Raw genomic sequence first — 57,671 nt, 5'->3', positions numbered from 1 at the left:
TGCATGGTGCAATTCTAGGTAGACCGGACTTGCCCGGTGATGCGGCCGCCATCGAAGAATTTGAGATTGTGCCCTTCGAGTTGGTTGTCTGCAATTTGTATCCATTTGAAGCAACGATTGCCAAGCCTGATGTCACATTGGCGGAAGCCATAGAACAGATTGACATCGGCGGCCCGAGTATGGTCCGCTCCGCTGCCAAAAATCATGCTTACGTCGGGATTGTGACTTCGGAAGGGCAGTACAGCCGGGTGCTCGAGGCATTGCAGGCTGGTCCTTTAACGCCAGAATTTCGTCTTGAACTTTCAGCAGCTGCATTTGAAATGACGGCCTGCTATGATCGCGCCGTTTCGAATTACATGTCCTCTGTTTTGCCAGCCCAGGAAGGAGCTGACTCCCGGTTTGCAGAGCAGATGAGTATTAATCTTGTTCGGAGAGATCAATTACGATACGGAGAGAATCCTCACCAAAGTGCTGCCTTTTACGTTGAGAAACACCCGCCTGCTGCGAGTGTAGCGAACGCAGAGCAACTGAATGGGAAAGAGCTTTCTTATAATAATTTCCTGGATCTGGATGCGGCCTTACAGATTGCCAGTGATTTTGACGCACCTGCAGCCGTTGTGATAAAGCATACAAATCCTTGTGGATGTGCCACTGCAGATTCACTGGCTGAGGCATTTGAAAAAGCCTATGCCGGCGATCCAGTCAGTGCGTTTGGATCCATCATGAGTTTTAATCGTCCCGTTGATCGGGAGACCGCCGAGAAATTATGCGAACCAAACCGGTTTATTGAAGCGATTATTGCTCCTGATTATGAACCGGAAGCATTTGAGTTACTCACTACGAAACCAAAGTGGAAAAAAAATGTTCGGCTGATGAAGTGCCCGATGATGACCCCTTCAGAGGTTGCCAGTCTGGATTATCGCAGAGTATCGGGAGGCTTGCTGGTTCAGGAGAGAGATGAACTACGAGACGACAGTACTGACTGGAAGGTTGTCACGAAACGGGAACCAACGTCCGAAGAACTACATGATCTCTCTTTTGGCTGGATCGTGTGTCGTCATGTAAAATCTAATGCGATTATTCTGGCAAAAGATGAAATGCTATTGGGAGCGGGGGCAGGTCAGATGAGTCGTCTCGATTCCTCCTACATAGCGGCATACAAGGCCGGAGATCGTAGTAAAGGGGCAATTGTTGCCTCGGATGCCTTCTTCCCATTTCGTGACGGTATTGACGAAGCAGCGAAGGCTGGTGTGACCGCGATTATTCAGCCAGGTGGGTCAGTCCGCGATGAAGAAGTGATTGAAGCCTGTAACGAGCACCAGATCGCCATGATCTTTACTGGTCGTCGGCATTTTAAACATTAATCGATACCGCGAATATAAAATTAAAGGAGCCTTCTTCACTATCTGAAGAAGGCTCCTTTTTTTATAGCAAACTCAATCAGGTTTCCCTGTTTGAAGCGTGGGTTTAATTACCCGCTGGTCTTAGAAGATGAGAATGACGTCTGTACCAACAGTAAACTGGCTGTCTTTGGTACCACCATCTGATGTGGTCCAGGGATCAGCACCGTCAGCCCAGTCCCAACGAACTTCAGGACGAATTCGCATGCAGGAATTTAACTTGTAGTTCAAACCTGCTGTGATTTCGTAGTAGTCCGTTCCGGGGTTACCCAGCTGAGTTCCGTTGTGGTCACGCCACCATTCAACACGCATACCTGCTTGAGCACATTCGCTCATTTCGTAGAACAGATACTGGTTGATGCCGTAAGCTTCAGCGTCCTGACCTGGGTCATTGACGTCTCCATTACGGTAGAACATGTGGTCATGCTGGAACACGTAAGACAGATTGTCGCTCAGTTTTTGTTGAGCAACAATACTGAAGACAGTCAGGTTGGAAGTTCCACCGAAAGCATCGTTTTCACCACCAGAGCTGATGGCAAATGTCAGCGAAGTATCTTCACTATCGCTGGTCCAGCCAACAGAACCGAGGAAACTCCATTCGTTGTTCTGAGATTCGAAGTCATCCCAACCGGTTGTGATACCACCAGTCAGAGAGATATTGTCGCTCAGGTCAGTACTGGCTAATGCACCAGTGTGGGTGAATGGCTCATCATACTGCATGGTATAAGCATGTGAGTAGAAGAAGTTGTCCGGAGCAGGCACCACTTCGTATCCGATGACGGTGTAGAAGTGACCGATGTTCAATGTCACCCCGTTCCCGATCGGAGCATATAACGATGCGTACAACTGAGGCATTGCCAGACCGATCTGGTTAGCAGTTGCTGTGTCGTTTTGTGACCAGGTTCCGTCAAAGTTGGGTGTGTTGTTAGGACCACCGAAAACTGCTGTATCAGCAGCATCAGAACCAACAACCATATCAACACGACCACCCCAACCGAAGCAATCTTCGTTGGCGGCAGCGTCTTTTTCCAAAACGAAGTAGAGCTGGTTCAACATGAACTGACTGTCAGCCTGGTTGAATCCCACACCTGGTGTGTTTAAATCGTTTTGTGGACGGTTGCCATTGAAGGTAATACCGAATTCCAACCAACCGCTGAGTTTCCAGCCATTGTCTTCGAGGAAATTACCACAGCCATCACAGTCGTCGAACAGACGAGTGAGACGTCCGCTGCAGCAATCGCCATCATCGCTGGATGCTTCTTCACCACAGCAGGTGTTGGGATCGGTACAGGTTGGAGCACAGGTCTTGGGGGCACAGCACTCTGCTGATAACCGTTCCAGTTCTGTGGCCAGCTTGTCACCAGCTTCTTCGTACACTTTGGTGCAGCAAGCCTTGGGCTGTGCTGGTGTGCAAGAAGGAGCACAACTAGCATCACCACCGAATGCGGGTGATACCGCCATGAGACCCAGCCCACTTAAGAGGAGCCCAGTCAGTCTGGCTTTTCTTTTGAATTCTTTCAACGTTTGCATATTTTAACTCCTGAGTACACGCGTAAGGTGCTTGGTCTCCATACCGTCAGAAGGGAGGCGTATATGCTTTCCAAAACATTTAGTTAATAGAAGCCATACTGACGGTCTAATCAAACATTCCATCGTTAGAACTAGAGGACCTGTCATGGTCCAAACAATGAGCGCTAATAAAACGATGGCTCTAACTCGGAATATCGGAATTTCCCGTAGTGGTTTTGATGAAAAGAGATACGTCAAGAATATCTTGCACGATCAGGAGGGTCATGCATGGTTCGCTATATTTCGGGAGCCGAATATTTTAACAAATGATGAATATCATTAAGTATGCGCGTTTTTCATGCAAAGATGAAAAAGTAGAGTTACCAACTCTGTAGAAGTACTAAATGAATAAGGCTTTAAGACGAGCCTGTTTTGGAGGCATCAGACGAACAGCGCGTCTACAAACCCCTGTGAGTTAAAGAGTTCCAAGTCATCTATTTGCTCCCCAACCCCGACGTACTTAACGGGGATGCCCATCTTCTGGCGGATGGCAACAGTGACTCCGCCACGGGCAGTACCATCTAATTTTGCTAAAATTAGTCCCGTGCACTCGACTGCTTTCGTGAAATTCTCGGCCTGGCTGATCCCATTTTGGCCTGTCGTCGCATCCAGGACTAACAGACTTTCGTGTGGCGCATTCGGGATCTTTTTGCTGATAACCCGTTTGATTTTTTGCAATTCTTCCATCAGGTTCGTGTGCGTTTGCAATCTTCCTGCTGTGTCGATGATCAGATAATCAACACCGGTTTCCAAGGCTCGTTCGCATCCGGTATAGGCGACACTGGCAGGATCCGTTCCGTCTGGCCGTGTTACAATATCGCATCCCAGCCGGTTGGCCCACATCGTAAGTTGCTCGACAGCAGCAGCACGAAACGTATCTCCAGCCGCTAATAAAACGGTTTTATTCTGTTTGAGAATTAAATTGGCCAGTTTTGCGATCGAAGTCGTTTTACCGACTCCATTGACCCCGGCTACTAGAATAACGGTGACTCCGTCTGGGTTCTGATTCAGCGGCGACAGAGGGTCTTCGAGGTCCCATTTGGTATCGCCTTCGCCTTCGAGTAACGATCTGAGTTTCTCTTTGACTGTTTCTTCAATTTCATCAAGAATGACAGTTCGACCGCCATGTTTTTTACGAATTTCCTCACAAATTGCAGAAGAGGATGCGACTCCCATGTCAGTCTTAATCAGACGGGCTTCGAATTCTTCGATCTTCTGATCATCCAGAATTTCACCCGCTTTAAATAAGTCACGAACATCGGTTCGCAAAACTTCTTTTGTTTTTTCCAAGCCACGTTTTAAACGGTCAAATAGACCCATTATTCTACTCTCTTACTATGTGAAGCTGGATAAATGTCGTAAAAAATATTTACAGATCGGGATGATATAGATTTCCAATACAGACAGCAAGCATCTGCTTGTGAATACCAGATTGTCTCACTGTTTACGACCTGGCGTTCAGAAGGCTGTCAAATCGTTGATTTGCCTGTTCCCAGAGATCCTGGTCTTGTGGCTCATATTTTTGAGTATCCGTGGAATTTCTGACAATTTCTCGAATTTCTGCCAGAGAACTCACGGACCCTGCTGCTCTGGCCTGGACTAAGACATTTCCAAGCCCAGTTGCTTCCACGGGGCCTGTCACGACAGGAATCTGGCAGGAGTTTGCTGTGAACTGATTTAGTAATTCGTTTTTTGTCCCTCCGCCGACGATGTGTATGATTTCGATGGGGACACCTGTCAGTTCTTCCAGCCAGCCGAGAACCTTGCGATATTTGAGAGCCAGGCTTTCCAGAGTACAGCGAATAAACTGCCCTTCGGTTTCTGGAACTGGTTGCCCGGTTTCTTCACAAAAACCTTTGATGGCTTCCAGCATATCGTCAGGACTGAGAAATCTTGTGTCATCCGGATCAACGAGAGAACGAAAGGCCTCAGCTGAGGCAGCAGCCTCGGCGAGTTCCGAGTAGTCCAGCGTCTTTCCTCGACGCTCATAGGCACGTCTGCATTCCTGAACTAACCAGAGCCCCATAATATTTTTCAGCAATCGGTAGGTTCCGTCAATGCCTCCTTCATTGGTGACATTTAATTCAAAGGCTCGTTTACCAAGAACCGCTGAATTTACTTCGACACCCATCAATGACCAGGTTCCGGAGCTGATGTAAGCCCAGTCGGGATTCCCCGTATGCGATGTGGGGATGGCTGCGACAGCGGAAGCAGTATCGTGTGTGGCAGGAGTGATCACGTCGATTTTGCCAAGTCCCGTCTGTTGCATGACTTCATCGCGGAGCGTCCCCAGCTTTGTTCCGGGGGGAACAATTTTGGGAAACATACTGGTGGGAATCTCGAGTTTCCTTAACAAATCGACGGCCCAATCTCCTGTTTTGGGGTTCAGGCATTGTGTCGTGGTTGCATTAGTGAACTCTACGACTTGGCTTCCTGAGAGCAGCCAGTGGAAAAAATCAGGCATCATGAGAAAAGTTTCCGCCTGATTTAATAATTCTGGATCGGTCTGCTGCATCGACAACAATTGATAAAGTGTATTGATCTCCATAAACTGCAGTCCGGTGGCATCGAAGATCTCCTGTTGAGGCACGCGAGATGTTGCTAAATTCAACATGCCTTCCGTACGGGGGTCACGATAGTGATAGGGTTGTCCGAGGAGTTCCTGCTTCTGCGAAAGGATTGCATAGTCAACTCCCCAGGTATCGACTCCTACTGAAATGATGCGATCGCCGTATTTTTGGGCTGCCAGCGTCAGGCCTTTGAGAATTGATGACCAGAGACCGATGACATTCCATCGGCGCGTGCCTGCCACCGGAACGGGCCCATTGCTGAAACGGTAGATCTCCTCTAGTCGGATCTGTTTCTCTTCCAGAATTCCTGCTAATACGCGTCCGCTCTCAGCGCCTAAATCGACTCCTAAAAAACACTGTTCTGGCATTGATAACACCCTTGTCGTCCGTAAAACGTTTCCTGAAATACAACTTAAAAATGATTTTGGGGACACTCATAATACAAAATCTTCACTGGGATTTCATTGCATACCGGTTGTCCCCCGGCAAAGAATTCCAGATCATGGAATCTGTGTAGTGAATGATTGTCATTTTCAGAGTGAGACTCTATCCTGACTTAAACTAATCAAACTCCGAGTTCTTCAAATTATCAGAGAAACAAATGGGTATACGACCAATTCTTGCATGTTTGGCTCTTATTTCGGGTTATTATGCTATGCAGGCCTCTGCGATCGCGGGATCACCTGTCAAATTGATTTTTGATACGGATATTGGGAATGATATAGATGATGCCCTGGCATTGGCTGTGATCCACTCTTTACAGTCACGAGGAGAGTGTGAACTCCTGGCTGTTACCAGTAGTAAGGATAATCCCTATTCAGCACTCTATTGTGATGTGATGAATACGTTTTATGGTCGCCCCGACATTCCGCTGGGGCGCGTTCACAAAGGAGTCACTCCGAAGGATGGTTCATATGTGAGGAAGGTGGTTGAATATTCCGAAAATGGAAAGCCGGTTTTTACTCGCCAATTTCAGCGTGCAGAAGATATTCCCGAGGCTGTAAACGTATTACGAAAAACACTCGCTGCGCAAGCAGATCGTTCTGTTGTGATGGTTGTTGTGGGGTTCTCAACGAACATCGCGCGTTTGTTACAATCTCCTGGGGATAAATACAGTCCTTTGACAGGACAGGAACTAGTAGCGCGAAAAGTCAAATTGCTTTCACAGATGATTGGTCGTTTTGATAAGAGCAAGCCTGATTCGTTCCATGAATATAACGTCAAAATAGACGTTCCCGCAGCTCGTACATTATACGCTCTCTGGCCAGACAAGGTACCTGTTGTTGTCAGTGGTTGGGAAGTCGGTCGTGCAATTCAAAACCGCGCGACCAGCATTTTGAATGATTACAACTATGTAAAACATCATCCTGTGAAAATTGGCTATGAATATTGGCACAAAATGCCCTACGATCGTCCGACTTATGATTTAACAAGTGTTCTCTATGCGGTCAGGCCTGACCGGAATTACTTCGGCCTTTCGATGCCGGGAAAATTTACAATCAACGCGCAGGGCAAACTGGAATACTCGGCTGATACAAATGGAATGCAGCGCTATTTGACTGTAACTCCTGAGCAGATTATCAGAACACAAGAAGTGTTGGAGAGTCTTTCCAGTCAACCGCCGGGGCCCTGATCAAAAGTGTGGTTCCGTTTCCTTTCCCCTTAGGTAAGTCAGATCCAATGAACCAGAAAACTGAGTCAAATCAAGAGAACTCCTTCGGTAAACGATTCAAAACTGCCTTGAAGAATCTTGGCGTGGGGATTGTATTTTTGATCGCGGGGCTCTTTTTGCTCTGGCATAATGAAACAACTATTCTGGAACGTGAACTCAAACTGGAACAGGCGCAATCTGTGATCTCGGAGACACAGCAGAAATCATCCGAAGACGAAACGAATGTCCGTGTAGATACTCAGAACCTGGAGTCGACCACCGCTCTCAACTGGGGATTCAGGATTGCGGGGTGGGTCATTTTGTTTCTGGGGCTAGCCACTCTCTTTAAACCACTGGTTGTACTTGTTGAGAAAATTCCACTACTGAGTAACTTTGTCGGGCGGGGGATTACTGTATTTGCTCTACTAAGTTCCTTAAGTCTCACCCTGATATTGATGTCGGCAGTCTGGATGGTGTCTAGGCCCGTGTTCGGGGCCGTCTTACTTTTATCAGGAATGATTCCGCTTTTCCTACTCTATCGTTCTGGCAAGCGAGCCAGATTGAAGCAGGCACTACGACGAGCATGAGCTGATCTAATGAGGTCTTTCATGGTTGTAAATCTTACAGTGCTGGGGTTTGCTTTACCTGGGGCTCCTATCTTTCCTGAGGTACCGCTGTTTCTGGAACCGGTTCCGAACTTTCTGTCCAAGAATGCAGGATTCCTACAAGTCGAATAACCCATATAACCGATACCTTTGATATATCTAATACTCTTCACGCAGAAAATCCTGCGCTGCAGAGGTATTGTTTGCTGGATCTGCCTTGCTTTGAAGGCTGTTTTGTAGAGTCTCCGGCTTGTAGACTTCTTTAAAATGAGATTGAAGTACAACATGGTAAACCCGGCCTACCGATTATTGCTTGGAATGCTTGTTCTCCTGTCAGGGATGGGGTTCCGTTCTGCGCAGGCTCAGTATGGACCTGCTGCTGGTGGACCAGTCTCCCCAGGGGCTGTTTTTTCAGAAGCCGCGTATCGCCCCGGCAATCATGCTCCCATGACTTACGAGCAGGGACCGGTAGAGTATCAGACCGTCGATCAATATCAGTCCGACTATTATGGGCCGGCAGATCAGTCTGAAATGATCACTCGTGTTTTGCCCGTCGATCGAGGTTGGGCCTATGATCATCCGATGGATGGTCAGTTTAAAAATGTGGTTCAAAGCAGTTGGATGCGATTGGAGTATCTACTTTGGAAAGCACCTCCTGGAAATCAGTTAATTGGTACAGAGACGACTTCGGGGAATGATCCGCGCGAGCCTTATACATTTACTGATGTTGACGGAAATGTGTTTTCGACGAAAGAGGCCGATCTGAATTCGATCGGTGCGAATGGTTCCAATGGAATTCGAGGGACTGTGGGAGTCGATTTCAAGAGTGGTACTTTAGAAACTATTTTCTTTGGAATGAAAACAGATGTTAGTTCTGTCTCATACGGGCCCACAGATTTATTAGGGCCCTCATTCGGGCAGACAGATATGATTTCCATACAGACATTTCTGGATGGTCAACTGGCTGCTTCAACTGGTCAAAATTTTAATCAAATGTTTTCTGCTACCTATCAGTCGCAGGCATGGGGAGTGGAGAGTAACTATGTGATTAACACAGAAAGTCTCTTCTTCCGAACATATTATGGAGTAGGTGGTTTACAGATTCGACCTTTGGTTGGTTTTCGGTATCTGAAAATTGGCGAAGAGATGAATGTTCGTGGATCATTTGAAGATCTGACTTTGACAGTCCCTGTTCCTCTGTTTGAATCGACAATCAATTCTTCGACGAATAACAAGCTCTATGTTCCCCAGGCGGGGATACGCATGGAATTTGTGCATCCCTGGTTTACAATTTCAGCACAGCCAAAGATCGGATTCGGTGTGAATAACTACGAGGGAAGTGTCTTGACGAATCAATTCCTGGGGGCAGCAGACCCGACTCATGTAACTCATATTTCAAAGAGACGATTTTCTCCCACATTCGAATTCGGGCTGAATGCTCGATTTCATCTGAGTGAATACTTCACATTTAATGTAGGGTATAATTTCTTGTGGGCGAGTCATATTGCCCGACCAGACTCGATTATTTATTACAATACATCGACAACAAATTCTGTCTCTGGCGTTTCGTTGCAGGCTCAGAACAGTCTAGATAGTTTTAAGCTGCACGGTCTGGTAATCGGCGGTGAAATCAGCTGGCCATAGAGTTGCCCGGTGTGTCTCTTCAATTCAAAGTATCAGATAATATCAGGCAATTAGTTTTTCGACGACTTTTCCGCCGACGTTGGTCAGGCGGATGTCCAGACCACCAAATTTTTGTGCCAGTTTGAGATGATTCAAGCCAAACAAGTGTAATAGGGTGGCATGGAAATCATTAATGTGCACCGGGTCTTCTTCAACCGACCAGCCCAGTTCGGTGGTTTTCCCAATCACTTGTCCGCCTTTAACACCGCCCCCCGCCATCCAGAGACTGAAGGCACCCGGGTGATGATCGCGTCCGGTAACGGCTTTTGATCCTGTTCGGTTTTCTCCAAGAGGCGTGCGTCCAAATTCACCCGCCATTACGACCAGTGTGGAATCGAGCAGACCGCGTTGCTTCAGATCTTTGAGCAGTGCAGCGACCGGCTGATCGACGATGCCGGCATTTCTGGAAATTCCCGCATCCAGTCCACTGTGATGGTCCCATGAGGCGTGATACAGATTGATAAACCGTACTCCTCGTTCAACGAGTCTGCGCGCCAGAAGACAGTTACGAGCGAATGCGGCTTCGGTATCTGAGCCCCCTCCCCGTTTTCCATTTTTGGTGTCGCCTTTTCGGTTCAGTCCATATGTTTCCTGAGTTTCCTGGGTTTCACTGGATAGATCAATCAGTTCCGGAGCCGATGATTGCATTTGGAAGGCGAGTTCATAGCTGGCGATCCGGCTGGCGATTTCGTCATCACCTGTTTGCGCCAGCTGTTGCTGATTCAGTTTTTTGATCGCATCCAGTCCCGATTTCTGAATTTCTGAATTGATCCCGGGAGGGTTGTTCAGATTGAGAACCGGCTCTCCTTTATTTCGGAATAAAACTCCTGCATAGGTGGAAGGTAAAGAACCACTTGACCAGAGTGAGGCACCACCACTGGCGCCGCGTCCAGCTGTCAGGACAACATATCCAGGCAATTTGTTGGCCTGGCTTCCCAGACCATAATTTAGCCATGAGCCGATACTGGGCCTGCCAAAACGTCCGACGCCCGTATTCATCATCAACTGTGCGGGATGGTGGTTAAACTGTTCCGTGTACATGGAACGAATCAGTGCGATATCGTCCGCACAGGAGCCGATATGTGGTAGCACATCGGAGAACTCTGTTCCGCATTCGCCATGTTTTTTGAATTTACGAGAAGAGCCGCTTAAGGTTGCGGTTTCTTTGTTGATGAAAGCAAAACGAACTTTTTCAGTAAGTTCTTTCGGCAGCGGTTGGCCGTTGAGTTCCTGTAGTTTGGGTTTGGGGTCATACAAGTCAATTTGGCTGGGGCCACCTGCCAGAAAAATGAAAATACAGTTTTTGGCGGTCCCCGGGAAATGAGAGTCTTTGGGAGCCAGTGGATTGGACAGATTGGATTCCGCAGCCAGCAGGCCTTCTTTTTCCATCATAGCCGCCAGTGCAAAACTGGCAACACTACACGAAGAGTTCATTAGAAAACGCCGTCGTGCCAGATTTAAAGACTCAGGATTGGGATTCATCATTGCATTGATCCAAATATTTATAAAATGTCTGTTTGAGAGTCGTTGAGAGGGCTAACCGCGTGTTACAAATTCGTCCAGATTCATGAGAACCCTTCCAATGATGATCCAGGTGGCAACTTCTTGTGGAGTACTGCCTGTCGGAATCGTTTGTGACTGGGTTAACTTACTGACTGCCGCCTGATCTGATTTGAGGAGTTGTGTCTGTTCCTGATACAGTTTCTTGATGATATCGCGTTCTTCCTGTGACGGTTGACGGGCCAGGCAGAGCTGGAACGCATGATTGATGCGGGAGGTCAGGTTGATATCCCTGGGTTGTGTATCTTCGACGATGCGTTTTCCAAGTACCTGTGAACATTCAAAGAAAACGGGGTCATTCCAGATCGTCAGTGCCTGTAGTGGGGTATTTGATCTTTCTCTGCGAGTACAACTCAGATTTGAATCTGGTGAGTCGAATGTCATGAGCATCGGGTAGGGCACTGTTCGTTGGAAGAACGTATAGATCCCGCGCCGGTACCGATCATCGCCTTTACTGGTGGGCCATTTAACTGAGTTAGCATATCCCAGACTGGCGATTCCTTCCGGCTGGGGTGGATTGACACTCCGTCCTCCAATTTTATGTTTGATCAGACCACTGACGGTCAGAGCCTGATCACGGATGATTTCCGCTTCGACCCGCAGCCGATTCTGGTGTGACAACCAGGTATTGTAAGGATCACGTTCTGTAAGTTCTGGTCTCGCGTGCGAGGACTGTCGATAGGTGGCTGACATTACAATTAACTTATGGAGCTGTTTGAGGCTCCAGTTGTTTTCACGAAATTGTGCTGCTAACCAGTCCAAAAGCTCGGGATGTGACGGGGGTTCTCCCTGCGTACCAAAATCATTAATCGTGGAAACAATACCGCGTCCAAAATAGCGGCTCCAGATTCGATTCACAGTAACACGTGCCGTGAGCGGGTTGTTTGGATCAAAGAGCCAGTGAGCCAGATCAACGCGACTGGGAGTTTCAGTTTTGAGTGGTGGCAGAATAGCCGGCGTGTTTGGTTTGACTTCATCAGCAGGATTTAAAAATTCCCCACGAACCAGCAATCGAGTTTTGCGGGGTACCTTCAAATGGTCAACGACCTGGGCCTTTGTGGTTTTGGCGGGATTGCGAGGCGCTTTTTTTCGATGGGCCAGTTCTGCCTGTTTCAGTTTCTTTAACTGTGGGTCAATCGTGCGATAATAGTCTAACAGTTCCTGTTGTTGCTCGCTGGTGCGCTGATCTTGGGGAGTATTCAATGTCTCGACAATTAGATCCGTCATTCCGTTCAGAGGTAACGGCTTAGGGCCCGAGGTCAGCGACAGGCGGAATCTCCCCAGATTATGGTAAAGCTTTCGTGTTGAAGACTGTTGTAACGAAACCGTAATCAGGGTGCCTGTTTCATATCCGAATGCTTCTTTGGTTTCGAACGTGGCAATCTGTTTTTTCCCCTGTTCAGGACTGATTGACCAGCCGGCATGCGGGCTGTTATTGATTACACGATCCACTTTATAACCGGCCATTTCAAAGCTCGCTTGTGCTTTTTGTAATTTGATCTCTTTGGTTGATTGTGGATTTTGCAGAGATGCTGCTTTGACCTTGAGCATGGTTAATTCGAAATCGCCTGAAGGACTACGGCCCGGTCCATTTTTTGGAAGGCTGGGATCGGTGAGTGCTTCCAGGCGGATGCCGTTGATGTTTTTTAAGTCCGTTTTAAATGTGATGTAATAGATTTCCGCGCGGCCGGGATTTTCACCATCTGCGAGAATGGATCGATCAGGCAAAATCTTCAGGGTTGTATTTTGTTTGGCGTGCACCGATTCAGGCTGAAGAACAGACCAGACTGGTTTGGTTTCGGTTTTCTGTTTTTCCCAGTTCTTCAGAGCACTTTCGAGTTGATTTTGTTCATATGCGCGAATGGCTTTGACAAGTGGACGATGATCTTTTTGATAAACCTGGTTTGCTTTTTCGAAGGCGGCCTGTTCATCGGGGAGTGGCGCGCCAATATCGGGTTCGGTTAGCGAGTTGAAAAAGGCATACAGCCGATAGTATTCACGCTGTGTCAGTGGATCATATTTGTGAGTATGGCATTGTGCGCATTCGACAGTGATACCCAGCCAGACTGAACCCAGAGTATTGGTACGATCAACGGTTCGTTTGACGCGATCTTCTTCCGGATCGGTTCCCCCTTCCCGGTTGATTAATGTATTACGATGAAAACCGGTTGCCACTAATTGACTGGTTTTCGGTTTGGGTAATAAATCTCCTGCCAGTTGCTCCATTGAAAACTGATCAAAAGGCATGTCATCATTCAATGCATTGATGACCCAGGTTCTCCAGCGCCAGGCATGTGGGCGTTTGCTATCCTTTTCAAATCCATCACTGTCGGCATAACGTGCCAGATCCAGCCAATGCCGGCCCCAGCGCTCGCCATAATGGGGAGATGCCAAGAGCTGGTTAACCAGTGTTTCATACCAGTTGGGATTTGTATCCTGTGTCCAGCGTTCCCATTCTTCTACGGTGGGAGGCAGCCCGGTTAAATCGAGGTAGACGCGTCTGACCAAAGTACTACGATCAGCTTCCGCGGAAGGTTCAACTTTTTCCTGTTCCAGTTTTCGGAGAATAAATGCATCAATTCCGTTCTTGCCCCAGGAAGTGTTTTGAACCTGAGGCGGAGTGATCTTTTTTACTGGCTGGAAAGACCAGTGATTTGAGCCGGGGAGTTTGTCTTTGGAGCTTGCGGATTCCGGCCATGTAGCGCCTTGTTCAATCCAACGTTTGATGAGAGTGAGTTCGGCGTTAGAGAGGGGCGTTCCTTCCCCTTCCGGTGGCATTTTATCTCCATCGCCGATTCCCGCTAAACGATGATAGAGTTCACTTTTCTGACTGTTTCCAGGCTTGATAGCGAGGCCGCTGTCGCCTCCTTCGAGCGCACGACTTTTCAGGTCGAGCCGAAAACCACCTTCCTGCATTTCCCGACCGTGGCAGGAATAACATTTTGCCTGAAACAGAGGTTTGATTTGTTTCTCGAAATCAATCGAGGAAGTCTTTACTTCTGCATCTTTGGCAAAGAGAAAAGCAGGTTGGATGATCAGACTGAGGAAAAAGAACAGGCAGCTGGTCGTACGGAGAATATTGAGATTCATTCACTTGCCCTCATGATTGTCAGGCAATTCAATGATCCGGGTGCGTCTCTGGAAGGCCGCTGCTGCGCCATCGCAACAGGGGAGAACAGGTAAGTCCCCTTTTAGATCACTGTATAGTACATACTAATGAGTAAATACTACTAATGTCAATTATTTACAACGTGACAGCATTTGACTAGCCCATAACGTGAAAAACCTTTAGAGATGAATCAGAATCATCCCTAAAGGTTTGTTAATTCATGGGTCTGAGTGAAATGAATATTTAAACGGCGTTTTGTTTATTCATCTGATTTGGGAATAGATGCTTCAATCGGAAATAGTTTAAGGAGCATTTTTTTATTGGGCCGAGAACCATATTCGCACAGTTCAAACGATTCGGCGTATTTGATTTTTTTGCCGACTTCTTCGCCATAAATGCCAATCAGTTCCGTGCGGAATTTATTGGCTTCAGAAGACTGCCTGCGCGACCAGGAAGGACGAATGTGTTCTACACGTAATTCTGGTGGATTGGCCGGTGGTACTTTCGCGGCGCGTTCCGGATTCCCTCCCGCGCCCCCTTCCAATGATTGTGAAACCAGTTGAGCGACCGCTTTGAGTTTTTGATCGAATACATTATCAACGGCGACGACAACATCAGGCCGAAAAGGGTATGGTTTTTTGAATCCGTCACTCGAATACATAAAGACGGGATTCTTTTTCAAACGCGGCACATCAGGACAAAAATAAGGAACGGTGACCATAAACGCGGCGTCCTGAATGAGAACGCCGACATAGCGATGATCAGGATGATAATCCCAGGGACGATGTGAAATCACCAGATCGGCTTTCCATTCGCGAATGAGTTTCACGATCTTTTTTCGGTTTTCGAGTGTGGGCAACAATTCCCCATCATGGATATCGAGGACTTCTGATTCCACGCCCAAAATTTTTCCGGCGGCTTTGACTTCTTCCGTTCTTCTCTGGGCCAGTGTTCCTCCGGCCATTTCAAAATGACCAATATCACCATTCGTGACCGAGACCAGTTTTACTTTATGACCTTGCTGTGCCCAGAGTGCGGCTGTGCCTCCATTTTTATATTCTGCATCATCCGGATGAGCTCCAAAGCAGATGATGCGCAACGGCTCAATGTCTGCTGCGTGAAGAGTAGGTGTGGAAAACAGCAGGGGAAAAATGAGGAAGAGTGTGAGGTAGGATCGTCTTTTGAGGTTGTGCATCATGGTCTTTTACTCCGATGGTAATGACGGAATGATTATTTTAACTTCCTTCCAAAATACCTCAGTTGATGACCAAGTGGTAGTGCTGCGCACAAAAAAAGGCTCGCCGAAGCGAACCTGATTTTGTTGTATGAAGTGGAAACGTGATTGATTCGAGGTTCAACTACTCTGAAAAACTACGAGCTGTTTCCGTTCTGGTTTTTGTTTTTTCTTCACTGGTACTGGCTGTTTCTTGTCGGTTGCGAGCACGTTCCTGTGCCATGCTTACCAATTGCGTGGCGTACTGCAGTTCAGCCGGGTTGAAATACGGTGTGGCAGGAGCACCACCTAAGTGTTTGACTGATTTCGAAGCCAGTTGTTGCCAACTCATTTTGTTAGCCAGATGCCATGCGGCAGCTTGCCCTGCCTGTTGATTGACACGACCCGTTGCCACGAATCGGAGCAGTTCTTTAAGAGCAGGGTCTTTGACCATTTCTTCTGTTTTGACCATGCGGTAATTCATCCGAGCAGCTGGTTCTGCTTTTCCGTGTTCCAGGCAAACTGAAGTGTAGGGGACATAAACGGTTTTTTCAGGAGGAATGGAGAAGAAACCACCGCCGGCACCGCCAGCACCACCGGCTCCACCAAGACCACCACCTAAGCCGCCACCCAGTCCACCACCGGCACCGCCGCCAGTTGTCTGACCGCCGCCACCACCTTGGCCACCTAGCCCACCGCCAAGACCGCCACCACCAAGTCCACCACCTAAGCCACCACCGAGGGCGCCTTGTTTGAGGACTTGAACTGCAAGAAATGTTTCAGGCAGTTTGACGTTGAGAGGTTTGGCATTGTTGTTTGTGATCAAAACATTACCGCCCTTGGAACTCTTGGCAATAATTTTGACATCAACTAAACCTGATTCCATCGCGGAGAAAAGATCATCGACCTTTTCAGCAGAAGGATCATATTTCTGTGGCTTGATTGATTTCTTTGCTGCTTCAAGGCTGGTACTCAGGCAGAGTGCCAGACAGCAAACAGAAAGAAACATCAATAATCGGGAAGCAGGTTTTGTGGACAACATAGAAATTGTTCCTGTGGTTCACTAAGAGACTACCACGCAGGCGTGGTGTAAGAAAAGAATTCAGTTGATAAACCTGAAATAGCCAGTTATTACAACTATCTCATTATTACCATCTTACAGCATATTAAATGGTACTGGCAACAAAAAGTTGTCTTGAAACCAACTTTTTCACAAGTCAGCTTGACGGCTATTTATGTGGAACCGGTCAGGTAAGTCAGGTGAGGCATCAGATTGTGACGATTATGTGGCAAATATCAGTAGCAGAACATGCGACAGGACGTAATAATTTTGCTGGAATTATATCGATTTCGGTAAATTGACGGGAAGACATTCACTGCGATAACGGTAGGTGTTAACAAGTATTAACGCTTCTGAGCTTATGGGAAAGTGATATGATCCAGGAGATCACGGCAGAAAATGTGATTGCGTATTTGAGAGCCAAGGAGCATTTAGGGGCTGATGAACCAGCCTCAGCAGAAGCACTCGCATGGGGCGTCTCCAATATAGTCATTCGTATAGATCGTGGGGTGGGTGCTGATTTTGTGATCAAGCAGTCCCGTAAGCAATTACGGACTCAGGCAGAGTGGTTCAGCCACCTTGATCGTATCTGGCGTGAACTGGAAGTGATGCAGGAATTACAGCACCTCCTGCCAGGGGGAGTGGTGCCTCAAGTTCTGTTTGAAGATCGTGAAAACTACCTGTTTGCGATGGAAGCCATTGATGCCGATCATAAAGTCTGGAAGGCAGAGCTATTAGATGGAAGATTCGATCAGAACATTGCGCGGGAATTAGGGACTTACCTGAGCACGATTCATCGCCAGAGTTTTTTGAACGATCACTATCGCACCCAATGGGGAGATTGGGAAATCTTTGACCAGCTCAGGATTGATCCTTTTTATCGATTCATTGTGAAAGCGCATCCCGAAATCAAAGACTGGGTCGATGATTTAATTGAGGAAATGTCCTCGAATCAAATCTGTCTGGTATTAGCTGACTTCAGCCCCAAGAATATTCTCATAACCGAAGAACGAATTCATCTCGTTGATTTTGAGACCGCCCATTATGGCGATCCTGCGTTTGACCTTGGCTTTTTTCTAAGCCATCTCTTGCTGAAGGCCATTCATTATCAACAAGCAGGCGAAGAATGTATTCGGTTGGCAGAATCGTTTTGGGAAGAGTACGCCTGTAATCAGTCACCATTACCGATGGACGACGATTCCCAGTCAAATCAACTGGAAGAGCAGGAACTGGGGCGACGAACCATTCGTCACCTGGCGGCTTGTATGCTGGCGCGTGTGGACGGAAAAAGCACAGTTGACTATCTGCCTGAGTCTTTGATGCAGGATCAGGTCCGCTCGTTTGCACTTTCACTGATTCTCGATCCTCCTGCATCGCTTGAAAAAGCAAATTTGCGATTGCTGGAGATGCTGAATTCCTGAAATCCATTCAGGTGACGGTTCACTCGATTCCTGTTATGTTAGATAATAGAATCAACTGTGGATTCATTTACTCGTTACATTGAAAGTCTGGAGCGTGATCTGTCATGACTCAAATCGAATATGTTCAAGCACGGGAAGTTTACGATAGCCGCGGCAATCCGACGGTAGAAGTCGAGATTTGTTGTGCCAATTCCCGGCCGGGGAGAGCCATCGTTCCCAGTGGTGCCAGTACCGGAAAATTTGAAGCGGTGGAATTGCGCGATCAGGACGCTGCACGTTTTGACGGACTGGGAGTGACTCAGGCAGTTGAAAATGTACGACGCGAGATTGCGGATCTCTTAATCGGCCAGGATGCCTGCGACCAACGGGCCATCGATTCCCAATTGTGTGAATTGGATGGAACAGAGAATAAATCGCGACTCGGGGCGAACGCGATTCTAGGGGCATCGCTGGCAACGGCATACGCGGCAGCTGAGGCACAACAGCAATCTCCGGTCGAACGTTTTGCTGAAATCTGGTCCGAATATGCATCTGCGAAGTCGGGTTCCGATTCTCCCCAGCGGACCTCTTCGCTGGCACAATCGATGTTGCTCCCACTGCCGATGGTTAACATGATCTCGGGAGGATTGCATGCAGGACGGAATCTGGACTTTCAGGACTTTCTGATTCTGCCGATCGGTGCCACTTCGTATCGACAGGCTTTTGAATGGATAGTGACCATTTATCGTCGACTCGGTCAAATTTTGAACAAAACCGGCCATGAAGGAACATTGATTGGTGATGAGGGTGGGTATGGACCTAAGCTGAGTTGTAACAGCGAAGCGGTGAAATTTGTTGTAGCCGCCATTGAATCGGCGGGTTTAGTTCCGGGTGAAGATGTGGCGATTGGGCTGGATGTTGCCAGCACGCACTTTTATGACGCAGAGTCAGGCACTTATCACTTGAATGCAACGGGGGACGAAGCACTTTCTGCCGATGACGTGATCGATATGCTGGAACGTTGGGTGGATACCTATCCGATTATCAGTATTGAAGATGGTTTGGCCGAAGATGACTGGGAAGGCTGGAAGAAACTGACCGAACGACTGGGGCACCGAGTGCAGTTGATTGGTGATGATCTGTTTGTGACTAATCGGCGTCGATTGCAGCAGGGTATTGACAGTCAAACCGCGAATAGTGTGCTGGTGAAGTTGAATCAGATTGGCACCCTCTCTGAAACGCTGGAAACCTTGCGCATAGCCATTGATCATGGATATTGGCCTGTGGTTTCGGCTCGGAGTGGGGAAACAGAAGATACCACCATTGCCGATCTGGTTGTGGCAACGGGGGCGGGGCAGCTCAAAGTCGGGTCGGTAGGTCGTAGCGAACGCCTGGCAAAATATAATCAACTGCTCCGGTTGGAAGAACAGTTGATGGGGCGGGCCGGTTATCATGGAGGCAGCATTTTTTCCAGCTTGAAGTAAGAAGGCATTTGCAGGTCGCGATAGAGCATATGTTAAGAAAAGAGCCTTCCTTTGCCGGGAAGGCTCTTTTCGATTGGATTCATCACGGTTGTCTGTAGAGCAATTAGTTGGCAGCAACTTGAGTTGCTCCTGCAGTTGCTTCTGGTAACAGGTTGATATCCAGTGTCGCCAGCAACTGACCTTTTTTGTTCATAATGTGCATTTTAGCTTCGGTGGCTTTGCTCAGGCCAATTTGAGGTGTCTGGAAACCGAGTGCGGTATCTTCCCACTTTTCGATTTTAGCCGGTAATCCCATCTCATTGATTTCCAGAACAACCATTCCCTGTTCTGTTCCCAGCCCTTCTGCAGATAATTGAAACTTTTGTCCTGCGACAAGCTCCAGACGCTCTGGTTCTGTCTGTTCCTGAGTGGCTTCAGTGGCTGCAACGATTTCTTCTTCGGCAATGACGGGAGCTGCAACAAGTGGTTCGTTGAATTCATTATAAGTGACAGGGGCACAGGAAGTGATGACACAAGGGGTTACAATTGGATCTGCACAAACAACAGGGTACCAGGGACGACATACTGTTGGGCATACGGGACGGTAGTTAATGTGGCACCAGGGACGACTCCAGTGTTTATGACCATGATGGTGTCCCTTGTGATGAGTGTGGTGAGTATTGTGATGATTGCTGTGGTGCCCGTTTGCGAAGTTGTGTTTGACTGGTTTGAAATTCGTTTTAAACGGACGTTGTGTTGGTTTGTGATGTTGGTTGAATTTGTGATGTTGTTGGAAGTTCTGAGTTTTCGTTGGAATCATCTGCTTATGTTTTGGTGAAAACGTGTAAATTTTTGATTTGGTAAAATTGCTGTTATTTGTCTTTTTGACATTGTTCTGGTTAATGTGCCGATTTGTAAAATGATGAGTCTGTGGTTTCAGGTAGTTTTGTTTCGGAGTGAATTTCTTCACGGACGCATTACGCTGCATCGTCGAAAAATGATTCTTTTGTGATGTGGAAAATGTGCGATTATTGAAATTATGTTTTGAGAAATTGTTTTTGTTGTGATAGTTTTTGTTGTGATTGTTTTGGAAGCTACGATTATTGAAGGAACGGTTCGATGATCGATTCGAAGATCGTCCTGAGGACTTTCCTGAAAAACGGTTGCCGGCTGATGCCGTTTCAGAGGCTAAAACTAAGCTCAAGGTGATACAGGCGAAGAGAGTGGCTGAGAGTTTCATCGTTTCGTTCCTTATGGTTTGATTGAGTGTTGAGTTTGTTGTTCTCACACCCCACCAAGCGGGAACGGTCAGAATCTGTTACAGCTTTTTTCAGAAAAAAAGAAAAAGCAAATGAACACTATTGTGTGGGCTGTTGGGGAGAATAGAGCGCGTTGAGTGCGTCCAGATCTGCTTGTAGTGCCTGGAAAACGCGGAAAATGCTGATGGCGCCTAGAGTTCCGGCGACAGTAAGAATGCCGATTGCGATTTTATCATCCAGATTAATCATGGCCAGCGAGGCGATACTGAGCATCGGTACGAGGAACGCCAGGATTAGATAGACCCAGCTCAGCCTTTTGATTTGAGTGTAGCTTTCAGGGGCGGGCTGACTGAAATCATGAGCCGGATGGAGACGAGGGTAGATCAGATGCAGGCTGAACCAGGTGACGCCGAAAAAAGGATAACTGGCGGCTATCAGACCACACAATAAAAGCGATCCGAGGAAGTGCAGGTAGGCCGTGATCGATAATGAGCCTATCGCATAGTGCATACTGACTGGATAGGCGATGCCGGCAACCACCCATTCTGCCGTACAGATCAAAGCAGCATAATGCCCCAGGCGCAAACAGCGTTTTTCTACGACTGCCGATTGTTGATCTGTTGAATCGGTGCTTAACCGGTTTTCAGCAGAAAAACGGAGGATGGTCCAGGTGATCCAGCCAATCAGCCCCAGTCCCAGAGGATAGGCGATGAGATTAATTATAGACTGGATTTGCCAGAACGCTTCCTCTGAATTTTTTAAGTGTTCGACGATGTGTTTCCGGTTGTGAAAGAAGTTGAATAAGCCGGCCAGAATATTCGGAATAGCGACGACCAGAATCACGAGTGGAATCTCCCAGCCTTTCAGGCGTGAAAACCAACTGGTAGAGGGAGAATATAAAATCTGCTGTGCGCGGGGATTCAGACACAATTTCAATTGGCTGGCAAGTTCCGCACCAGAGGTCCAGCGTTCTTCAGGAGTGGGGGTCAGACATTTTTGGAGAACTGTTACCAGGTGTTCTGGACAGTCCGGAGGCAGGTGCTGGGGCATTTCATTTAAGTCAGAGCCTGATTGGCGTTGCTGGATCATCTGATTCAACAGCGATGACCAGCCTGAAGAGATGGCAGGATCTTGAAAAGGACGCACTCCAGTGAGCAGCTCCCATAACATGAGCCCCAGAGAGTATAGGTCACTGCGCTCGTCGAGGCTTTCCGGTAATCGGGTATGAGTTGGGGCATAGGCTTCCAGTTGTTCGGGTGACATATAAGCCAGGCTGCCACCAAAGTAAGCCGCGGGCGTGGTGCCAGTGACGTGCGAACTGAAGCTGATATTAAAATCGGCCAGTTTCGGAACTCCGTCTGATGTCAGGAGCACATTGGCCGGCTTAATATCACGGTGTAAGACGCCTTTCTGATGTGCGTAGTCCAGCGCATTAGCCAGTCTAATTCCCAGCCAGCAGATCGTTTCCGGCCAAGAGAGCGACTTCAATGTGAGATATGTATAAGATTCCGCAGGTCGTGATTCCCCACGTAATTCCAGAGACTGATTGATCGCCGAGATGAGAATATTCCCAGAGCGTTCAGCCGGGGCTGTTTTACGAATCATTTCGACGACGGATTGCAGTGTACCGCCAGGGAGGTATTGCATATATAGCAGACGAATTTTTTGTTCCGGCAGCAGGCGTTGATCAAACACTCGTACAATGTTGTCGTGATCGAGTTGTGCCAGGGTTTGTGGCTCGTCGCTGGAATCTTCCGAAATTTTCAGTGCGACGAGACGCTGCATTGAAGTCTGTCGTGCCTGGTAAACTTTGGCGAACGCACCTTTGCCTAATAGCGTCAGTAATTCAAAATCATCAACGGTATGTCCGGGTTGAAAATTATGAAGTGCCTGAGGTGGAGCATGACTCAGCATTTTTGTGCTGCTGTAGGCATGATCCAATTCAAAGAGTTGTTTCAACTGGGCACTGGCTGTAGGGAAAAAACTGAGATATTCAGCGGGGTCGACTTCAAATCCATTCTGGCGGCGGAGATGGTACTCTTCATAGAGCAGATCAACGGGGATGGTTTCTTCCAACAGCAGGGGGAACTCTTCGAGATACTCTGGGATGCGTTTGGGAAAATTAAACTGCTGCCAGCGAAACTCCAGATCAATTTTAATGAGCTCAATCAGGAGAAAGCGGTTGATGGGGGCCGTTTCCGGGAGATATTGTTTTAATCCCGGGGGAGATTCTTGAGCCTCCCAGTCGCCGACAAACTGTTCCATCACCCCAGTCAGCGCAGCGAGACTGTCCTGGCTGTCTGTTGTATCCAGATGTGGCAGCGGTTCCGACAACAGAGTGCTCCTGAATTGATGAACACAGTTCTGAGATGATTCCTGTGAATAATTCAGTAGATGACGCGTCCCGTCAATGTTATAAAGGGACTAGTTGATCTACCTGAATGGGCATCATAGTAACCGATGATGCGTCATCTGGAAAGTAGAACGCGCCCGACTTGAATGACTCATTGCAGGAAGTGTGAAGTTTTCATGACGACTGACATCGAAGTATTAATTAGCCAGATTAAACAGGGAAGTGAGCCGGCTTTACTTGAATTTATCGAAGCGCATCGTGCCCCTTTGTTAGCCTTTATCAATAAAAACATGAGCGACGGGCTTAAAAGCAAAGTCGAAGCCACCGATATTCTGCAGGAAGTGTCGCTGAACGCAGTCGAGTCGTTATCTCAAATTGATTTTGAGCAGAAGACGCCTTTCAACTGGCTCTGTCATCTCTCTGAACGGCGGATTATAGATAATCACCGAAAATATTTTCAGGTACAAAAGCGGGCAGCCGGACGAGAAGTCAAACAACGATCTCCCAGTGATGGAGAAGGGCAGGGATTTATGGATTTGCTGATTGCCAGTATCACCAGTCCCAGTCAGGCGTTTTCGCGTGGCGCAAAAGAAATGAAGTTATTGCTGGCTCTGGAAAGTTTACCGGAAGAGAATCGGGAAGCGATTCGTTTGAAATATGTCGAAGGGCTCCCGACTAAAGAGATCGCAGCGCAGTTGGGGAAATCTGATGTTGCTGTTCGCGTAATGGTTAGTCGTTCGATGGTGAAACTGCAGGAGATCTTGAAACACGAAGACGAATTCAAGAGCATGCTTGGACCTTAAGCCAGCTTATTCCGCTTCTTCTTCATCGTTCTTCGGGGCAAGTTCGTCGTTGATGCGATCAATCATTTGTCGCAGTCGTCCCAGGTTTTTGCGATTGAACAACAACGAAATACGAGGCAGGTCGGCCAGGTGGTCGTCGTCTTTTTCCAGCTCATGTGTTTCGACTTTGGTGATGATGCCTGATTCCAGAATGTCTTTGAATTCGTCATTCAACTGTTCAACGAACTGACTGCTGGGCTCCACATGCAACCGCAATACGAGACGTCCTTTGACATACCGCATACTGTTATAGACGCTGTAAAAGCCGATGACTTCATCGACGGCATCTTCAATATTGTCTGTGACATGAAACAGGGACAGGTCTTCTTCAGAAATCAATTCCTGTTTTAACAGATTATTCTTTAGAAACGATTCCCATTCTTTCCAGTAGGTCCCTCCCGGCGTATCTAACAGAACGATGGGCATGGGATCGCGTTTTCCGGTTTGAACTAAGGTGAGCGTTTCAAAGGCTTCATCTAGCGTTCCAAAACCACCAGCACAGCAAACGATGGCGTGGACTTCTTTCACGAAGAGCAGTTTGCGCGTAAAGAAGTAGTTTAAGTTAACCAGCTTCTCGTCTTTATGAATGACATAATTCGGCTCCTGTTCGAAAGGGAGCACAATATTCACGCCCATCGACATATCTGTGCCTGCACCGACATGCGCTGCTTCCATGATCCCGGGGCCGGCACCAGTAACCGTCATCCATTTTTCTTCGGCCATGCGTCGACCGAATTGCAGGGCCTGTTGATAAGCGGGATCGTCGGGCAGGGTTCTGGCAGATCCGAAAACGGTGACTTTGCGCTGCTTGCGATAAGGGGTGAATACTTTAAACGCGTATCTGAGTTCTTTCAGGGCACGGTCCAGGATTTTGAGATCGCCGCGCGTTGCCTGGTCTTTTTGTAATTTGTCAGCTGTCTCTTTGATACTGGCGACGATGGAATCGGGCGAATAAAGCTCAGGGCTATGCTCGGTGGGTAATACATCAGATTCAGAGACGCTGGGACGCGTTTTTCGATATTTCCTCGACATGAACTATTAATCCTTTAACACAACTGGTCGAGTTGTCTGGTAGAACTTTTGGGGTGATTTAGCCCATCAGGGCATCCAGAGCTTCGTCTCTGGTTTCATATATCGCCCATAGCGTGTCTAGTGCTGTGATTCTCAATAATTCATTTGCCATTTTGCTGGCACCACACAAGACTAACTCTCCACCTCGACTTCGGACATGTTTATGGCATCTTAATAAGAGTGCGAGGAATACGGAGCCGAAGTAGCTGACATCGCTCAAATCGAACACGACCATCGGAATTTCTACTTCCTGTAACGGAGCCATTACGATGTCGGCTGCCTGCTCAATCAGATCCCAACTCATAGATTCGACATTACTTGCTGGAATGATTACGACCGTGTTTCCATGCCATTCCAATTGAAAGTCGTCGTGGTAGTTCGTCATGTAGTAATTCCGCAGTGAATAAAATATTCGAGGGGTACAGAAATCTTCTGGTTTCAAACCATAATACTGTTATCCAGGAAAGGAGAACAGGCTTCAAGTACCCCAAAAACAAGATTTCATACTTAACGGCCTGTAAACAGTCGTGTTGAAGGGCCGGAGTGGTGTGTTTGCCACCAGTTCATCCAGATTTTTGCTTGTTCGGAGTGCTTGATCTGAGCGTTCAGATCTGCAGGACGCTCTGATGCGGGAACCAGTTTATCCAGACTGTTGAGGATTTCTTTGAGGGGGGTAAGATTGCGCTCTGTCCATGCCATTTGGATCAGCGGTTCAACGAATCGTGTTTGCCCGGATTGCCCCATTTCACGGACTGCATCAATGCGAATTGAATTGCGAGTATCTATGGAAAGTCGCACCAGTTCCTGCATGCCTTCAACATCACCCAGGCGACTCAGGGCGGCGACGGCTTCAAAACGGACTCGTTGATTGGAGTGAGTCAGTTTGGATCGCAGAGAGGGAGCCGGAGTCTGATTCTGTGTTTCATTTTGAATGCCAGAGATTGCAATCGGGTTATGACAGTGGCCGATGGCTTTGATGGCTGCGATCTGCACGGATTCATTTTTATCATTTAGCAGAGGTAGTAGCCAGAGGGCATACTGTGGTAAGCCGTGTGATCCAAAGTACTCACATCCCAGGATTCTGATGTCAGACCAGTTATGATTGATTGCCAGAAGCGCCAGTTGTGCCGATTCGTCGTAGTTGTCTTTTGAAATTGCAGACATCACAATTCGCCAGACAAGGCGATCCTGTTCATTTGACATTAATTTTCGAAGGCGTTTTACAAAAACTGGACTCAACGACACATTTTGGGATTTCAGTAAAAGCTGTTGTGCACCCTGGCGTCGATCCGTAACATGCAAACTCGTCAACTGGTTTAACGCGGCATAGTCTGGGTCCAGTTCTGGAAGCAGTTCAGTATAGATTTCATTGGGAAGCTCAATGGATGTTTTCAGAATCAATTTCTCCAAAATTCCCAATTCATGTGGTGGGATGTTGGCGAGTTCTCGAAACGCGTGCTGGTACTGTGTCGATTCACGTGGTTGATTGATGAGATCCTGAAAGTAGGCCTGGATTTCTGCTACCCGACTTTGATTGACTTCTTTTGTTTTTTGCATCCCCGATTGCAGAAGCTGATTCCAGAATCCTGCCGGAAGATTATGGGACTGGACCAGTTCTCTGACAGCGGCGATGCGTTCTGCTTTAGATGCTTCAATTGAAATGGATCCACTTGTCCCGGTCCGATTCGTTAATTGAATGATACTTTTCCGTCGTGTTTTATAAACGCCTTCCTGAATCGCTTCCAGAAGCAGGGGAATGGCAAGTTCATCCGGCCATTGACTGATAGAATCGATGACCGATGTTTGCACATGCGTGCTACGGTCGTTCAGGAGAGATCTTAATAAAAGAGCCGCTTCAGGAGATGCCGTCGATCCCAGGCCATTTGCAGCAGCAAGCCGAACTGATGCAGATGAGTCCTTGGTGAGAGGAGCCAGATAGTGTGGTCCCCAGGGAGTCAATCCGATGGCGGCTGAGATCCGGGAGCTTTCCTGAGGTCGCTTTACCTGTTCTTGCAAAAGTTGAAGTGCGGTTTCTGTTCCCAGAGTTCCCAGGTGTTCTATGGCTTTATTTTGAACCAGGATGTCAGCATCTTTTAACTGTGAAATCAGAATCGCTTCCGCATCCGGATGATGAACCAGTACTGTCCAATAGCCAAAATTAGTACGCATCTGGGAATCAGAATCCCAGCGAACCTGCATGATATTGGTTGGCCATACCGCAGAATCGAATTTCCGAATTTCTTTTTGTGGAGCAGTTGTATTTGCGAGCAGGTTGGGATCGCCGTAAAACCAGAGTCCGTGAATCAGGCAGGCATCCATTGCTGACCGACGCAGTGTTTTGGGAAGGCGTGTTTTGTGATTGCCGACCTCAAGTGACTGTTCCAGGGTGGGAATATTTGCAGGTGACATGAATCGGGCTAAACCACAGTATAATTCAATACGGATTTCGATGGAGATGTCGGGACGCTGTAATGCCTGGGTGAGTTTGTTTTTTGTTGCGAGAGGAATGGCATCTGCATGGGCAAGCACCAGCGACAAACCATTGATAGCCGCATGTTTCATGGCAGGCGAAACTTGCTTCAGTTGAGGCTTCGATTTGTCCTGGCCTGGTTTCTGGCTATCCTCTAAGGAGAATAACTCAAGAGGTTGCCGGGCAGGCGCATTGTTTTTCTTTGATGGATCGAACGCTGGTAGGTCAAAGACGAGCTTTTCCAGAATGGGGATTGTTGCAGAGGCCGTTTCTGGGGATAGAATTGCCCATAAAATCGCAGCATTCCAGCCTGCGAGCGAGTCATGTTTTGAAAGCTGCTTCAGTCTGGCGATTTTATCAGAGCTGTGCCTGGAATCAGACTCGGCGGACAGTGAGTCTGATCGAATGAAAAATTCCTGCAATGAATTAAAGGACCAGCTTTCTGTTTTGGGGGATTGCGTTTCAACGGTTCGTTTGTCTGTAGTCGAAGCTGTTGCCTCAGTAGAATCCTTTGAATCAACCAATTCAGAAGCTTTCGCCGAGTCAGAAGGTGTTTCTGATTTGATTGCTTCTGATGATATGTCATCCGGCTTTAAGGTTCCAAACACCCAGCGATGAATGTCCAAGGGGGGAGTACTTTTCGTGGCAGCATGGCTTTGAAGTGTTTTCCATTCCTGAAAGGCCGACCAGTGATCGTTTCGGCTCCACAAATCCTTGGACAAATAGACCTGGAGTCCTTTCAGGTCCTCGGGAATGGATGGAGAGACTTTCTCTTTCAACGCGACTGGCAGCTGTGCCTGGGGTACGTTTTGAAGCAGGCTTTTCTGGCAGCCCGCAGGCAGCGCGCAGCAGATCAGGAAACCAGTCAGAAACAGACTTGAGGTAAACTGTTTCAATGAGACTGGTTTCGAATGTAAACGATGTCCGCGAGGGGGGGCAGAATTCATTTGAGAGATGAGAGTGTTTGAAAGAAAACGACAGGAGAGAATGAGAGGATTGAGGGGCAAACTTTATCAAAAAATGAATAATGGCAGAAGAGCATTTTGGCAGGTTGAACAGAAGGAGTCACTGATTCAGACAAGTGACTCAGAAACGCCGCAAATCGGTTACTTTACAGCGTTTAATTCAGCGAATCTTTTATGCTAGCCTATGTATACATGTGATATTAGTCTTGTTTGTTGTTATGGTAGAGGCTTGAAGTCTTCAAAATTCTCTGTCATGCTCATGTCCTATTTTGCTTAAGTTCTCAGAAACAACATTTCTAATAGCGGGAGGTTGAAATCAATGCTGCGGAAAATTATTCCAGGATTATTGTCTCTATTTGTGCTTGTCAGTATGTCGGGAGTACAGGCTGAGGAGAAAACGCAGTCGGGGAAACAGGGAGCCGCTGAGCTCAATACGACGATTCCTGTGAAAATGGACTATCTGATTTATTTGCCGGAGGATTACGATCAAAAAGAAAAGTGGCCTTTGGTGTTATTTCTGCATGGCGCGGGAGAACGAGGCGACAATCTGGATCTGGTCACCGTGCACGGTCCGCCGAAATTAGTGAAAAACGGGAAGCAGTTTCCATTTATCGTTGTATCGCCGCAGTGTCCCAAGGATCAACTCTGGCAACCAGTCGAATTAACGGCACTACTCAATGATGTTGAGAAGAAATACCGCGTGGATAAAGACCGGATCTATGTAACCGGGTTAAGTATGGGGGGGTTTGGGACTTGGTCTTTGGCCGCCTATACTCCTTACCGGTTTGCTGCCCTGGTTCCGATTTGTGGTGGGGGAGAAAAATTCTGGGTTAAAAAAATCAAGCATGTTCCCATCTGGGTATTCCACGGCGCAAAAGATGGCGCTGTGCCATTGGAACGGTCCCAGGTATTGGTAGACGTCTTGAAGAAAGCGAATGCGGATGTCTCTTTCACGATTTATCCGGAAGCAGGACATGATTCGTGGACAGAGACGTATAGCAATCCGAAAGTTTACGAATGGTTGTTACAGCAGAAGCGAAAGCCTGAAGCAGAAGTGAAAGCAGCAGAGAAAAAAGCGGAAGCAGCTCGTAAAGCAAAACGAGCCGCCGCCAAAAAGAAGTCGTAACCACAGAACGATGTTATTGCACCAGACCTTTGGTCAATTCCATGAATGCCGTTTCGAGGTTGATTTCCTCTTCACGGAATAAATTCAGCTGGAATCCTTCGTTAATCAACAGTGAGGGGATGAAGGTGTAGTCTTTAACATCATTTTTTAACGTGACCAGCATGACATTCTTCTGGATTTCAATATTTGAAACCAGATCATGCGATTCCAGCAGGGCAGCGGCTTTTTCTGTATTTTCGCTCACGCCAACATAGAGCAGAATCCGCTGTCTTGCTTTTTTCATGACTTCGTCGACGTTATCGTCCACAATCAGATTACCTTTTTCGATCATTCCGACGCGCGTACAGACGTCCGCCAGTTCAGGAAGAATGTGGCTGGAGACGATCACGGTTTTCTTAAGTTCTCCCAGGCGTTTGAGCAGGTTACGAATTTCGATTCGCGCACGCGGGTCGAGACCACTGGCTGGTTCATCCAGCAAGAGAACCTGAGGCTCGTGCAGCAGAACCCTTGCCAGACCGATGCGTTGCGTCTGGCCGCGCGAGAGCTGGTTGACCATCGCATCTCGTTTAAAGGTCATGTCGACCAGTTCCAGTTTTTCTTCACAAACTTTGCGGCGTTGCGGTCCTTTGATCCGATAGGCGGATGCAAAAAATTCGAGATATTCCAGTACGGTCATATCATCATAAACGCCAAAGAAGTCCGGCATGAATCCGACGAGTCGTCGAATTTCTTCGGGATGCGTGTAGATCGATTTTCCACAAACGTATGCTTCACCGTAATCCGGGCTGAGCAATGTGGCAATCATCCGCATGGTGGTTGTTTTGCCTGAGCCGTTAGGGCCGATAAACCCAAAGACATCGCCTTCGCCCAGATTCAGATTGATATTGTTGACAGCGATCAAATCGCCATATCGTTTGGTTAAATTGCGTGTTTCAATCACTCTTTATCGCTCCCGGAAGGTGTTTCCTTCTGATCTTTCGGCTGATCGTCCTCGTCTTTCAACGAAGGTAATTCATATTGAATGTCTGTTGATTTTTTGACGGGGATGACCACTCTGATGTAAGTGCTCTGCTGCTCCTGATCGAGTTGTTGATCATCAAGCTGCACCTGACTGAGTGGAGTGTCCATTCTGGCAAACAATACGGCTCTTCCCAAACGCAATTGTTCAGAGAGATCAAGTTGCTCTGCTGAGAGGTTGGTGAGCCGAGTGTATCCAAACCCACCTGACATATCATAGTAGGTCAGCATTTTCAGGATTTCGTATGTGTCTTTGGAGAAGGGGTCGTAGTCGGTCTGCACGGTGATCACTGTCGCATTATTCTGTCCTTTTTGTTCTATGCGACGCGAGACGGCCCGGGTCAGGTAGCCTTTGATGTTCCGTGATTCCACGCGAGGCCCGGAAATATTCCAGGTTTGACCGGGGATGATGAAAGAATCTTCTAGTTGTTCCGGATTGACAATCGGAATATAGACCCGGTTTCCATAAGCAATCACCCACTCTTTCAGGGGGCTCGAAAACTGATGTGTCATGCTTCCCGAGAGTTGGCCTAAACTGTTTCCTGTCAGGCGAGATTCAAGTAAGCCCGGTTCCTGGCGCGACCAGTCGGCTCTGAGGCTTTTGGTCCCCCATTTTAAGATGGGCAGGTTTGTGATGGAGTGTGATTCTTCAGACAACTGGTAGGCGGGGCCTGTAATTGTTCCTTCGGCGGACCGATACATGCCTGCAAATGTTGTTTCAGGTAAGCCATTCCAAGAGAGATGTGTCGGAAAGTATTCGACAGGAGTCTGTTTTCCGGGAGCAGTCGAATTGACATTGACCTGATAGCGACGCATTTCGGGGCTGTATAAATTCAGGTAAAAACGCCCTCGCAGTTGTCCGGAGGAAGCATCGTAGTCAACGAGATTGAGCTGAGTGGACTGCAGTCTGTTGCCATTATCAGTCTGCGCCGATGTGATACCCCAGACGGCTGCCAAGGTGACTAAAACCGGGAACGTAATCCATGTGATATGAGGTTTTTTCAAAATGCGATGCACCAGAAAATAATCAAGCGGCCCTACCAGCAGAAGATAAAACAAAACCAGGCCCATCACCCACCAATGGGAGGGCCTTTTCACTTCCGGGAAATTCTGCTGAGAATGGAAAACCTGCGTCTCCATTTCAGAAATCCCGGTTTTTGAAATTCGTTTTCCCAGAGTGTCATTCTTTTGGTTACTGGAAACAGGCTGCCTGGATCTGCTGGCGAGTTTCTGGCAGAGGTTGCTCAAGCCTTCCCAGTTGACAAGCGGGCTGGTATTCAAATCCAGAGCAAGGAATGTGACAACACCCAGTCCAAACGGAACCCGAACCAGCAGTGGGCCATCCAGAGACGTTGCCAGAACCTCTCCGGAATTGGAATCGATTTCAATGCGGGCTGCAGTGGCGACTCCACGAATTCGAGAACGCACGGCTGCAAATAATTCCAGGCTACTTAATTCGCGAACGCGATTCTTACCGGTGACTTTGACCGGGACCCATTTCGCAAATTCACTGTTCTGATAGGCTTCCACGTTGTCTCCAACGCAGACCACAAGGTGGCCTCCGTTCGCGACCCAGTTTTGGATGGCCTGGTTTTCTTTGGTGCTGACCGAAGAGCTTGAATCGACGATTAATGTGTCAAGAGAGTCGTATCCATATGCGGCTTCAGGCAGGGCCGAGGTATTTGAAAGCAATGTTGTGAACTGATTCTGGCTTTTATCAAATGCGTTTGGTGCCTCTGTTGATACTGGATCAAACCCGGAGATAGAACCGATTATGGCCCAGAGTTCTGCGGACTGCTCTAATCCGATTGCCGTGAATTGACTTGAAGACGATTGGGGAGAATACGAGATCTCACGGAGCACCTCTTTTGTTTTCGCATCCTGCAAACGAATTTTCAGGGGGCTGTCGAGTAAACCGGTTTTGAATTGTGAATAGAGTTGGTAGTCTCCCTGCCTGGGGAGCGAGTAGACTTTTGAGGGAACTTCGGTCGGATTGCCATCAGGGGAGAGTGCAACTACTGAGAGTTGCAGTTCCTGTGGCTCATTCGTTATTAATTCAACAACGACCGGGACCCAGCGACCTACCTTGTAGAGGCCGTCAAACCCCACATGAATCTGTTTGACTTCAAATGGTTGTGTGTCTTCTGCTGCAAAAGATGGCTGGCTGACATTGAGCACAATCAGAAGCAATAAGAAGATCGTATTGAATTGGATTAAAAGAGATGATTTCATGCGTTTCTTTTCTGATTCCATTTTATTGAAACATAAATTCAGGAATCAGTTTTTGATAGTGATGGTGTGCTTTGTATTCGAAATGAACTCGAATAGCAGCGATAGAATGAAAACAAATATATAATCTCTTATTATGTCTTGAGCAGAGACCAGTCTCAATGCATTGCCTTTACAAATAAGGGGTTTCCACAGATTAACCTGTTCTTCATTCAGTCTGTACCCGTCAGATCGGTCAGCAGAGATCCAAATTTCTCCAATGCGATTTCCGGAATGGTGTGAGGACCCATAAATTCGGAGAAATCGACTGCGAATTGGTTTTGTTCCAACATGTCTTTAAGCCAGATTGCCCCTTCAAAAGGAAGAATAGGGTCCTGTTTGCCGTGGCTTTGCTGAATGGGAAACTTTTCGGTTTTTTCTGCCATCGATGTCCATCTTTGTTCACATAGCAGAGTTCCCGACCAGATGACCAGTGCCGCCGGTGGTTGAGGCAGGTTTAAGGCGACTTCAGTAGAAATCATCGAACCTTGCGAGAAACCGGCCAGCACAATCTGGGAGAAGGGTAATCCGGATTCTGTATGCAGTGCATCAACAAATTCCCGGAACTTTTCAGCCGCTTCCAGTAAGCCATCGGGGGTTTTGTTTCTCTGGTCCCGGATATTTCCCGATGCAATCGCGGCGTTCAACTCTGCCACGTCCAACATCCACCAGGCGCGGCCGCCGGGAATTCCCATTTCAAGTAAGGAGAGAGGTGCCGCTGGAAACACAAAGCGAATCTGTTCTGCGAGGGCAGGAGTTCTTCTCAGTATTTCAGGCCCGAACGGGACCAGATCATCTCCCGGTGCACCGAATCCATGGCTGACAATGGAAATGATTTTCGGGGATTGTCCCGGGGGAAGTTCATCGTAAATCTGGCAGGTGAGCGGGCCAATTGTTTGCGTTGTTAGAGGCATGAAATCTTGAATCTTCCGAAGTATTTGTGAGGACTTTGTTTAAGGTTAATTTGTACTTTAAAGGGGTATTGTGTCGAGCCAAGAGATATTTGGCAATCGAGTGGACTGAATTACGATTCAAGTTTACATGCAATTCCACATCAAATTGATCCGATTGTCATCGAAATCGCACCAGATTGTTTTTGTTCGATTCTCCTTTGGTAATTTTGTGACAAAGAATCTTAGGCAGTAAGTTCTTTGTTGGAAGTCCTTTATCGGTGCCTGATCAGAGATGTTGCATTTCAGGAACATGCTTTGCCTTAGTTGGGAGTCATGCTATCGAGGGTTTGATCAAAGACGAGGCACAAATCTTGTGCTGATTTTGTCCACAGGAAGGGAGAATGTGATGTTTCAGCGATACATTAATTGGGCAGCCATAGCGGTGCTACTGGGGTTTGTCGTCATACAGGATCGTTCTCTGTATGCCCAACAGGTTATCAATCCTGAGTCGGTTGGCGGGAAACTGAATCGTGACTCCTTTACTCTGTGTCGTGAGATCCGTACAAAGTTTCGTGGAATCAGAGGGCAACGTACTCTGTTTCACAAGGCCTATCAGATTCATGAAATGGCGGACACGATTCAACGGATGATTGTTTTGAACGCGCCGGTTCAAGGCATGGATCAGGCATTAGACGATTTACGCATGCTGGTTGACGATCTGGATCAATCCCTTCAGTCAGGCCGATTGCCAGTTCTGCGTGATCCTGTAATCGAGCCAACGGGACCGAATGGATATGTCTTTTATGGAGGGAATGGTTACCCACAGCCCTGTTTTCAATACCAGGGATTTCCTTATCGAATGGTTCCCGAGCAAAGTCTGAGTAGACTGAACCAGACTCTAAAGGAGATGAAAGGTTCGATTGGGCTGCTACAGGCCCGGTATGCGCCTCTTTCGCGGATTGGACCGGAACGAAGGTTGTTTCCGAAGCCCCGACCGGGACTGCCTTCTGAAGTGGGAAGAGAACAACCATCAACGCCACTTCGTCAGCCTGAAGAACTTCAGTCCGAGAATGATTCCCGTTGGAAGCCTTCGCGAAAGGAGCCTTCGGTGTTTCCGCCAGCGATTCCTCCCAATCGTTCCGTTCCTTCACAGCAGGGGCCTGAATTTCTGCCGCCGTCCCCCTCGGCGGGGTGATTGTGCTTGATGAATTCGAGATGAAGAACCAGCAACGCTTGTGTTTTTCCAAATGATATATCAGACTACCTTCGAGTTTCGAATGGTTATGGATCATGTTGCTGGAAGGATACTCATGCTGGATTTTGATGCGGAAGAAGTAACGGCGTACCTGCATCAGCACATTCCAGTCACACGGGCCATGCAGATCCAAGTGTTGCCAGAGTCGAAGGATGCTTTGAAGCTGAGTGCCAAACTGGGCCCCAATCTGAATCATCAGGAAACCGCCTTTGGAGGCAGCATTGCCAGCCTGGGAATTCTGGCGGGTTGGACTTTGATTCACCTGCGACTGCGATCAGACGGCTGCCGCTATAAAATTGTGATTCAGAAAAGTGAGATGGAATTTCTCAAGCCGATTGAATCTGACTTTCTTGGCGAATGCCCTTTTCCGGACGGCCAGATCTGGGAGCAATTTTATTCCGGCTTACAACGCAAAGGACGCGCCCGGGTTGAATTGCAATCGCGCGTCACGAGAGACGATGAAGTGGCCGCCGTCATCAAAGGGACCTTCGTGGCGAAGCGATTGGAATCAGCTTGAGGTCATAGGTTAAGACTGTTCCGGCTTGTCTAGCGTATCTGCTGAACCAGGATTTAGATTTAATGTTGTCTGTTCGAGAGTTTTATCTCCGTAAAACAGATGCACGTCTCTCTGAGGAAATGCGATTTCAATTCCTGCTTTGTTAAATTCTTCATGGATAGTGGTATGCAGTTCATGGATCACCAAAAGCCGATTTTCAAGATCTGGTAGATACGCTCGAATTGTTAAATCGAGTGTGCTATCTCCAAAGGATTCGAATGTAATACTGGGGATGGGGTCTGACAGAACCCGTTTATGATTGGTAATGATTTTCATTGCCAGATCAGTCGCCTGGTTCGTGTCGGTGCCGTAGGCAACTCCTACGGTGATGGTGATGCGGTTGACAGAATCGGTCAGAGTCCAGTTCAGCAGTTTACCCGTAATAAATTCCCGGTTGGGGACGATGTATTCTTTGCGGTCCCAGTTGGTGATTGTGGTGGCACGCATTCGAATTCGTGATACGACGCCGGTGATTTCATCGACAGTGATGATATCGCCGACTCGAATCGGTCGTTCGATCAGCAGGATCAGGCCGGATACAAAGTTGGCGAAGATTTCCTGCAGACCAAAGGCCAGACCAAAAGTCAATGCGGTTGCCAGCCATTGCAGTTTTGTCCAACCCAGGCCGAGTGTTGAAAAGACAATGAAAATTCCAATCAGCGCAATCACATAGCGGGCAAGGCTGGTGATGGCATATTTCACCGGTGCATCCAGGGGGAGTCGTTGCAGTACAACGAATTCCAGAAAGCCCGGGATATTACGCGTCGCGATCACAGCAAAGATGGCTAGGATAATAGCGACTACGACATCCAGATAGGTGACGGGTTCTAGTTTTTCGATCACTTTCGTGGTCAGATTCCCATTATCGTCCGTACTTTCTTCTACGGTCTCAGTTGTGGTGAGCCAGATCCGATTTTCAAATGTATCCAGTCGATTAAAGGCAGGTAGCGTATCTCCCCAGATCCAGATGATTCCAATCAGCAGGATCACACTCATTGAAGCGTTGATCAGTTTTTTGATCTGAGAAGAAATCTTTGTCAGGTCAGCGGGGTTTTCCTCCTCAATAGTGATGCCTGTAATTCCTGCGATCTTCGCTTCTGTACTTGGATCCTGAGCCTCTTTACGGAGCGTCTGCAATCGTTCTTGATTCTGCTTATAGCTGAGTTGGCGATGGTGAATTAAAATCCAGCGGAGCAGTAATGCTCTGAATATAATGACGACGAGAAATAACCAGAGCGTGATAAAGATCAGATGAAACAGGCTCATCGCCGTAAAATAGAAGCCGATGATGGATAATAGAATGAGTGCGCAGGGAATGACGAGTGTCGAGAAATAGATGATAAATTTGAAGCGGTCGTACCAGACTTCCTGATTGTAGTTCAGGATGGACTGAAAGAGGCCGGAACGGGGGTGAAAGACCCGGCGGGCAAAGATAGTATAGACCACCAGTAGAGCAGCAAAGAAGAGGCGTTCCAGAAAGTCCTGGTTTCGATCAATTTCTTTCCCGTGCAATAAAAGTGTGACAAACAGGAGTGGGATTGAGAATGGAATAACCCAGCGAATATTTCTGCGGACATAGGAAACCGTCTGTTTATACCAGCCGAAATGCGATTCGCCGAGACCTAAAGGCCGACAGATTTGTCGAATGAGTTCCCAGAAAAATAGCAGCCAGCCTACTTGGCGCAAACTGTAGTCCACGGCTTTGACAAAAATCGGTGCGTTGGAATTGCTGCCGATTCTCCAGGCGAGGAACCAGATGAAGCCCGGCCAGACAATGGCGATAAACAGTGTGAGAAAAGCGACGCGTGCGGTAATCGCAAATTTGCGGAAGTTACTGCGGATGATTTCTTTGTTAATGATTCGAAGTTGCTGTCGCACATTATACGCCAGATAAATCAGGCTGAGGAAACAGAAAAAGGCGGTTCCATATATGATCGGATTCTTGACAACATCCTGCTGGATGGCCTGGAACAGTTGTTTCCAGTGGGTGGGAGACAGCAGCCATTTAAGCGAACCGGGAATTTGTTTGAACTCGGACGCTGAAATCGGGGAAGAACTTCTGATCCAGAAGATTCGCTCCTGGATATAATCTGAGTAAGTGCCAGTTTGCTTGACCAGCGCTTGTTCTTCGATTTGCAAATTGAGTAATTTATCAAAGTAATTTTTATTGCTTTTTATCAGCGTATCCAAGTATTCTTTCTGCTTCTCCAGTGTTTCTTCGACGATATTCTCAAGGTTGATTTCCTCTTCTTTCGTTAATCTTCTTTTGCTGTCCTGGATGATTTCTGCTGTTTTTGCTTCGGCAGTAGGAAAGTCTGCCCATGCTTCTTCCAGTTCAAATTTTTGCAACTGGACTTCATGAATAATTTGACTACGACTTTCAATATTCTGTTCACGAGTTTCGATATCGGGGAGGGTTGCCTGCTGGTTTCGGAGTAATAAACCAATGGGTCCTGTAAGGCCGATTGATTTTTCTTTCGCTTTTGTTTGAGTGAACTGCTTTTTGAGATCTTCCAGTACCTTAGTGGTTTGTGATAAATTTTGATCGACCGACTCGATTTTAGTGTTAAGGGCCTGGATCTCTTCAGCGTACTTCTGGTTCTTTTCGGCCAGAGGTTGCAAAAGTGGGTTTGTAGCGAACACTTTGGCTCTGGCTTCCTCGACTCGCATCTGGGATTCAATCGCCCGTCTGCTCTTGATCTGTTCTTTTAAGGCGTCGATGTTATCTTGTTGTTGTTTGACGAGCAGCTTTAAATAATCCTGTTTGATTCGAGGGAATCCAACCGTTTCCTCTGCGTCATAGGAACTGAGTTCGTTTTTTAAAGCCGGCTTTTCCGTTTTGAGAAGATTCAGTCGTGTTTCGAGTTCCTGTTTTCTGGCATCGCCCACGACAGCTGGCTCGTCTGCCGGACCGGGTACGGCTAATTGTTTTTGAATTTCGTTCAGCTTTTCATCAATCTCACTGGCGCGCTTTAAGGCATCCTTTTGACGATTGGGGCGACGTGCCATTTCCGCATCCCATTTCGCCAGCTCTTGTTTTGCTTCTTCCAATAAAGGCTCTGCTTGAACAAGATCCTGCTCGAGCTGGGGCAGGTTTGTGATACGCTTGTAGGAAGGGGCCGGTTTCCTGCTCAAACTTTCAATTTTGGTTTTGAGATCACTCAGCCTCTGCATCGCATTTTGGGTATTGGTTGCAAATTCGATCGTGGCTTTCTGGAAATCGTCTGATTTTTTCAGATTGGCCAGTGCTTGGTTATAAAGCTCAGTGGCTTTTTTCTGATTCTCCTCGGTCAGGTCTTTAATATCTTTGACCTGTTCGATTCGCTTTTGAATCTCCTCGGCGGTGATTAAAGGGGCATCTTTGGATGAGCTGGTATTCGCTGGCTGAGGAGGTGTCTTGGAGGGAGGCTGAGCCTGTAATTCCAGAGACGAAAACCAGGACAGAGCAATGACCAGGAGTAGAGATGTTTTTATATACTGACGACGATGAGTCATACGGAATTAACTTTTGTGAAGAATAGAGTGGTAATCAAATGCAGGTAAGCGCTGTTTCTGCGAGCGTCAGTTTAGTTGGTCGGGGCTCGATTCAGCAAGGTGTGATGCCTGCTCCCTTTGTGAAAATGCGCATTGGAGTGCAATCTTTTTCTGGTTTCGGAGCTTCATGTTTATAAAACGTACATTCGCTGCTCAGGGGTAAGCAGAGATCTCGCTTTCAGAGTCAAATCATCTATGGGTTCCAAGACAACCGTGATTGATGAGAATTGCGGCCCCATGTCTTTGGTATGCATAAGTCGATATAACATAAGATCAGAAATAAAAGAAAATCGATCAGTGAATGGGAGCCTTTCTGTCAGTGTTCAGATGGATCCTATGGCGAAACCGAATCTCAATTAAGGTTTGAGACATCGTGTCTTGTCTGAATAAGTAGAAAGGTCTTGAAAAGAAAAGACTTGACATATTCCAGGTAGGGGACAAATAATACTACTAGAGTTGTGTAGCGGCAGCTCCCCACCTTGTGACGAGCATCCTATAATTCCTCAATTTGGTATGGTATCAGTGCAAATTCATTCTTCTTTCATTGAATATGAAACACAACTGCATTGGACAACACGATGTTTAATTCGTGTCTGTCTGCTACTGTCGTTGTGGAATTTGCCTTTTCCGTGGCTCCATAACCATGATGTGAATCCTGTGGTCGCGAATAACAGCGCATGGTTGCCTTCCCATCTGGATCAATACCATACGAGCCTGGTGCAGACTCAAGCTTCCGAACAAGGCTGGCATCTGCATTTCGTGTATCTGGGGGAAGATCAGAGTAATGATCCCCTCAAAAAACGGTTTCCCGCTCAGCACTATTTCATTATCGGCGAGTCTTCCCAGTCATTGCCTGTTTGTGAATCTACACAAACTGACATTGTGCAGCAGATGTTGGAACCTGCCAGCCTGAATCGTGCTACTACGCTTTCGCACAAAGAGCTGCCCGTTCCTCAGAACCAAGCTGAGACCGGGCATTTCCTGCAGGCTTCTCAAAGCCAGTCACTTCACAATTTAATCAGCGTTTCTCTCTGCTGATTTCGATTCTCCCTGAAAGAACGTCGTTTATCTTTACAACCGGAGTTATGCGCCGATCAAGATTCGTTGATCGAAACACGGCATGATTCCTCTCTCAATTTCCGTTATTGCGGGAGAATATTACTATGAAATCACGCGTCTTTTTAATACTGACCATTATGGTGTCAGTCGTCGGAATTGGATTTCTCTGGCCTTATCTACAGGACATGATAAGCGATAATCAGCCGGCCGAAACTGATGTTACAGCAGGTACTGATGAATCCGAACAGGATTCGGCACAAATTGAACTCACTGATGAGAAGATCAAGGCGGTTCAATTCACATTTTCACAAGTTAAACGACAGTCGATGAATCAGGTTCGCGTTGTCCCAGGACGACTGCAGTACGATGATCGGAAACATGTCTCAATCAAAGCCCCTACAGAAGGAGTAATGGTTGATGTCCAGGTCAAGCCAGGCGATGCTGTAAAAACAGGACAGGTCCTTGCTGTGTTAAACAGTCCCGAGATTGGAACAGCTCGTGCCGATTTACTCCAGAAAACGGCAGAGTATGAACTGGTCCGCAATCAGTATGACTGGAAATTATTGATCCAGAATAATGTCCAAAAACTGGTTGATGCACTGTTGAGCCAGCGTACGATGGAGTCGGTCGAAAAAGAGTTTACGGATGCCAAACTGGGCAATTATCGTTCGCAGTTATTACCCGCTTATTCGCAATATCTGCTGGCTTTGACGATCGATAAGAAGTCGGCCCCATTGGCTAAGTCAGGTGCTATTTCTCTACAGACAAAACAGATGCGAGAAGCGGACGTCCAGGAATCCCGGGCGGGTCTGAAGGCGTTATGCGAGCAATCAATTTATGATGTTCGCCTGGAGCGAGATCAGATGCTGGCGAAACTCAACGATGCCGAACACCGGATGACTATCAGTCGGCAGCATCTGGAGTCGTTGATCGGATCGGGAATTGATTTGAATAGCGATGATATGAAGGCGGCAGAAAAACTGTCGCGATTGGAAATCATTGCCCCCTTTGCCGGGACGATTGAAGAGCGGACCTTCAGTCAGTCAGAACGAGTCAATCGTTCGGATTCTTTATTTACATTGGCGCAAACCGATACGCTGTGGGTGGCAGCTGATATTCGCGAATCTGACTGGGGCGCTGTTTCGTTAAACGGGGGGCAGGAACTGAGGGTCAAGGTCAACGCGTTTCCCGATCAGACATTTACGGCACGTTTGCATTATCTGGGACGCAAAGTTTCTCCTACGACGAACTCGGTTCCTTTGATTGCCGAGATCAAGAATCCGGGTGGAGTTTTAAGGCCAGGCATGTTTGCCCAGGTCATGATTCCAGGAAAAGAGAAGCCAAATGTGATTGCAGTACCTGCGAAGGCAGTACTGGATGATGCAGCCCAGGAGTTTGTCTTTATTAAAGATTCCGATCGGTTGTTTCGTCGCGTTGATATTCAATCAGGACTGAAAACCGAAGACTGGATCGAAGTTGAGCGCGGTCTCGCCGGCGGAGAACAGGTTGTTGAGGACGGGGCGTTTACCCTCAAATCCGAGCTGTTGCTGGAACGAGAAGAGTAGTTTCTCTGCGATCACGTTTCACCTGTTTTTTCTGCTTTCTGCTGGAGTTATTCTGATGCTGTCTCATTTAATTGAATTTTCACTGGCGAACCGATTCATTGTCCTGGTGCTGACATTACTCATGGCGGCTGGAGGACTCTACTCGGCCCTGCATTTGCCCATTGATGCGGTACCTGATATGACGAACGTGCAGGTTCAGGTCGTCACCGATGCCGGCTTTCTTTCCCCAGTGGAAGTAGAGCGCTATGTCACCTATCCCGTTGAAACATCAATGGGCGGTCTGCCTAAGGTGGAAGAAGTTCGTAGCGTTTCCAAATTTGGGATTTCGGTTGTCACGATTGTGTTCGAAGAAGGAACTGACCTTTACTGGGCACGACAGCTTGTGACTGAACGTATTACCGTTGCTGCCGCCGATATTCCACCCGGTTATGGGACGCCTCAACTAGGCCCATTAGCGACAGCGCTCGGGGAAATTCTGCAATTTGAAGTTCGCGGTGAAGATTATACACCGATGCAACTCCGTACGATGCTGGAGTGGGAAATTGCGCCCAAAATGCGCGAAGTTCTGGGCGTGACGGAAATTAATACGCACGGCGGTTTTTATAAAACGTTCGAAATACAGCCCAATCCGGATCGACTCAACAGCTATGGCATTTCATTGGAAGAGCTCTTCAAACGAATTGAGAATAATAATTCGATTGCCGGGGGAGGTTATGTTGTTCATAACCACGAGCAACGTTTTATTCGTGGTCAGGCACTGCTAAAGAACAAAACCGATATCGAAAACATTGTAGTACGCCACGATCCCAACAGCACACCCATTCTGGTGCGTGATGTGGCCAATGTGGAAATTGCTCCCATGACGCGGCAGGGGGCCGTGACCCGCGACGGAAGAGGAGAAGCTGTTACCGGCCTGGTGATGATGCTCATTGGAGAGAATTCGCGGGAAGTGGTCGCTGATTCCAAAGCGCGGTTGGCAGAAATTCAAAAAACGCTCCCGGAAGGAGTGACTCTGGAGATTACCTATGATCGTTCGTCTCTGATCAGCCGTACGCTTCGAACCGTGCTGACGAATCTGGTTGAAGGTGGTATTTTGGTGGTCGTGGTGTTGCTGGTCATGCTGGGTAGCTTTCGCGCAGGGCTGATCGTGGCACTGGCGATTCCTTTATCCATGTTGTTTGCGACGAACTTAATGGCGGCAACCGGCATTACCGCCAGCTTGATGAGCCTGGGGGCAATCGATTTCGGATTGATCGTGGATAGTTCCGTGATTATGGTGGAAAACTGTATTCGACGGCTCTCGATGAATAAAGAGGGGAAGCCATATCTGTCAGTCATACGTGACGCAGCAATTGAAGTTCGTAAACCAACGATGTTTGGTGAATTAATCATTGCTGTAGTGTATCTACCCATTCTGGCACTGCAGGGAACCGAAGGAAAACTGTTCCGCCCGATGGCATTAACGGTATTATTTGCTCTGGCAGGTTCGCTGGTGCTCTCTCTTACGCTGATGCCAGCACTCGCATCGCTGTCGTTGCCGAAAAAGATGACTGAGAAAGAAATCTGGTTGATTCGCTGGGTGAAGTGGATCTACCGACCCCTGGTTACCTGGACGATACGACGTCCCTGGTTAACGGTATGTGCGGCCTTACTGGTGTTTCTAATCAGTCTTCCTGTCGGCAGAAATCTGGGCGCCGAGTTCATGCCTCGACTGGAAGAAGGGGATTTGCTGGTGGAAGCAGTGCGTCTGCCGAGTGCGACGATTGAAGGCTCGGTGGAAATGTCGACGCAGATAGAGGAAGTGTTGATCAAGTATCCCGAAGTCAAAACCGTATTTTGTAAAACCGGACGGCCTGAGATCGCCAATGATGTGATGGGCGTGCATCAGACTGATGTCTGGGTCATTTTGAAGCCTCAGAAAGAATGGCCAGAGCAGAAAACACGAGATGAGTTAATTGAGCAGATGTCTGAGGAGTTGAATCGCAGTGTTCCTGGGGTGGCGTTTGGGTTCACACAGCCGATTGAGATGCGCGTGGATGAACTCGTCGCCGGTGTGAAAGCCGATGTGGCCGTTTTGTTGTACGGCGACGATTTAGCCATGCTCAGTTCTAAGGGTAAGGAAATCGAACGGGTTCTGAAAAAAGTACCAGGAGCCGTGGATGTGAAGGCGGACATTCAGTCCAGTTTGCCGACGATTCGGATTGAGCCGAAATGGGATGTGTTGGCGCGTTATGGAATGGATGCCAAAAATGTGATGGATGTCGTTTCATCGTTGGGGGGACATCAGGTCGGCCTGATCTTTGAAGGCCGCGCTCGTTTTCCGATCATTGTTCGCATTCCGCAAAAATGGCGCGAGAAAATCAATTTGTTGGAACAGTTGCCGGTTTCTAATCCGATGGGAGCCCCTGTTCCTTTGAGAGAACTGGCGGAGATCAGTTTTGAAGAGACGCCTCCTTCGGTGGAACACGAATCGAATCGTCGACGGACCTTTATTCAAGCCAATGTCAGAGAGCGGGATGTGGCCAGTTTCGTCGCCGATGCCCAAAAAGTGGTTCAAGAGCAGATCAATCTACCTGAAGGATATGAAATTCGCTGGGGCGGCGATTTTGAAAATCTGCAGTCAGCCAGCAAGCGACTGGTGATTATCACACCGATTGTTCTGTTGTTGATCTTCCTTCTGCTGCACACGACTTTTCGGTCAGTACGTCTGGCGTTATTGATCTTTCTGGCGGTTCCGATGGCGGCATCAGGGGGGATTTTTGCCCTGGCACTACGCGATATGCCTTTCAGTATTTCAGCGGGAGTAGGATTCATTGCGTTATTTGGTGTGGCTGTTTTGAATGGTCTGGTCTGGGTAAGTGCGGCTGAGAATCTGCGCGTGAAAGATCGAGTACCCGTCCAGGATGCAACGTTCCAGGCAGCGATGGCGCGATTACGGCCTGTGTTGATGACGGCGATGGTGGCCAGTCTCGGATTTTTGCCGATGGCACTCTCCCAAAGCGATGGGGCCGAAATGCAACGTCCGCTCGCTAGTGTCGTTATTGGTGGTTTGATTACTTCCACCTTATTGACCTCCCTGGTGGTTCCCGCCATTTATCCCTGGTTTGCTCCTAAATTGATTGAAACAGTCGGTGATGAGACAGGAATTTCTGGCTGAAAACGTAGGGACCTTCACACACCAGAGTTCACATTCTTAACGACACTAAATAAGGATAACCCTGTAAATGTATAAGATCTAAAAGACTCTGAAAAATTCCGGCTCCAAGCAGTGGTCTATTGGGCAGTATTGCAATGTGTGTAGTTGTGGGTTTGTTCATTTTTTAAAGGAGGTGTTTAACTGCAAAAAGTGGTTCTGGTTCCTCGGAATGATCGAAAACAGAGCTCAATATATAAAAATAACCTAGGTTTCATGAAATCGTATTGCACTCACAGGTTTTAAAGCGAGCATTATGAAACCGATTTTTGAATCGAATGAATCCCTCAATCAAGAGAGAGACGCGGAAAATTTAGTCCATTTTTCGTGGCCGTTGATCCCATTAATGGGAATCGTGATCGTCATTGTCTTTGGCATCTTTGTTCTGGTCTACGAACTGAAGCACGTTGCACTCACACGTCATGTGATTCACGGTGATGTTGCGCGTCAGGCTTTGTCCGGAAAAGTAGCAATCGATGTTTTACAGTGCCGGCGTTTTGAGAAGGACGTATTCCTGAACATAAGACAGCCGGGTCAATTTGATTCGTACCTGAAGAGATGGCGCAGCGCCTGGAATAAACTTTCGATTGATACCGATTTTCTCAGCAGACAGATTGGGAATGAAGAAGAAACGCGTTTGCATAAACTGCTGAACGATTCTGTGGAACAATACCGCTTACAGTTTTTGGCTGTGGTGGCACAAATAGAGTCTGGGAAGATCGATTCGCCTGAGCAGGCGAATCTGGCGATGGCACCTTTCAAAGACGAGATGCGAGAGCTGATCAGATCATCGTCTCGACTAGCCGTTGATAGTGCCACACACGTGACGAAGAGTGGTAGCGAACTTGTCTGGCGTGGGGCCGTCAGCGTGGCGGTTGTCTTTTTCATGACTGTTGCTCCAGGTGTGATTCTCCTGGTTTTATTCAGAAAATATAATCTGCGGCTGATGACGGCCAATGACCAGCTTCAGACTTATAATGCGGAACTAAAACAAAGCGAAGAGCAGGAAAAAGAGGCCCGTGATCAGGCTGTTCAGGCCAAAGTTGAAATTGAGCAGGCGTTATCAAAAATTGAGTCACAGCGTAAAGAACTGGAACAGAGCGAACTGCAATTTCGAACTCTTGTAAACAATATTCCGGGAGTCACTTTCCGCTCACATGTGGATGAAGATCGAACATTGGAATTTATCAGTGTGACCGTTGAAGAACTCGTAGGATTCCCGGCTAAAGATCTGGTTCACAATGCTGTCCGGACCTTTGCCAGTATCATTCATCCTGAAGATGTCTCTAAGGTCCATGCTGCGGTGCGCGTTGCCGCTGAAGGACAAAAATCGTTTCAAGTCGGATACCGGGTTGTGCGGGCAGACGGGCAGATTCGATTTGTCTGGGAACAGGGACAGGTTTCCGCTGACAGCAAGAATGGCGTGATGGTGGATGGTGTCGTGTTTGACGTCACCGAACGCAAAAAAGCCGAGATTGAATTACGCAAAAGCAAGGAAGTCTTTGAGCGTGCCTCACTGCTGGATAAATTAACGGGTCTGCCGAACCGCGCGCTGTTCCATGATCGCTTGAGCCAGGTAATCCAGAAATCTCGGAGAGAGTTGAATTCCAATTATGCAGTGATCTTTCTGGATTTTGACCGATTTAAAATGGTCAATGACAGTATGGGACACGATGTAGGAGATATGTTACTCGTCGAGATCGGCACGCGATTACGAAATCAATTGCGTTGTACCGATTCGATCAGTCGACAAGTCGCAGGGCATACTGCGGGAAGACTCGGCGGAGACGAATTCATTATTCTATTGGATGGAATCAGAAATACAGAGGAAGTGGTTACGGTAGCCGAACGTCTGTTGATTGATTTTGCCCGTCCATACAACTTGAAAAATCACGAAGTCTATTCGACGGCCAGCATGGGCATTGTGATCGGAAATAAACATTACAAACGAGCGGAAGATGTGATTCGTGATGCCGATACCGCGATGTATGAAGCGAAGCGGATGGGGAAAAGTCGCTATGTAATTTTTGACGATTCGATGCGCAAACGTGTGATGCGAGAAATGATGTTGGAAAATGATCTCCGAAAGGCGATCGAATATAATCAACTGGCATTGTTTTATCAGCCGATTGTCTCACTGGATAGTGGGGCGGTATGTAGTGTCGAAGCATTGATTCGCTGGAATCATCCCCAGCATGGAATCATCAGTCCTGGTGAGTTTATTCCGATTGCCGAAGACTCTCAGCAGATCATCGAGTTGGGAGAATGGGTCTTGAGAGAAGGCTGCCGGCAATATGCCGACTGGGCAGAGCGTCTGGAATATAAGACACCGTCGATGATCAGCATTAATCTCTCGCGGAAACAATTCGCCTGCCCGCTTTTAGTTCATACCGTTCAACGGACATTAGAAGAGTTTAATGTCGCCCCCAAGCATATTCAGTTGGAAGTCACCGAAGATGCTTTCGCTTCTGATATCAAATCTGCCATTCAGGCAATGAAAGATATCAAGGAGATCGGGGTGAAGCTGGCTATTGATGATTTTGGTATCGGACGCTCTTCGTTTGCGTCGTTGAACCAGTTCCCCGTGGATACTCTAAAAATTGATCGCTCATTGATTGCAGAAGTCAAACGGACCAAAGGTATGGCGGCGATGATCAATTCACTCGTTGTGCTATCAGAAAATCTGGGTATCATGCTGATTCCGGAAGGGATTGAAGAAGAGAGTCAGGTTGTTGCCCTGCAAAAGCTGGGATGCCATTTGGGACAAGGGTATTATTTTGGACGTCCAATGCCAGCTGAAAAATTAGAAGAGTATCTGCTGAAGCAGCCGAGTGCCTGTTTCAACTCCATTCCACAAATGGCATAAGCCAATTTCTTGGGCCGTTTAAGGGGCATTGACTTCCGATACGGAGAGCGGACAGGTAGTCTCTGCTTTATGCGGGGACTCGAAGGAATTCGCTAAATAACGGAGGATCGCCAGATCTCCTGATATCAATTGACACCGATGCGACTGTTCGTTACTCTGGTGGGACGCGTTATGTATATGTGACGTAGTCCTGTTCTGAAGGGGAGCGAATGAAAACAGCCACGACGAGTGTTCCTGCGCTGGAGCGGGGGCTGGATGTTCTGGAAGCGTTGAGTCAGGTCTCGGAAGGTTTGGGCATCAGTGAGCTGGCATCACGGCTGTCGCTGAATAAAAATTCGGTCTTTCGAATTACGCATACGCTGACTGATCGTCAGTATCTGGAACGTGACCCACTGACCAAGCGCTTTCGCTTATCGACCAAATTCCTGGCATTAGGGCTGCCTCAGGTAGGCGATGTGAGTCTGGTCGAAGAAGCCCTGCCTTTGATGCGGGAACTGCGTGATGAGACACGCGAAACCATCCAATTGGGAATTCGCGTTGGCGATGAAGGCGTGATCATCGAACAGGTGAGCGGTCTGCATCCGCTGAGAATTGCCGTCGATGTGGGGCTCCGCTTTCCCTTGCATAATAACGCACCGGGCAAGGTACTACTGGCATTTCAGGACCCTCAAGATGTTGAAACGACAATTGAGCGGATTCCCTTAACAGCGGATACGCCACGTACGATTTCTGACCCCGATGCATTGAAAACAGAATGCGAGCAAATTCGTGTTCGCGGTTACTCGACAGATTATGCCGAAGCCGATGAAGGCATTCACTGTATTGCTTCCCCCATTCTGGATCGGGAAGAAAAGTTGCTTGCCGTAGTCTGGGTTTCGGCTCCGTCGAAACGCATGCCTAAGAGTCTGTTTGCCAATGTGGGAAAACAGATCTTACAGTGTGCGGAAGAGATTGCCGGGAGGCTCAACCGATGAATGGACTTCGTGCCGTTTTACTTTTATTGATCGTCTTACTGCCAGTCGATCTTGTCTGTGCAGATGAGAACGCTTTCTTTCGTGATTCTGTTGAGCCCCTGCTGAAGAAACATTGTTTTGAATGCCATTCTCATTCAGCAGGCGTCATGGAAGGAGAGTTGACTCTGGACTGGCAGAGTGGGTGGAAGAAGGGGGGAAGCCGGGGAGCCGCGATTGTCCCCGGTGATCCAGCTGGAAGTCTGCTGATCAAAGCGGTACGACATAGTGATCCCGATTTAAAAATGCCCGATGAAAAGCTGCCTGAAAAGGAAATCGCGATTCTTGTTGAGTGGGTAAAAAAGGGGGCACACGATCCTCGAACCGCAAAACCAGTCGTTGATCTCGCGAGTGCCACCGATTGGTGGTCGCTCAAACCGCTGGTCCGTCCCACTGTTCCCGGCGATGGGACAGGGAATCCCATAGATGCGTTTATTCACGCGCGTCTAAAACAAGAAGGTTTAACTCCCTCACCCGAAGCAGATCAACGCACGTTGATTCGTCGCTTGATGTATGATTTACACGGACTGCATCCCACTTATGAAGAAGTAGCGGCGTTCATGGCCGATCAAAGGCCAAACGCTTATGAAAATCTGTTAGAGCGGCTGTTGAAATCGCCGAGGTACGGTGAGCGCTGGGCGCGGCACTGGCTCGATACCGTGCATTATGCTGACACGCATGGGTTTGAGCATGATGTCTTTCGTCCCCATGCCTGGCGGTATCGAGACTATGTGATCGATCGATTGAATCGGGATATTCCCTGGGCACAATTTATTCGAGAGCAACTGGCGGCTGACCACTTCTTTCCGAAGTCTTCCCAATTGACGGTCGCGCTGGGGTTCCTCGGGGCGGGGCCCTATGATTCCAGTGCCGCCGCGACGGCTCCCAAATCGTTTGAATACCTGGATCGCGACGACCTGGTAACACAGACGATGGGGGCCTTCACGAGTACCACTGCTAATTGCGCCCGCTGTCATACGCATAAGTTTGATCCGATTACACAGGCCGACTATTTCTCGCTACAGGCGGTGTTTGCCGGGATTGGCAAAGGAGATGTCCCGTATGATGCCGATCAGGCAGTCGCAGACCAGCGCGCACATTGGCAGTCGGTTAAAGTTGCCGCACAGCAGAAGAATGCAGGTCTGCTTTTAAAGCCGGACAATCTGAAGCTGGTCGCAGAATGGGAACAATCGCGTGGTCCGAAACCGCATTGGTTGACTTTAGAACCGGACGTCTTTGTTTCGACGAATGGCGCGACACTGAAACGCCAACCTGATGCCTCTGTGCTTTCGACAGGGCAACCTCCTGATCAGGAAACGATTGTTGTGACCGCGAGTACCACGCTCTCGACGATCACTGCAGTTCGACTGGATCTACTGACCGATGATTCATTACCGCACAAAGGACCGGGGCGGGCACACAACGGGAACCTGCATCTGAGTGAATTCGAACTGCGTCTCTTTCTCCCCCATGCCGAGGAAGGGCAAGTAGTGCCGATTCGTCAGGCGACGGCCGACTTCAATCAGGCAGGCTGGACCATCCAGCATGCCCTCGATGGAAATCCGAAAACCGCCTGGGGTATTTATCCGAGTGTGGGAGTTGGTCACTATGCCGTATTTGAATTAAAAACTCCGCTCAGTCTTGAGCCGGGTTCTCGTCTGGCGGTGACCTTGAAGCAGATCCATGGTGGCGCGCATATTATCGGTCGATTCAAGTTGACCGCGACCGATGCACCCAAGTTGAATGTCATCGCTTTACCGGCAGAGGTCGAAACGGTGCTGACTGTGCCAGTAGAACAGCGAACGCCTGAGCAACAGACGTTGCTGGCGGCTACTGTGTTGGAGCATCGTGCCGATCAGGAACTGGAAAAACTTCCTCCGAAAGTTCATGTCTACGCGGCTGCTTCTGCCGCGGCGAATGCACCGGGAACGGCGACGTTTCCTCAACTTCGCGAAATCCGAATCTTATCACGCGGTGATCTTGAAAAACCCCGCGAGGTGGTTGGGCCCGGCGCATTAACGGCGTTATCACCTTTACCGGGACGATTTGATTTGCCGCCCGGTCATCCCGAGTCGGCACGTCGCGCAGCACTCGCTGACTGGCTTGCTGATCCAAAGAATCCACTCACCTGGCGGAGCATTACGAATCGCGTCTGGCATTATCATTTTGGTAAAGGCTTGTGTGATACGCCGAACGATTTTGGACGCATGGGGGGCACGCCGTCCCATCCTGAATTACTTGACTGGCTGGCGTGCGAATTGCGAGACCATAACGGTTCGCTCAAGCACCTGCATCGCCTGATCTGTAACAGCAATACGTATCAGCAGTCATCAGCCTATCAACCGCAGTTGGTCAAACTTGATCCGGAGAATCGTCTGTTGGCCCGCATGTCCAGGCAGCGGCTGGATGCCGGGACTTTCAGAGATGCTGTCTTACAGGCTAGCGGGAAACTCGATTTTACAATGGGCGGACCGGGAGTCGAATATTTTACGAAAACGCCCGGTCCCCAGGCGACACCGGTGCTGCACTATGACAAGTTCGATCTCGACAGTCCGGGCGCCTATCGGCGGAGTATTTATCGCGTCGTCTGGCGCGGGATTGCTGACCCGCTGATGGATGCGCTGGATTTTCCGGATCTCGGATTGCTGGCTCCCGTGCGCGGGTTTTCTGCGTCCCCTCTGCAGTCGCTGGTGTTGTTCAACAATCGATTTGTCTTGCATCATGCACAGAAAATGGCGGAACGGGCAGAGAAGTCTGCCGACAGTGTATCTGATCAGGTGAAGCATATCGTATTGTGGACGTGGCTGCGCGAGCCGACACCTGATGAGTTGAAATCAATGACGAAGTTAGCAAACGAGCATGGTTTGGCGACGGTCTGTCGTCTGGTATTAAACAGCAATGAATTTCTTTTTGTTGAGTAACGGCGAGGACACGGAACATGAATCTTCCCATTTCAAGACGTGAATTGCTGACTCGTTCGGGAGGCAGTTTTGGCGCTGCCGCGCTGGCCTGTTGGTTAGGGCAAGCATCGAATGCAGCGCCGTCTGCTGATTTGAACGGGGGGCTGCATCATCGTGCGAAAGCGAAGCGGGTCATTCAGTTGTTTATGAATGGCGGCGCCAGCCCGATGGATACGTTCGACTACAAGCCGGAACTGGTGCGACTGCATGGTCAGAAACTGGGACCGAAAGAAAAGCCAGAAGGCTTCACTGCCGCCGCTGGTGCGGTGATGAAGAGTCCCTTTGAATTCAAGCAATATGGCGAAACGGGTCGCTGGGTCAGTTCGGTATTTCCGCATCAGGCGCAGATCGTTGACGAACTGGCGTTCCTGATGGCGATGACGACCAAGACCAATGTGCATGGCCCGGCGAGTTACATGATGAATACCGGGTTTATGTTGCCCGGTTTTCCCTGCCTGGGGGCCTGGATTTCTTACGCTTTGGGGAATCTGGCGGACAATCTGCCCACATTCGTCGTGCTGCCGGACACGCGGGGGCTGCCTTATAATCAGAAAGGAAACTTCAGCTGTGGGTTTCTGCCGGCCAAACATCAGGGAACGCTGGTCAACGCGACAAGCAAAACGCCGATCCCGAATCTGTTTGCCGATCCGCAGTATGCGTTTGCCAGTGGCAAGGCCGACAAAGATACGTTCGCACTGCTGCAACAGTTGAATCGAAAACATGCAGAGCCGCGGTCCGATGATTCGCGACTTGAAGCCCGCATTGCCGCCGGTGAACTGGCGGCGAAAATGCAGTTGAGTGCCCCGGAAGCCTTTGATTTGTCTCGTGAGACGAAAGAGACGCACGCCGCCTATGGTCTGGATCAGAAGGTGACGGAAGATTTTGGCAGACGTGCGCTACTGGCGCGGCGGCTGCTGGAACGGGGAACGCGGTTCGTGCAGGTCTGGAGCGGTCCCCAGGGGGCCGTCAATAATTGGGACAATCACGGCAATATTAAAACCGAGTTGCCTGCGATCGCGAGTAGCGCTGATCAACCGATTGCCGCACTGTTCCGGGATTTAAAAGCCCGCGGTCTGCTGAAAGATACGCTGGTGATCTGGACGACCGAATTCGGACGCACGCCCTTCGCACAAGGGAGTGAAGGCCGCGATCACAATCGGGGAACCTTCGTCACCTGGCTGGCCGGCGCGGGGATCAAAGCGGGAGCCACACACGGTAAAAGTGACGATCTGGGCTACCAGACGGCGGAAGGAAAGACGTACTGCTATGATCTACATGCGACCATTCTCCATTTGCTGGGCATCGATCACACTCGGTTGACCTTTCGTACCGCCGGCATCGATCGCCGTCTGACTGACGTGCATGGTCATGTCGTGCATGACATTTTAGTTTGATTCGAGTACTATCCTAATAAAAAATAGATGAGGATAAATAGGAATGGCTAATCCGGAGCACGTCTATCTAATAAAGCAATGTTCTGATGAAAAAATGAAAGAGGAGATAACTTCCGACGATGTCCCAATGCCCGTCATGGATCTTACAGGTTTATTTTTAAATGATGCTGATCTCAGCGGTGCTGATCTACGAATGTTGAGTTTAAATTGTAATGTCTTAGAAGGGGCTAATTTAAGAGGCGCGAATATTAGTAAGTCAGATTTAAGATTTGTCAATCTGGAATATGCTGATTTAGCGGAGGCTAATTTGAGCGAAGCAGTTATGTTTGGGATCTTCTTGACGGGAGCAAATCTAACGAATGCAGATTTAGCCAAAGCAAAATTGCATAGTTCAAAATTAGATCAAGCCATTTTCAAAAATGCGAATTTGAGCGGCACTTTGTTAGGCAGTGCGAATTTAGAAGCAGCAAATTTATGGGGTTCTAATTGTTGCGGTGCCAAAATGAGAAATACAAAGTTAACTAACGCTGATTTGACGGACGCCAACCTCGAAAACGCCGATTTAAGAGGAACGATATTCAGTGGTGCCGATCTCACAGGAGTAAATCTTAAAGATGCTCATGTAGAATCTCGCGATTGGCTTGATGAACTTAAGCGGTGTGATCCTCCAGTAAAGGGGTTTCGAGCAGATGACTGGTCAGTTCATGTGGAACTGGATGATCTCGAAATTGAACTTTGTACAATAGTGCGAGCATAGAAATTGGTATCACCTACCAGTAAATGAACTTCGGAAATCAATTTCATTGACACACTAGTCCTACAAAACATTGTATTTCTTTTTCCGTCGATGGTATGATGGTGTCTACGCAGATCAGAGTGTGCCCGCTCTGATTTTTCTTCAAGGCTTTGCTTGAAAGGGACCAGAACTGTGCAGTGGAACCGACGCGATTTCGTACAGGCAATGATGGGGGCTCCGTTTGCTCTGACTCTTTCTTTGACTCAAACCAGAAAGATTACGGGAGGCGAAACCAGAGTTGTAGGCGTTTCGATTCCTGTGATTCAGGAGGGGGAAGATCTCTTCGCGTACATCGAGCGCGTCAAAGGAGCATTCGATCCCACACTGTATCGGCAGGTCCTTGGTGCAGCGAATGAATTCAAGGAAGGCGATCAGATGATCGGCGTGGCGGCCATCGATGATCAATCTCGAGACAACGCCCGGCAACTGATTGAACGGACCCGGATTCAAGATCTGAATGCGCATCCTGTTTTTGAGGACGAGCTGCATCAAATGATTGTAAAGGGACAGTCACCCGAGGCACATGATCGTGCCGCGAAAATGACGGTCGGCGAATTGAAACAGCTTCTGCTCACGCAAAAAGAAGCGGCCATCAAAGCGGTGGCACCAGGGCTTTCCAGTGATGTGATTGGCTGTGTCGTCAAGTTGATGAGTCAACAGGAATTGATTGCCGTGGGCGCGAAAGTCTTTAATCCGCTGCCCGGCAGTCAGATTGGTGCAAAGGGCTATCTGGGAGCACGGATTCAACCCAACTCACCCACTGACAATCCGGACGATATTTTCTGGCAGGTTCTGGACGGCTGGTCTTATGCAGTGGGTGATGTCGTGCTGGGGACGAATCCGGTATCCAGTGAGCCCGAATCGGTGCGGGCGGTGGAACTGGTTCTGCGTGATCTGCTGGTCACGTTTGGGGTTGAGGATGTGATGCCGCATTGTGTGCTGTCGCATATTGACGTGCAGGCAGAGGTGGAACGTCAGAGTCCGGGGAGCACGGCCCTCTGGTTTCAAAGTATTGCCGGCAGTGATGACGCGAATAAGACGTTCGACATCAGTCTGAAAAAGATGCGCGACTATGCCCGCTCGCGGACGGGGAAATATGGCTTGTATTTCGAAACCGGGCAAGGGGCCGACTTCACCAACGGTCATAGTCACGGTTTTGATATGGTACTGCACGAGTCGCGGAAATACGGCTTCGCCCGTGCATTGACCCACGAAGTCGCTGCGGCTCAAAAAGCAGCAGGCAAAACACCGGCCCCCTGGGTGCACTTGAATGATGTGGCCGGGTTCATCGGACCGGAAGTCTTTCGCACGCGGGAGCAGTTAGTGCGCTGCTGTCTGGAAGACATCGTGATGGGCAAACTGCATGGCTTGACGATTGGCCTGGATGTCTGTTCGACGCTGCATATGGACGTGTCGCTGGATGACCTGGACTGGTGTCTGGATCAGATTATGCCCGCCAATCCCGCCTATCTGATGGCACTACCGACGAAGATTGACCCGATGCTCGGTTACCTGACCACGGGATTTCAAGATCATGTGCGGATTCGTGAAAAATTCGGCACGCGGGTCAACGATGCGATGTGGGCCTTCTTTCAGAAACTGGGTGTGATCGACGCCGACGGCAAACCGACAAAACACTTCGGCGATCCGACGTGGGTGTATCTGCAATATCGCCGTAAGAAGGGAGATACGCGGAGTGACGCCGCGATAATCAAAGCGGGCCGTCAGCAGTTAGCAGAGATCCGCAAGCGGGGTGTGTTCATCGCGGAAGGATTTGGACAGAAACCTTCTGAGTTGAATCCGGCATTGAAAATCGAGATCGACCAGATCTATCAGGACGCCAAGAAAAGTATCTGGGCCGAGTTGAGTCCCGCCTTTGTTGCCGGCGTGCCGAGTGTGCTTCCCGTCAAGACACAGTCCAACGACCGGCTGGAATACATTCTGCATCCCACCACAGGTGAGCAGCTTTCGAAAGAATCTCAGACCGCGGTTCAACAACTGCGACAACAGCACGGCGACAAGTATAACGTACAGATCGTGATCTCCGACGGCTTGAATGCGCTGTCGATCATGGATGAAGGGCAGCTGGAACCATTTCTGAAAGAACTCCGATCTCAGTTGCAGGCAGCCGGTTTTCGGCCAGCGGAGCAGAACATCGTCGTTCGGTCGGGGCGTGTCCGCGCCGGCTATCGGATCGGCGAAATGCTGTTCGGCGGTCTTGCGGACAACCGGGCGATTCTGCACATCATCGGCGAACGCCCCGGCACGGGCCATCATACCTTCTCCGTTTACATGACATCCCCCACTGGGGCGGTCTGGGGACAAGCAGGCCAGGTGGATCACAACATCACCCGCGTCGTATCCGGTATCGCAACCACCGCCCTCAAACCAACGAAGGCCGCCCAGGATACCGTGCGGATTTTGCAGCAGATGAATCTGGGGTGACTACACGGTCTTCTTGGGGTTTTCAAAACACAAAAAGGACCAAACTGGTTGTATTGAATGTAACTGTGTGGTCGATGTGTAAGCGAACATCGTTCTACTTAGTGTGTCACAAAGAATAGTTAAGATCTGAGAATACAATGGCACTTTTATAGAATGCTGGAAGAACAATGTTTACCACGGAAGATAAGGATTACCAAGATTCCAAGCTTATCAAACAGGGTAAGAAAATACGGTTATTTCCCTTTGATGAGTTAGCAGAGTGGATCGAGGCAACCTATGGCACGCCAGTGTTGAATATTGGCTATGAAGTGATCTCTCCGTTCAAACAACCGCGGTTGAATGTGATTTTCGAGTTTACCAGCGAGGCTGAAAAATTCCGTGATGGGTCTCTGAATTATGATTCTGATAAGCAGGATGCGATCTTGGTTGCATTTAAAGAGATCTTAAAACGTAATGATTCTCAATCTCTATCATTCTCACAGAGAATACTCAGAAAAGTGGGTGTTGAAAAATATCAGACAAAAAATATGTTCGTTATTTTCACATCCTTTGAGATGGATGCACGAGACGAAGTCCGTTCTCATGTCAAAGAATCTGAAATCGACGATTTGATCAAGAGTATGCACCGCCGGGAAATCTGGCAATTCTCGTATGGGAGTTTCTTCTTTTACACCGACGACCAAGTTGAGCGGGCCAAAAGTGATGGAACATATGAGCGGTTGGCTGATGCCTTGTTTCGACTCTTGAAAAAATACGATGAATTCGATTATTTTCAGCGTGATTCGTTTAATGTTGAACTCGATTCGAAAGAGAACTTTGATAATAATTATCAGGGAAATTGGTTCTACTATTCTCGAGATCATGGTTGGTAACTAGAAACAGTCCCGGCTCAGCTGCTGATCTTGTGGGAAGTGAAATCACAGGAAACCAATACTGCACTTTGATGGAACTCGGGTTTGCTTATTGCAGGCTGTTAATCAGTTTAGCCAGTCGCCAGTCAGCCTGACTGGCTCTCATGGATGGGATTGCTGGCATAGTACCAGGCAAACGCGATGCATTGCGAAAATAAGACCAGGGCAACAACCAGAGAAATACTGCGCAGAAAAAACGGTTCACATAATAATACCAGTTGAGACAATAAAGAAACCGGTAATGCACTACCTCATCTATAGGGAGAAACCTGATGTTAATACAAGCAGGTTAGGTGTGTGTTTATATAAAATTCATAATCTGTATCCGATTAAAAATGTTTCTTCTGAGAATGCCAAGGTCGGTTCGAAACAGACTTCCTCTCAATTACGAGAAACGGAGAGATCACTTCATTCCGCATGTTGACCTTGTATCGGGCCGATTTATAATCGCCATGATACCTCTGTCTCCCGACTGCCAAATCATGATTGAGGATGAGTTCTTATGTGTGTACCGGGTAAACGCGTTGGTCTTCTTTCTGCCGTTCTGGCTCTCTGTGTTCTTGTTTCGCCGCATGTGCTC

Annotated in this window: 37 protein-coding genes (2 of these 37 cut by a window edge); 21 read left to right on the top strand and 16 right to left on the bottom strand. The window is 48.3% G+C overall.

All coding sequences use genetic code 11. The annotated features are described in order from the left end of the window. Nucleotides 1–1,364: the 3' portion of a bifunctional phosphoribosylaminoimidazolecarboxamide formyltransferase/IMP cyclohydrolase gene (purH, locus tag Enr17x_RS16610; protein WP_145310617.1), read on the top strand. It extends 220 nt beyond the left edge of the window; 1,364 of the gene's 1,584 nt are visible here — the last part of the coding sequence; its start codon lies beyond the left edge, outside the window; it ends in the stop codon at nucleotides 1,362–1,364. Nucleotides 1,365–1,484: 120 nt separating this feature from the next. Here the strand turns inward: purH and Enr17x_RS16605 are convergent, their stop codons facing one another. The 3 genes from Enr17x_RS16605 to rhaB all read right to left on the bottom strand — a co-directional run bounded on the left by Enr17x_RS16605 (nucleotide 1,485) and on the right by rhaB (nucleotide 5,907). Next, complete coding sequence (locus Enr17x_RS16605; protein ID WP_145310615.1) at nucleotides 1,485–2,930, bottom strand: porin; 1,446 nt, start codon at nucleotides 2,928–2,930, stop codon at nucleotides 1,485–1,487. A gap of 420 nt (nucleotides 2,931–3,350) precedes the next feature. Next, nucleotides 3,351–4,289: a signal recognition particle-docking protein FtsY gene (ftsY, locus tag Enr17x_RS16600; RefSeq protein ID WP_145310613.1), complete on the bottom strand. Its 939-nt coding sequence runs from the start codon at nucleotides 4,287–4,289 to the stop codon at nucleotides 3,351–3,353. 124 nt (nucleotides 4,290–4,413) lie between these two features. Then, nucleotides 4,414–5,907: a rhamnulokinase gene (gene rhaB / locus Enr17x_RS16595; RefSeq protein ID WP_145310611.1), complete on the bottom strand. Its 1,494-nt coding sequence runs from the start codon at nucleotides 5,905–5,907 to the stop codon at nucleotides 4,414–4,416. Nucleotides 5,908–6,194: 287 nt separating this feature from the next. On the opposite strand from rhaB, the gene Enr17x_RS16590 reads away from it, so the two are divergent. The 3 genes from Enr17x_RS16590 (at nucleotide 6,195) to Enr17x_RS16580 (ending at nucleotide 9,439) form a co-directional block, all read left to right on the top strand. Further along, the gene (locus tag Enr17x_RS16590) at nucleotides 6,195–7,172 is read left to right on the top strand and encodes a nucleoside hydrolase (protein ID WP_198000624.1); all 978 of its coding nucleotides are present in this window, start codon (nucleotides 6,195–6,197) and stop codon (nucleotides 7,170–7,172) included. A 47-nt stretch (nucleotides 7,173–7,219) separates the two neighbouring features. After that, on the top strand, nucleotides 7,220–7,777 hold the full coding sequence (locus tag Enr17x_RS16585) for a TMEM43 family protein (protein WP_145310607.1): 558 nt from the start codon (nucleotides 7,220–7,222) through the stop codon (nucleotides 7,775–7,777). Nucleotides 7,778–8,080: 303 nt separating this feature from the next. Then, nucleotides 8,081–9,439: a BBP7 family outer membrane beta-barrel protein gene (locus Enr17x_RS16580; RefSeq protein ID WP_198000623.1), complete on the top strand. Its 1,359-nt coding sequence runs from the start codon at nucleotides 8,081–8,083 to the stop codon at nucleotides 9,437–9,439. A 42-nt stretch (nucleotides 9,440–9,481) separates the two neighbouring features. On the opposite strand, the gene Enr17x_RS16575 is transcribed toward Enr17x_RS16580, so the two are convergent. The 4 genes from Enr17x_RS16575 to Enr17x_RS29655 form a co-directional block, all read right to left on the bottom strand. Next, the gene (locus tag Enr17x_RS16575) at nucleotides 9,482–10,960 is read right to left on the bottom strand and encodes a DUF1501 domain-containing protein (protein WP_145314048.1); all 1,479 of its coding nucleotides are present in this window, start codon (nucleotides 10,958–10,960) and stop codon (nucleotides 9,482–9,484) included. 54 nt (nucleotides 10,961–11,014) lie between these two features. Further along, nucleotides 11,015–14,128 (bottom strand): PSD1 and planctomycete cytochrome C domain-containing protein, encoded by a 3,114-nt coding sequence (locus tag Enr17x_RS16570; RefSeq protein WP_145310602.1) that lies wholly within the window; start codon nucleotides 14,126–14,128, stop codon nucleotides 11,015–11,017. 278 nt (nucleotides 14,129–14,406) lie between these two features. Next, the gene (locus tag Enr17x_RS16565) at nucleotides 14,407–15,345 is read right to left on the bottom strand and encodes a PIG-L deacetylase family protein (RefSeq protein WP_232100749.1); all 939 of its coding nucleotides are present in this window, start codon (nucleotides 15,343–15,345) and stop codon (nucleotides 14,407–14,409) included. 160 nt (nucleotides 15,346–15,505) lie between these two features. After that, nucleotides 15,506–16,402 (bottom strand): hypothetical protein, encoded by an 897-nt coding sequence (locus Enr17x_RS29655; protein ID WP_198000622.1) that lies wholly within the window; start codon nucleotides 16,400–16,402, stop codon nucleotides 15,506–15,508. A 392-nt stretch (nucleotides 16,403–16,794) separates the two neighbouring features. On the opposite strand from Enr17x_RS29655, the gene Enr17x_RS16550 reads away from it, so the two are divergent. Continuing rightward, the gene (locus Enr17x_RS16550) at nucleotides 16,795–17,841 is read left to right on the top strand and encodes a phosphotransferase family protein (RefSeq protein ID WP_145310600.1); all 1,047 of its coding nucleotides are present in this window, start codon (nucleotides 16,795–16,797) and stop codon (nucleotides 17,839–17,841) included. 104 nt (nucleotides 17,842–17,945) lie between these two features. Next, nucleotides 17,946–19,304 (top strand): phosphopyruvate hydratase, encoded by a 1,359-nt coding sequence (gene eno, locus Enr17x_RS16545; protein ID WP_145310598.1) that lies wholly within the window; start codon nucleotides 17,946–17,948, stop codon nucleotides 19,302–19,304. Nucleotides 19,305–19,407: 103 nt separating this feature from the next. Here eno and Enr17x_RS16540 read toward each other — a convergent pair whose 3' ends face one another. After that, the gene (locus Enr17x_RS16540; RefSeq protein ID WP_145310596.1) at nucleotides 19,408–20,523 is read right to left on the bottom strand and encodes a hypothetical protein; all 1,116 of its coding nucleotides are present in this window, start codon (nucleotides 20,521–20,523) and stop codon (nucleotides 19,408–19,410) included. A 118-nt stretch (nucleotides 20,524–20,641) separates the two neighbouring features. After that, a complete protein-coding gene (locus tag Enr17x_RS16535) occupies nucleotides 20,642–22,876 on the bottom strand; it encodes a serine/threonine-protein kinase (RefSeq protein ID WP_145310594.1) in 2,235 nt (744 codons plus the stop codon). Between the two features lie 195 nt (nucleotides 22,877–23,071). Between Enr17x_RS16535 and Enr17x_RS16530 the strand changes: the two genes are divergently transcribed. Continuing rightward, nucleotides 23,072–23,698 carry an RNA polymerase sigma factor gene (locus tag Enr17x_RS16530; protein ID WP_145310592.1) on the top strand — a complete coding sequence of 209 codons (627 nt, stop codon included), beginning with the start codon at nucleotides 23,072–23,074 and terminating at the stop codon, nucleotides 23,696–23,698. A 6-nt stretch (nucleotides 23,699–23,704) separates the two neighbouring features. Here Enr17x_RS16530 and Enr17x_RS16525 read toward each other — a convergent pair whose 3' ends face one another. The 3 genes from Enr17x_RS16525 to Enr17x_RS16515 all read right to left on the bottom strand — a co-directional run bounded on the left by Enr17x_RS16525 (nucleotide 23,705) and on the right by Enr17x_RS16515 (nucleotide 28,174). Next, on the bottom strand, nucleotides 23,705–24,769 hold the full coding sequence (locus Enr17x_RS16525) for an LOG family protein (protein WP_145310590.1): 1,065 nt from the start codon (nucleotides 24,767–24,769) through the stop codon (nucleotides 23,705–23,707). A 58-nt stretch (nucleotides 24,770–24,827) separates the two neighbouring features. Continuing rightward, nucleotides 24,828–25,193, bottom strand: a complete 366-nt coding sequence (locus Enr17x_RS16520; protein WP_145217763.1) for an STAS domain-containing protein — start codon at nucleotides 25,191–25,193, stop codon at nucleotides 24,828–24,830. A 122-nt stretch (nucleotides 25,194–25,315) separates the two neighbouring features. Continuing rightward, nucleotides 25,316–28,174, bottom strand: a complete 2,859-nt coding sequence (locus Enr17x_RS16515; RefSeq protein ID WP_198000621.1) for a HEAT repeat domain-containing protein — start codon at nucleotides 28,172–28,174, stop codon at nucleotides 25,316–25,318. A gap of 388 nt (nucleotides 28,175–28,562) precedes the next feature. Between Enr17x_RS16515 and Enr17x_RS16510 the strand changes: the two genes are divergently transcribed. Beyond that, the gene (locus Enr17x_RS16510; protein ID WP_145310586.1) at nucleotides 28,563–29,369 is read left to right on the top strand and encodes a carboxylesterase family protein; all 807 of its coding nucleotides are present in this window, start codon (nucleotides 28,563–28,565) and stop codon (nucleotides 29,367–29,369) included. A 13-nt stretch (nucleotides 29,370–29,382) separates the two neighbouring features. Here the strand turns inward: Enr17x_RS16510 and Enr17x_RS16505 are convergent, their stop codons facing one another. From Enr17x_RS16505 to Enr17x_RS16495, 3 genes are all read right to left on the bottom strand, one after another. After that, on the bottom strand, nucleotides 29,383–30,309 hold the full coding sequence (locus tag Enr17x_RS16505; protein ID WP_145310584.1) for an ABC transporter ATP-binding protein: 927 nt from the start codon (nucleotides 30,307–30,309) through the stop codon (nucleotides 29,383–29,385). Continuing rightward, nucleotides 30,306–32,618 carry a hypothetical protein gene (locus Enr17x_RS16500; protein ID WP_145310582.1) on the bottom strand — a complete coding sequence of 771 codons (2,313 nt, stop codon included), beginning with the start codon at nucleotides 32,616–32,618 and terminating at the stop codon, nucleotides 30,306–30,308. Before Enr17x_RS16500 ends, Enr17x_RS16505 begins: the two co-directional genes overlap by 4 nt. A 209-nt stretch (nucleotides 32,619–32,827) precedes the next feature. Next, nucleotides 32,828–33,568: an alpha/beta hydrolase gene (locus Enr17x_RS16495; protein ID WP_145310580.1), complete on the bottom strand. Its 741-nt coding sequence runs from the start codon at nucleotides 33,566–33,568 to the stop codon at nucleotides 32,828–32,830. Nucleotides 33,569–33,953: 385 nt separating this feature from the next. On the opposite strand from Enr17x_RS16495, the gene Enr17x_RS16490 reads away from it, so the two are divergent. Beyond that, nucleotides 33,954–34,742 carry a hypothetical protein gene (locus tag Enr17x_RS16490; protein WP_145310578.1) on the top strand — a complete coding sequence of 263 codons (789 nt, stop codon included), beginning with the start codon at nucleotides 33,954–33,956 and terminating at the stop codon, nucleotides 34,740–34,742. 115 nt (nucleotides 34,743–34,857) lie between these two features. Continuing rightward, nucleotides 34,858–35,319: a YiiD C-terminal domain-containing protein gene (locus Enr17x_RS16485; protein WP_198000620.1), complete on the top strand. Its 462-nt coding sequence runs from the start codon at nucleotides 34,858–34,860 to the stop codon at nucleotides 35,317–35,319. A gap of 9 nt (nucleotides 35,320–35,328) precedes the next feature. Here the strand turns inward: Enr17x_RS16485 and Enr17x_RS16480 are convergent, their stop codons facing one another. Then, a complete protein-coding gene (locus Enr17x_RS16480) occupies nucleotides 35,329–38,853 on the bottom strand; it encodes a mechanosensitive ion channel domain-containing protein (protein ID WP_145310574.1) in 3,525 nt (1,174 codons plus the stop codon). Nucleotides 38,854–39,414: 561 nt separating this feature from the next. On the opposite strand from Enr17x_RS16480, the gene Enr17x_RS16475 reads away from it, so the two are divergent. The 11 genes from Enr17x_RS16475 to Enr17x_RS16425 form a co-directional block, all read left to right on the top strand. Continuing rightward, nucleotides 39,415–39,930 carry a hypothetical protein gene (locus Enr17x_RS16475; RefSeq protein ID WP_145310572.1) on the top strand — a complete coding sequence of 172 codons (516 nt, stop codon included), beginning with the start codon at nucleotides 39,415–39,417 and terminating at the stop codon, nucleotides 39,928–39,930. A gap of 125 nt (nucleotides 39,931–40,055) precedes the next feature. Continuing rightward, on the top strand, nucleotides 40,056–41,516 hold the full coding sequence (locus tag Enr17x_RS16470) for an efflux RND transporter periplasmic adaptor subunit (protein ID WP_145310570.1): 1,461 nt from the start codon (nucleotides 40,056–40,058) through the stop codon (nucleotides 41,514–41,516). 55 nt (nucleotides 41,517–41,571) lie between these two features. After that, nucleotides 41,572–44,673, top strand: coding sequence for an efflux RND transporter permease subunit (locus tag Enr17x_RS16465; protein WP_145310568.1), 3,102 nt, complete (start codon nucleotides 41,572–41,574; stop codon nucleotides 44,671–44,673). Nucleotides 44,674–44,965: 292 nt separating this feature from the next. Next, complete coding sequence (locus Enr17x_RS16460) at nucleotides 44,966–47,575, top strand: EAL domain-containing protein (RefSeq protein WP_145310566.1); 2,610 nt, start codon at nucleotides 44,966–44,968, stop codon at nucleotides 47,573–47,575. A 209-nt stretch (nucleotides 47,576–47,784) separates the two neighbouring features. Then, nucleotides 47,785–48,549 (top strand): IclR family transcriptional regulator, encoded by a 765-nt coding sequence (locus Enr17x_RS16455; RefSeq protein WP_145310564.1) that lies wholly within the window; start codon nucleotides 47,785–47,787, stop codon nucleotides 48,547–48,549. After that, nucleotides 48,546–51,506, top strand: coding sequence for a PSD1 and planctomycete cytochrome C domain-containing protein (locus tag Enr17x_RS16450; RefSeq protein ID WP_145310561.1), 2,961 nt, complete (start codon nucleotides 48,546–48,548; stop codon nucleotides 51,504–51,506). Before Enr17x_RS16455 ends, Enr17x_RS16450 begins: the two co-directional genes overlap by 4 nt. Before the next feature lie 17 nt (nucleotides 51,507–51,523). Beyond that, on the top strand, nucleotides 51,524–52,939 hold the full coding sequence (locus tag Enr17x_RS16445) for a DUF1501 domain-containing protein (RefSeq protein ID WP_145310559.1): 1,416 nt from the start codon (nucleotides 51,524–51,526) through the stop codon (nucleotides 52,937–52,939). 43 nt (nucleotides 52,940–52,982) lie between these two features. After that, complete coding sequence (locus tag Enr17x_RS16440; RefSeq protein WP_145310557.1) at nucleotides 52,983–53,696, top strand: pentapeptide repeat-containing protein; 714 nt, start codon at nucleotides 52,983–52,985, stop codon at nucleotides 53,694–53,696. Between the two features lie 204 nt (nucleotides 53,697–53,900). Beyond that, a complete protein-coding gene (gene eutB / locus Enr17x_RS16435) occupies nucleotides 53,901–56,180 on the top strand; it encodes an ethanolamine ammonia-lyase subunit EutB (protein ID WP_145314046.1) in 2,280 nt (759 codons plus the stop codon). Between the two features lie 167 nt (nucleotides 56,181–56,347). After that, nucleotides 56,348–57,052, top strand: a complete 705-nt coding sequence (locus Enr17x_RS16430) for a hypothetical protein (protein WP_145310555.1) — start codon at nucleotides 56,348–56,350, stop codon at nucleotides 57,050–57,052. 541 nt (nucleotides 57,053–57,593) lie between these two features. Next, nucleotides 57,594–57,671 carry the beginning of a hypothetical protein gene (locus Enr17x_RS16425; RefSeq protein ID WP_145310554.1) on the top strand. It continues 2,505 nt past the right edge of the window, so the window shows 78 of its 2,583 coding nt (coding positions 1–78); the start codon lies at nucleotides 57,594–57,596; its stop codon lies off the right edge, out of view.

It is taken from the genome of Gimesia fumaroli, from assembly GCF_007754425.1.
GTDB classification, from domain to species: domain Bacteria; phylum Planctomycetota; class Planctomycetia; order Planctomycetales; family Planctomycetaceae; genus Gimesia; species Gimesia fumaroli.
Note: the sequence above shows the minus strand (reverse complement) of the source record. Positions and strands in the feature narration are given on the sequence as shown.

Excerpts from the sequence above, each read along its gene's own strand:
- Enr17x_RS16440 (WP_145310557.1), top strand. The coding sequence starts at position 52,983 with ATGGCTAATCCGGAGCACGTCTATCTAATAAAGCAATGTTCTGATGAA.
- Enr17x_RS16575 (WP_145314048.1), bottom strand. The coding sequence starts at position 10,960 with ATGAATCCCAATCCTGAGTCTTTAAATCTGGCACGACGGCGTTTTCTA.
- Enr17x_RS16585 (WP_145310607.1), top strand. The coding sequence starts at position 7,220 with ATGAACCAGAAAACTGAGTCAAATCAAGAGAACTCCTTCGGTAAACGA.
- Enr17x_RS16565 (WP_232100749.1), bottom strand. The coding sequence starts at position 15,345 with ATGATGCACAACCTCAAAAGACGATCCTACCTCACACTCTTCCTCATT.
- Enr17x_RS16495 (WP_145310580.1), bottom strand. The coding sequence starts at position 33,568 with ATGCCTCTAACAACGCAAACAATTGGCCCGCTCACCTGCCAGATTTAC.
- Enr17x_RS16550 (WP_145310600.1), top strand. The coding sequence starts at position 16,795 with ATGATCCAGGAGATCACGGCAGAAAATGTGATTGCGTATTTGAGAGCC.
- Enr17x_RS16455 (WP_145310564.1), top strand. The coding sequence starts at position 47,785 with ATGAAAACAGCCACGACGAGTGTTCCTGCGCTGGAGCGGGGGCTGGAT.
- Enr17x_RS16480 (WP_145310574.1), bottom strand. The coding sequence starts at position 38,853 with ATGACTCATCGTCGTCAGTATATAAAAACATCTCTACTCCTGGTCATT.
- eutB (WP_145314046.1), top strand. The coding sequence starts at position 53,901 with ATGATGGGGGCTCCGTTTGCTCTGACTCTTTCTTTGACTCAAACCAGA.
- Enr17x_RS16430 (WP_145310555.1), top strand. The coding sequence starts at position 56,348 with ATGTTTACCACGGAAGATAAGGATTACCAAGATTCCAAGCTTATCAAA.
- Enr17x_RS16500 (WP_145310582.1), bottom strand. The coding sequence starts at position 32,618 with ATGAAATCATCTCTTTTAATCCAATTCAATACGATCTTCTTATTGCTT.
- Enr17x_RS16445 (WP_145310559.1), top strand. The coding sequence starts at position 51,524 with ATGAATCTTCCCATTTCAAGACGTGAATTGCTGACTCGTTCGGGAGGC.
- rhaB (WP_145310611.1), bottom strand. The coding sequence starts at position 5,907 with ATGCCAGAACAGTGTTTTTTAGGAGTCGATTTAGGCGCTGAGAGCGGA.
- Enr17x_RS16465 (WP_145310568.1), top strand. The coding sequence starts at position 41,572 with ATGCTGTCTCATTTAATTGAATTTTCACTGGCGAACCGATTCATTGTC.
- Enr17x_RS16580 (WP_198000623.1), top strand. The coding sequence starts at position 8,081 with ATGGTAAACCCGGCCTACCGATTATTGCTTGGAATGCTTGTTCTCCTG.
- Enr17x_RS16530 (WP_145310592.1), top strand. The coding sequence starts at position 23,072 with ATGACGACTGACATCGAAGTATTAATTAGCCAGATTAAACAGGGAAGT.
- Enr17x_RS16450 (WP_145310561.1), top strand. The coding sequence starts at position 48,546 with ATGAATGGACTTCGTGCCGTTTTACTTTTATTGATCGTCTTACTGCCA.
- Enr17x_RS16510 (WP_145310586.1), top strand. The coding sequence starts at position 28,563 with ATGCTGCGGAAAATTATTCCAGGATTATTGTCTCTATTTGTGCTTGTC.
- Enr17x_RS16605 (WP_145310615.1), bottom strand. The coding sequence starts at position 2,930 with ATGCAAACGTTGAAAGAATTCAAAAGAAAAGCCAGACTGACTGGGCTC.
- Enr17x_RS16540 (WP_145310596.1), bottom strand. The coding sequence starts at position 20,523 with ATGAAACTCTCAGCCACTCTCTTCGCCTGTATCACCTTGAGCTTAGTT.
- Enr17x_RS16460 (WP_145310566.1), top strand. The coding sequence starts at position 44,966 with ATGAAACCGATTTTTGAATCGAATGAATCCCTCAATCAAGAGAGAGAC.
- Enr17x_RS16490 (WP_145310578.1), top strand. The coding sequence starts at position 33,954 with ATGTTTCAGCGATACATTAATTGGGCAGCCATAGCGGTGCTACTGGGG.
- Enr17x_RS16485 (WP_198000620.1), top strand. The coding sequence starts at position 34,858 with ATGCTGGATTTTGATGCGGAAGAAGTAACGGCGTACCTGCATCAGCAC.
- Enr17x_RS16570 (WP_145310602.1), bottom strand. The coding sequence starts at position 14,128 with ATGAATCTCAATATTCTCCGTACGACCAGCTGCCTGTTCTTTTTCCTC.
- ftsY (WP_145310613.1), bottom strand. The coding sequence starts at position 4,289 with ATGGGTCTATTTGACCGTTTAAAACGTGGCTTGGAAAAAACAAAAGAA.
- eno (WP_145310598.1), top strand. The coding sequence starts at position 17,946 with ATGACTCAAATCGAATATGTTCAAGCACGGGAAGTTTACGATAGCCGC.
- Enr17x_RS29655 (WP_198000622.1), bottom strand. The coding sequence starts at position 16,402 with ATGTTGTCCACAAAACCTGCTTCCCGATTATTGATGTTTCTTTCTGTT.
- Enr17x_RS16590 (WP_198000624.1), top strand. The coding sequence starts at position 6,195 with ATGCAGGCCTCTGCGATCGCGGGATCACCTGTCAAATTGATTTTTGAT.
- Enr17x_RS16470 (WP_145310570.1), top strand. The coding sequence starts at position 40,056 with ATGAAATCACGCGTCTTTTTAATACTGACCATTATGGTGTCAGTCGTC.
- Enr17x_RS16520 (WP_145217763.1), bottom strand. The coding sequence starts at position 25,193 with ATGACGAACTACCACGACGACTTTCAATTGGAATGGCATGGAAACACG.
- Enr17x_RS16525 (WP_145310590.1), bottom strand. The coding sequence starts at position 24,769 with ATGTCGAGGAAATATCGAAAAACGCGTCCCAGCGTCTCTGAATCTGAT.